Source organism: Hydrogenophilus islandicus (genome assembly GCF_054657095.1).
In genome coordinates, this window is record NZ_BAAHXE010000012.1 from 1 (window position 1) to 52,055 (window position 52,055).

36 protein-coding genes and 1 pseudogene are annotated in these 52,055 nt (G+C 63.3%); 20 read left to right on the forward strand and 17 right to left on the reverse strand.

Features of this window, described 5'->3' with window-relative positions; all coding sequences use genetic code 11:
* Window positions 1-361: pseudogene (locus ACYQ6T_RS05320) on the forward strand (ATP-binding protein); the annotation flags it as partial.
* Window positions 362-413: 52 nt separating this feature from the next.
* Window positions 414-6,077 carry a glycosyltransferase gene (locus ACYQ6T_RS05325; protein ID WP_459828561.1) on the forward strand — a complete coding sequence of 1,888 codons (5,664 nt, stop codon included), beginning with the start codon at window positions 414-416 and terminating at the stop codon, window positions 6,075-6,077.
* A gap of 166 nt (window positions 6,078-6,243) precedes the next feature.
* On the opposite strand, the gene ACYQ6T_RS05330 is transcribed toward ACYQ6T_RS05325, so the two are convergent.
* Window positions 6,244-10,149 carry a glycosyltransferase gene (locus ACYQ6T_RS05330; protein WP_459828563.1) on the reverse strand — a complete coding sequence of 1,302 codons (3,906 nt, stop codon included), beginning with the start codon at window positions 10,147-10,149 and terminating at the stop codon, window positions 6,244-6,246.
* 48 nt (window positions 10,150-10,197) lie between these two features.
* Window positions 10,198-11,160: a magnesium/cobalt transporter CorA gene (gene corA, locus ACYQ6T_RS05335; protein WP_459828565.1), complete on the reverse strand. Its 963-nt coding sequence runs from the start codon at window positions 11,158-11,160 to the stop codon at window positions 10,198-10,200.
* Between the two features lie 140 nt (window positions 11,161-11,300).
* Between corA and ACYQ6T_RS05340 the strand changes: the two genes are divergently transcribed.
* The 7 genes from ACYQ6T_RS05340 (at window position 11,301) to ACYQ6T_RS05370 (ending at window position 17,757) form a co-directional block, all read left to right on the forward strand.
* Window positions 11,301-11,774, forward strand: coding sequence for a 4Fe-4S dicluster domain-containing protein (locus ACYQ6T_RS05340; protein WP_459828567.1), 474 nt, complete (start codon window positions 11,301-11,303; stop codon window positions 11,772-11,774).
* 10 nt (window positions 11,775-11,784) lie between these two features.
* Window positions 11,785-13,635, forward strand: a complete 1,851-nt coding sequence (locus ACYQ6T_RS05345) for an aldehyde ferredoxin oxidoreductase family protein (RefSeq protein WP_459828569.1) — start codon at window positions 11,785-11,787, stop codon at window positions 13,633-13,635.
* Between the two features lie 13 nt (window positions 13,636-13,648).
* Window positions 13,649-14,923 (forward strand): NAD(P)/FAD-dependent oxidoreductase, encoded by a 1,275-nt coding sequence (locus ACYQ6T_RS05350; protein ID WP_459828571.1) that lies wholly within the window; start codon window positions 13,649-13,651, stop codon window positions 14,921-14,923.
* Between the two features lie 10 nt (window positions 14,924-14,933).
* Window positions 14,934-15,188 carry a MoaD/ThiS family protein gene (locus tag ACYQ6T_RS05355; RefSeq protein WP_459828573.1) on the forward strand — a complete coding sequence of 85 codons (255 nt, stop codon included), beginning with the start codon at window positions 14,934-14,936 and terminating at the stop codon, window positions 15,186-15,188.
* A gap of 328 nt (window positions 15,189-15,516) precedes the next feature.
* Window positions 15,517-16,221, forward strand: a complete 705-nt coding sequence (locus ACYQ6T_RS05360) for an ABC transporter permease (RefSeq protein WP_459828622.1) — start codon at window positions 15,517-15,519, stop codon at window positions 16,219-16,221.
* On the forward strand, window positions 16,181-16,951 hold the full coding sequence (locus ACYQ6T_RS05365; RefSeq protein ID WP_459828575.1) for an ABC transporter ATP-binding protein: 771 nt from the start codon (window positions 16,181-16,183) through the stop codon (window positions 16,949-16,951). Before ACYQ6T_RS05360 ends, ACYQ6T_RS05365 begins: the two co-directional genes overlap by 41 nt.
* Window positions 16,945-17,757 carry an ABC transporter substrate-binding protein gene (locus ACYQ6T_RS05370; RefSeq protein ID WP_459828576.1) on the forward strand — a complete coding sequence of 271 codons (813 nt, stop codon included), beginning with the start codon at window positions 16,945-16,947 and terminating at the stop codon, window positions 17,755-17,757. The genes ACYQ6T_RS05365 and ACYQ6T_RS05370 overlap by 7 nt, the downstream gene beginning before the upstream one ends.
* On the opposite strand, the gene moaC is transcribed toward ACYQ6T_RS05370, so the two are convergent.
* Entirely contained in the window at window positions 17,717-18,232 is a 516-nt protein-coding gene (gene moaC, locus ACYQ6T_RS05375) for a cyclic pyranopterin monophosphate synthase MoaC (protein WP_459828578.1), read from the reverse strand. The two genes, ACYQ6T_RS05370 and moaC, sit on opposite strands and share 41 nt — an antisense overlap.
* A gap of 70 nt (window positions 18,233-18,302) precedes the next feature.
* On the opposite strand from moaC, the gene ACYQ6T_RS05380 reads away from it, so the two are divergent.
* Genes ACYQ6T_RS05380 through alaS form a run of 8 tightly spaced genes read left to right on the forward strand, consistent with a single transcriptional unit; the run spans window position 18,303 to window position 29,893 of the window.
* On the forward strand, window positions 18,303-19,793 hold the full coding sequence (locus ACYQ6T_RS05380; protein ID WP_459828580.1) for a M48 family metalloprotease: 1,491 nt from the start codon (window positions 18,303-18,305) through the stop codon (window positions 19,791-19,793).
* Between the two features lie 30 nt (window positions 19,794-19,823).
* Complete coding sequence (locus ACYQ6T_RS05385) at window positions 19,824-19,979, forward strand: hypothetical protein (protein ID WP_459828582.1); 156 nt, start codon at window positions 19,824-19,826, stop codon at window positions 19,977-19,979.
* The gene (locus tag ACYQ6T_RS05390; protein WP_459828584.1) at window positions 19,972-22,701 is read left to right on the forward strand and encodes an ATP-binding protein; all 2,730 of its coding nucleotides are present in this window, start codon (window positions 19,972-19,974) and stop codon (window positions 22,699-22,701) included. The genes ACYQ6T_RS05385 and ACYQ6T_RS05390 overlap by 8 nt, the downstream gene beginning before the upstream one ends.
* Window positions 22,673-23,044 (forward strand): response regulator transcription factor, encoded by a 372-nt coding sequence (locus ACYQ6T_RS05395; RefSeq protein ID WP_459828586.1) that lies wholly within the window; start codon window positions 22,673-22,675, stop codon window positions 23,042-23,044. Before ACYQ6T_RS05390 ends, ACYQ6T_RS05395 begins: the two co-directional genes overlap by 29 nt.
* A 5-nt stretch (window positions 23,045-23,049) precedes the next feature.
* Window positions 23,050-23,838, forward strand: a complete 789-nt coding sequence (locus ACYQ6T_RS05400) for a hypothetical protein (protein ID WP_459828588.1) — start codon at window positions 23,050-23,052, stop codon at window positions 23,836-23,838.
* Complete coding sequence (locus ACYQ6T_RS05405; RefSeq protein ID WP_459828590.1) at window positions 23,774-25,246, forward strand: 3'-5' exonuclease; 1,473 nt, start codon at window positions 23,774-23,776, stop codon at window positions 25,244-25,246. The genes ACYQ6T_RS05400 and ACYQ6T_RS05405 overlap by 65 nt, the downstream gene beginning before the upstream one ends.
* Before the next feature lie 9 nt (window positions 25,247-25,255).
* Window positions 25,256-27,253 (forward strand): VC_2705 family sodium/solute symporter, encoded by a 1,998-nt coding sequence (locus ACYQ6T_RS05410; protein WP_459828592.1) that lies wholly within the window; start codon window positions 25,256-25,258, stop codon window positions 27,251-27,253.
* Window positions 27,254-27,289: 36 nt separating this feature from the next.
* Window positions 27,290-29,893, forward strand: a complete 2,604-nt coding sequence (gene alaS / locus ACYQ6T_RS05415; protein ID WP_459828594.1) for an alanine--tRNA ligase — start codon at window positions 27,290-27,292, stop codon at window positions 29,891-29,893.
* A gap of 15 nt (window positions 29,894-29,908) precedes the next feature.
* On the opposite strand, the gene ACYQ6T_RS05420 is transcribed toward alaS, so the two are convergent.
* The 12 genes from ACYQ6T_RS05420 to ACYQ6T_RS05475 form a co-directional block, all read right to left on the reverse strand.
* Window positions 29,909-31,765, reverse strand: coding sequence for a GGDEF domain-containing protein (locus ACYQ6T_RS05420; protein ID WP_459828596.1), 1,857 nt, complete (start codon window positions 31,763-31,765; stop codon window positions 29,909-29,911).
* Window positions 31,766-31,791: 26 nt separating this feature from the next.
* Window positions 31,792-33,198 (reverse strand): phosphomannomutase/phosphoglucomutase, encoded by a 1,407-nt coding sequence (locus tag ACYQ6T_RS05425; protein WP_459828598.1) that lies wholly within the window; start codon window positions 33,196-33,198, stop codon window positions 31,792-31,794.
* 49 nt (window positions 33,199-33,247) lie between these two features.
* Window positions 33,248-33,457, reverse strand: coding sequence for a zinc-finger domain-containing protein (locus ACYQ6T_RS05430; RefSeq protein ID WP_459828600.1), 210 nt, complete (start codon window positions 33,455-33,457; stop codon window positions 33,248-33,250).
* Between the two features lie 10 nt (window positions 33,458-33,467).
* The gene (locus ACYQ6T_RS05435) at window positions 33,468-34,388 is read right to left on the reverse strand and encodes a branched-chain amino acid transaminase (RefSeq protein WP_459828601.1); all 921 of its coding nucleotides are present in this window, start codon (window positions 34,386-34,388) and stop codon (window positions 33,468-33,470) included.
* Between the two features lie 79 nt (window positions 34,389-34,467).
* A complete protein-coding gene (locus tag ACYQ6T_RS05440; protein ID WP_459828602.1) occupies window positions 34,468-34,872 on the reverse strand; it encodes a CBS domain-containing protein in 405 nt (134 codons plus the stop codon).
* Window positions 34,873-34,881: 9 nt separating this feature from the next.
* Window positions 34,882-35,067: a (Na+)-NQR maturation NqrM gene (gene nqrM / locus ACYQ6T_RS05445; protein ID WP_459828604.1), complete on the reverse strand. Its 186-nt coding sequence runs from the start codon at window positions 35,065-35,067 to the stop codon at window positions 34,882-34,884.
* 25 nt (window positions 35,068-35,092) lie between these two features.
* Complete coding sequence (gene nqrF, locus ACYQ6T_RS05450) at window positions 35,093-36,307, reverse strand: NADH:ubiquinone reductase (Na(+)-transporting) subunit F (RefSeq protein ID WP_459828605.1); 1,215 nt, start codon at window positions 36,305-36,307, stop codon at window positions 35,093-35,095.
* A gap of 12 nt (window positions 36,308-36,319) precedes the next feature.
* Complete coding sequence (nqrE, locus tag ACYQ6T_RS05455) at window positions 36,320-36,925, reverse strand: NADH:ubiquinone reductase (Na(+)-transporting) subunit E (protein WP_459828606.1); 606 nt, start codon at window positions 36,923-36,925, stop codon at window positions 36,320-36,322.
* Window position 36,926: 1 nt separating this feature from the next.
* Window positions 36,927-37,583 carry an NADH:ubiquinone reductase (Na(+)-transporting) subunit D gene (locus ACYQ6T_RS05460; protein WP_459828608.1) on the reverse strand — a complete coding sequence of 219 codons (657 nt, stop codon included), beginning with the start codon at window positions 37,581-37,583 and terminating at the stop codon, window positions 36,927-36,929.
* Window positions 37,580-38,404, reverse strand: a complete 825-nt coding sequence (locus ACYQ6T_RS05465; RefSeq protein ID WP_459828610.1) for a Na(+)-translocating NADH-quinone reductase subunit C — start codon at window positions 38,402-38,404, stop codon at window positions 37,580-37,582. The genes ACYQ6T_RS05460 and ACYQ6T_RS05465 overlap by 4 nt, the downstream gene beginning before the upstream one ends.
* Window positions 38,391-39,602 carry an NADH:ubiquinone reductase (Na(+)-transporting) subunit B gene (locus ACYQ6T_RS05470; RefSeq protein ID WP_459828612.1) on the reverse strand — a complete coding sequence of 404 codons (1,212 nt, stop codon included), beginning with the start codon at window positions 39,600-39,602 and terminating at the stop codon, window positions 38,391-38,393. Before ACYQ6T_RS05470 ends, ACYQ6T_RS05465 begins: the two co-directional genes overlap by 14 nt.
* On the reverse strand, window positions 39,602-40,960 hold the full coding sequence (locus tag ACYQ6T_RS05475; RefSeq protein WP_459828614.1) for a Na(+)-translocating NADH-quinone reductase subunit A: 1,359 nt from the start codon (window positions 40,958-40,960) through the stop codon (window positions 39,602-39,604). Before ACYQ6T_RS05475 ends, ACYQ6T_RS05470 begins: the two co-directional genes overlap by 1 nt.
* Before the next feature lie 182 nt (window positions 40,961-41,142).
* Between ACYQ6T_RS05475 and ACYQ6T_RS05480 the strand changes: the two genes are divergently transcribed.
* The 3 genes from ACYQ6T_RS05480 to dnaE are packed head-to-tail and all read left to right on the forward strand — an operon-like array spanning window position 41,143 to window position 47,964.
* Entirely contained in the window at window positions 41,143-43,458 is a 2,316-nt protein-coding gene (locus ACYQ6T_RS05480) for an NADP-dependent malic enzyme (protein ID WP_459828616.1), read from the forward strand.
* 19 nt (window positions 43,459-43,477) lie between these two features.
* Window positions 43,478-44,452, forward strand: coding sequence for a quinone oxidoreductase family protein (locus ACYQ6T_RS05485; protein WP_459828624.1), 975 nt, complete (start codon window positions 43,478-43,480; stop codon window positions 44,450-44,452).
* Window positions 44,449-47,964, forward strand: a complete 3,516-nt coding sequence (gene dnaE, locus ACYQ6T_RS05490; RefSeq protein WP_459828617.1) for a DNA polymerase III subunit alpha — start codon at window positions 44,449-44,451, stop codon at window positions 47,962-47,964. The genes ACYQ6T_RS05485 and dnaE overlap by 4 nt, the downstream gene beginning before the upstream one ends.
* A gap of 25 nt (window positions 47,965-47,989) precedes the next feature.
* On the opposite strand, the gene ACYQ6T_RS05495 is transcribed toward dnaE, so the two are convergent.
* Entirely contained in the window at window positions 47,990-49,684 is a 1,695-nt protein-coding gene (locus ACYQ6T_RS05495) for a SulP family inorganic anion transporter (RefSeq protein WP_459828619.1), read from the reverse strand.
* 171 nt (window positions 49,685-49,855) lie between these two features.
* On the reverse strand, window positions 49,856-51,982 hold the full coding sequence (gene metG, locus ACYQ6T_RS05500; RefSeq protein WP_459828620.1) for a methionine--tRNA ligase: 2,127 nt from the start codon (window positions 51,980-51,982) through the stop codon (window positions 49,856-49,858).
* Window positions 51,983-52,055: the final 73 nt, after the last annotated feature.

Here is a 52,055-nt window from a genome sequence, read left to right on the forward strand (position 1 = left end):
GCAAGCTTTCCTGCAGCGGATCGTCAATGGCGGCGGCCGGATCACGCGCGAATATGGGCTGGGACGAAAACGCACCGATCTGCTGATTGAGTGGCCGCTCGACCCCACCCAAGGGCTCTTTGGCCCGAAGCAGCGGGTTGTGGTGGAATATAAGCTGATCCACAACGGTAAAAACCCCGAGAAGGTGCTTGACGAAGGAATCGCGCAGGTTGCCGACTACGCCGACCGCGCGGGAGCGGAGGAAGCCTACCTTATCCTCTTTGACCGGCGCGAGAACCAACCGTCGGAGGCGCGCCTCTGGCAGCGGCAACTGCCCTGGCCCGACCACCCCGAGCGGCTGATCGGGGTGTGGGGGATGTGAGCAGCGCAAGAGCGCGAGTGCGCGCTTGCCCGAAACTGCAAGGAGATCAACCATGTCCAGCGTAGAGAGTCAGGGTTATTTTCTCCACCGCCCCGGGGAGCTCTCCCGTGGTGCGGTGCTCGACGTCGGCCTCAAATGTGTCCATTCCTGCCGCTTTTGCTACTACAGCTATCTTGACGGCAGCGAGGACCAGTTTCGTGGCATGCGCCGTGCCGAATTCCGCACGCTCGAGGAATGTAAGGAGATCCTCTGGCTGCTGGCGCAACAGGGTTTCGTCAATTTCGATGTCACCGGCGGCGAACCTACGCTGCATCAACAGATTGTCGAGATTACGCGCTACGCGCACCAGGAGCTCGGTCTCAAGGGCCGGATCATTACGCTCGGCCAGTACCTCATGCGCCGCATGAAAAACTGCCAGCATGAGCGGCTCATCGATGACCTGCTCGAAGCGGGTCTCGTCAATCTCCTCTTCTCGATGCACGCCGTGGATGAGGCGCTGTTCCATAAATTGACAGGCGAATCCTGGGACAAGCAGCGCTGCGCCATGAATTACCTCGACGAAAAGGGTTTCCAGTTTACGACCAATACCACAGTGGTGGAATGGAATTACCGCCAACTGCCCGATATCGCGCGCGAGATTTTGCGGCATGGGATCTACCTGCACAACTTTATCGTCATGAACGCCTACTACGAATGGAACCGTGACGGTAGGGCCTTTGGTGTGCAAGCGCGCTACGCGGACATCTATCCCTACCTCCGCGAGGCGGTCGAGATCCTCGAAGAGAATGACGTCGCGGTCAATATCCGCTATGCACCGCTCTGCGCCGTGCGCGGTATGGAGAAGAACCTCGTCGGCATGGTCGGGGTGCGCTACGACCCCTACGAGTGGATGAACGCCGGCGGCCATTTCGGCGGCACACCCGCGCAGTGTGCCGCGCGCCTGCCGGTGCGCGAGGGCGAAATCGAGGACTATCTCGCTTATCGTCCCGTTGCGGCGCAGCACGAAAACGGCGTGCGCATTACTGGTGTGCGCGGCGCTAATCTCAAGCACTTCGCTGAGCCGTGCGCACGGTGTGCTGCGCGTGAAGTGTGCGACGGGATCGACCCGAACTACCTCAAAAATCACGGTCCAGATGAGTTCACCCCCTACGACACCCCTGAGCACGCTCCGCTGCACCGCGAACGTTACCGCTACCTCATGCCGTTCTTGGTCAAGACCGACCCTTACGTGGACATGAAGGCGGCGGTGAAGGAGGCCTTCGCCGCCTGGCGTCAGCGGGCTGTAACCCCACCGCCGGCTCACGACGTGTCCGCCTCGCTGCCCACCGCACAGCCTGAACCAACCGACGCAGCACCAGCGTCGAGCGTGCAGGTGGTGGCAGTGGAGGCTCCTGCGCCCAAAGTATCGGTCGTGATTACCTGTTACAACTACGGGCGTTATCTCACCGAGTCGGTGGGCAGCGTTCTTGCCCAAACCTTTCGCGACTACGAAATCATCGTTGTCGATGACGGCTCAACCGACGAGACTCCATCCGTTCTCGAAAGCATCATCGCTACCCATCCCGACGCGCCGATCCGCGTCATCCGCCAGCCTAACTCTGGGCAGCCAGCGTACGCACGTAACCGCGGGATCCGCGAAGCGCGCGGCGAATATATCCTGTGCCTTGACGCCGACGACATGATCGCACCCACGATGCTTGCACGCTGTGTCGAGGTGCTCGAGGCCGATCCGGCAGTCGCCATCGCTTACACCGACCGGCTCGATTTCGACGGGGTCACCCAGCTCGTCAGAGCTGCGCCCTATGACCCAGCGCGCTTACCCTATCAAAATCACATCTCTTACTGCGCGCTCTACCGCCGGCGGATCTGGGAGGAGATCGGCGGTTACCGTGACAACGTCAAGGGTTGCGAAGATTGGGACTTCTGGGTGGCGGCGTGCGCGCGCGGCTACTATGGGCGCTATATCCCTGAGCCGCTTTTTCTCTACCGCCGGCATGATACTGGTCTTTACCAGCACGCGCTCGCACACTTCGATAACAAGCGGGCGCAGATCATGCTCAACAATTCCAGCCTCTATCGCCCAGAGGATCTCGCCTGGGCGCGCGCGCAGCTCGCTGGTACCACGAAACGCTCAGCGGACGCGACGGCGGCGACTGTTTTCTACGCCAGCGCGGGCGACCCGCTCGTCAGCGTCGTGATCCCTTCGCACAATCGCCCTCGGCTGCTCGCTGATGCGCTCTCCTCGCTCGTCGCCCAAGACTACCCGAACTGGGAGGGGATTGTGGTCGCCGATAGTGGCGTGGACGTCGCGGCGATCGTCGAAGCCGCCGACCCCGAGCGTCGGCGCCTACGTTACTTCCGTCTGCCGCGTGCGCTCGGCCCTGGTGCGGCGCGCAACATGGCGCTCATGCTCGCGCGCGGCGAGATCATCTGTTACCTCGACGACGACGACCTCTGGCAGCCTGACCACCTCTCGACCGTGGTCGCGGCCCTAAGCGAACCGGGCTGTGACTTCGTTTATACCGACGCTCTGCTTGTCCCTGAGCGCGTCGAGCCTGACGGGCGGCGCATGGTGCTCGGCGCAGGTAGCAACCCCTTTGCGCATGATGACTTCTCGCGCGCGCGCCTGCTTGTCGCAAACTACATCCCGATCGACACCTGGGCGCACCGCTGGGCACTCGTGCGCAAGGCTGGTCTTTTTGACGAGCAGTTGCCGGAACTCGAGGACTGGGAATACCTCATCCGACTCGTTCGCCATACAACACCCCGGCACTTGGCACGCACTACGGTCGAAGTACGCATGCGCGAAGGGGCTGGAGATCAGCGCAACACGCGCCGCGACCACACCGAGACTTTTCGCGAGATCTACGCGCGCAGCCAAGATCTAGCTGCTGCCGAGCCTGATGTCGAGAGCGCGCGCGAAGCCTTCCTCGCAAGCCGTTTGGTCGCCGCCAAAGCTGCCCGATCGGCGGGTCCCGAGGAGGCCTATGCGCGTTGGTGTGAACGGCACACCCTCGAGGTCATCGACGGCGAACTCTTCGCTGAGCGCATGCTCACGCGCTGGACCTACCGCCCGCGCTTTCATCTACTTGTCATCGCGCGCCGCGGCAAGGAGGAGCTGCTTGCCGAGACATTCGATGCGCTTGCTACCCAGCTCTACTCCCACTGGGGCCTGACCATCGTCGCCGACTTCGATCCGCCTGCCGGCGCGCTCGAGGGCTCCGATGTGCCGATCGAGTGGCGTCGCGTCGATCCCGCGCGCCCGCTCGCTGAACAGATCAACGCCGCCGTTGCCGAGACCGAATCCGATTGGATCGCCTGGATTCCGGCGGGCCTACGCCCGGCACCGCATCTGCTGCTGCGCGCGGGTGACTATGCCAATCTCGATCCACGCTGGAAGCTCCTCTATACCGATTCAGATCATATCGACGTAGCAGGCCGACGGGTGCAACCCTGCTTTCGGCCTGACTTCAATCTCGATCTGCTGCGTTCGCAGCCCTATTTCGGCGAACTCCTGCTCGTGGCGCGACGAGCGTTTGACGCTGTGGGCGGCTTTCGCGGCGAATTCGCTGGGGCTGAGCAGTACGATTTGGCGCTCAGAGTGCTCGAACATTTCGGCGAGCAAGCCTTCGGGCATATCGACGACGTACTTTACTCCATGCCGGCCGATTGTGCCGGTCTCTTCGATGAATGCCAAGGGCGTGCGGCGCTTACCGAACATCTCGAGCGGCTCGGTATTTCGGCCGAGATCGGCGAGGGCCTTCTGCCTGGGAGCTTCCGTGTGGTTTACCGCCACGCAACTGAACCACTTGTCACGATCGCGATCTTTACCCGCGACAAGTTCAATTATCTCAAACCCTGTGTCGAGAGTCTCCTAGCTAAGACGCGCTATCCCCGCTACGAGCTCGTGATCGTGGACAACGCAAGCCGCGATCATAGTGTGCTCGCCTACCTCGAGTCGCTGCCAAAGCGCGACGCGCGAGTGCGTGTGCTGCGTTTTGAAGCCGATTTCAACTTCGCCGCGATGGCCAACTTTGCCGCCCGCGAAGCGCGCGGCGAATACCTTCTGTTCCTCAACAACGACACCCAGATCGTTCATGAGGAGTGGCTCGAACGTATGCTGCACCATGCGCAGCGCCCCGAAGTGGGTGCGGTCGGCGCGCGATTGGTCTTCCCCGAAACCAGCCAAATCCAGCACGCCGGAGTGGTGCTTGGCCTCAAAATCGTTGCCGGCCATCCGTTCGAGGGTCTCGATCTGCGCGACAGTGGCTATCTTGGGCGCGCGCAGCTCGACCAGAATTACTCCGCTGTGAGCGGCGCCTGCCTGCTTGTGCGTAAAACCCTCTACGAACAGGTCGGGGGGATGGATGAAGAGTGCTTCGCGTTTTGGTACAACGACGTCGATCTGTGTCTCAAGCTTGGCGCAGCCGGCTTCAAGATCGTCTGGACGCCCTATGCCACCGTGGTCCATCACGATGGGGCGACCCTGCGCCCGACTATTGCGCCGGGCAGCGCAGACCGTGTGCGGAATATCGAGCGCTACGAGCGCGAACTTGAGGCGATGATCGAGAGATGGCTGCCACGCTTGGCCCGCGACCCGGCGTACAATCGTCACCTGAGTCTCGTGCACAACGACTTCCGGGTCGAGCAAGACATCGTCATCAACTGGGACCCGCACTTCCACGACCGCCCGCACCTGCTTGGTCTTGCGCCGAGCGGCGGTAGTGGCGAGTACCGCGTCATCGCTCCGTTCCGGGTAGTCTCGCGCGCTGGTTTCGCCCAGACCGACGTGATCCAGGCACCGAACTTTCACCAGATGCGTATCCCGAGCGTGACTGAGGTGGCGCGCGCCGCGCCCGATGCGATGCTCTTTCATGCGGCGCTCTCCGACGGGGAGCTCTCGGCGATGGCACAGATCCGCCGCCATCTGCATGGAGTGCGACTTATCTACAGTCTTGACGATCTCGTCACCGATCTGCCACCCGGCTATCCGACCAGCCGTTACGCCTTTCCAGACATACGGCAACGGTTGCACCAAGCGCTTTCCTACTGCGAGCGCGCGATCGTCACAACCGAGCCACTTGCTGAACTCTTGCGCGACTACGGGGCGGAAGTCCATATCGTCCCGAATCTGATCGAACGGGCCCAATGGGAAGAGGCGCTCGCCATCGCCCGCACCCGTCGCCAAACCCAGCGTGGCACGCACCGGCGACCGCGTGTGGGTTGGGTCGGGACGCAACAAGACGAAGCGGATCTGATGGTGATCGCCGAGGTGGTAGCGGCCACGGCGGCAGAGGTCGACTGGGTCTTCTTCGGCATGTGCCCCTACACCCTTCGCGGCTATGTGCGCGAGGTGCACGACTTCAAACCCGGCTTTGCCGATTATTTGCGCACGCTTGCTGCGCTCGATCTGGATCTTGCCGTCGCACCGCTTGTCGTGCATCCCTTCAACGAGGCCAAGAGCAATTTAAGGCTTCTTGAGTACGGGATGCTCGGCTGGCCAGTTGTGGCGAGCGACATCTTGCCTTACCAATCGGCTCCTGTCTACCGAGTGCCCAACACGCCGCAGGCATGGCTCGAGGCGATTCGCGCGCGCCTAAACGATCCCGAGGCTGCACGCGCCGAAGGCGCTCGGCTGCAGGAGTGGGTCATGCAACACCATCTGCTTGAGGCGCATGTCGCGGATTGGGCAGCCGCGCTCGGCCTGGAGCGGTGAGCGGCGTCGAGACACCTGCAAATCAACGGCCTAGTGAGGCGGTCTACCGGCCGTATTCGTAGCGTTCCATTGGGTAAGTCGCTCCCCTCGAGGCACTGAAGCGCTGGCAGAGGGAGCGACCGGGGTTATTCAAGAAACGTGTATCCAAATTCGCGGGTCGCGGCATTTACTGTCCGCACATCAGCAGATTCCATTGCTCACTCCAGTTGTCGAGAAGATAGTTCTCAAACACCCACTGGTGCAGCTGCTGGCCCTCTTGCATCAGTTTCTTGGCGTCGAATAATTTGTTGTAGATAGCATCGATCCAGAGGTCGGGATCGTTGGGCAGAAGCGTCACGGGTGGGTTATTGGTGCGATAGGGGGTGATGTTGGTCGCGATCACCGGGTAACCAAGCGCACCGTATTCGATGAGGCGAAGGTTGCTCTTTGCCTCGTTGAATTCGTTGAGCTCAAGCGGCGCCAGCGCGAGGTCGAGGTCAAGCTCAGCCATCTTTTTAGGGTAGTCGTTGAAATCGACCCAGCCGTGTTTCTCGGCAACCAGATGTTCGAATTCGGGCAGCCACATCCCCATGAAGACCCAATGGACATCATTTTTCGTCGCTTCGATCACAGGGATGAGGAGTTCCAAGTCGCCACGGTGTTGCATCGCTCCAACCCAACCGACACGTGGTTTGCGAAGGAGTCTTGCCGGCATCCGCCGCTTGACTTCGAGCTCGCGGTAAAGCGGCTCCCACGTCTCCCGTTCGATCGCGTTGGGGATGATGTGGACTTCAGTCTCGGGACGGATGTCGCGAACGAGTTCGGCAAGCGGAGCAGTACTGACGACGACAGCATCCGAGAGGGCAAAGAGGTTACGGAGCCGCGCCCGCGCGTCGCGCGTCGTGCGGCGGGCGTGGTGGTAGACGCTGCTCTTGCGCGGGACGGCGTCGAGCCGGTCGTCCATGCCGTAGAGGATGCGCAGCTTCGGGTGGCTTTTGCGCCACGCGCGGATTGTCTCTTCGACTGCTGGGCCAAGGCGTTGGTGGAGGAGCACGACGTCTGGGGCGACTTTCGCCAGTTCTGTGACGCTCGGGAGCCTCGCCTCTTCGGGGACTGCCTCAGCCTGGAGCCACCCGGCACGGACGAGCGCGCGCAGGGGCATGCGAACGCGGTACTGACCGCTCCCCCCTTTCACCGGGAAACCGAGCGCTTTGATCCGGTTGCGGTGGTGGCGTTGCCATGAGCGGGGGAAGGCGAGGTCAACCCTGGGAACAGTGACACCATAGTCGAAGTGGGGCGACGCGAAGGGGTCGAGCGCGAGCCGCTCGCCCCAGCGTGCGTGGAGCGCGCGGTAAGAGGCGGCCACCGCTTCCTGGTGGGTGAGTTGTTGAACAGGTTTGACGTTGAGGCGTGTCAAAGCTGCGCCGCCGTGGTGGATGACGCGGCTCAGGGGTTGGAGAAGGACCATAAACCCCGCGTCGTGCGACCGGAGGCAATAGTCGATCTCAAAGCCCGCAAGGGCAAAGGTTTCGTCAAAGCCGCCGAGTTGGTTGAAGGTCTCACGACGGGTGGTGAAGCCGACCGAGGGGAGGGCGCTCACGCGGTGGGGGAGGGTGAGCTGGTTGAGGATACCGGGTTCTTCAATGTGGCTACCGCGGTAGGCCGGGCGAGCCGGCTGCCACAGCTCGCCGCTTCCGAGCCAGAGTCCGGCGCTTTCGATGAGAGTCAATTCGGGGAGAAGCACGAGCGGGCCGACCGCGCCGACGTCGACGAGGGTAGCGGTGCGTGCAAGCCGCTCGAGCCAGCGGGGATCGCGAATCTCGACGTCGCAGTGGAGGAAGGTGAGAACATTGCCCGAGGCGACCCGCGCACCGACGTTGTAGAGACGGCCGAGCGCATAGGGGCCGTCGTCGCGCACGATTTTGACCCGCGGGTGGTCGGCGGCGAGCTCTTGGAGGAGCGCCGCGATGTCGGGGTCGCTGGTCGCGTGGTCGACGACGATCACTTCCCAGTCGGGGTAGTCGGTGTAGGTAAGGAGCGAGTGGAGCGCCGCTGCAACCAGGTGATAGACGTCGGCAATAGGGACGATCACGCTCACCGACGGGAGCGGATGAACTGCTTCGACGAGCCACGTTCCCGGTTGCAGTCCTTCGCGGATCTGCAGGTATTGCCCGGTGCGGCGCAGGTGGTCTTCCAGCGCGAGCCGGCGGGCAAGGTGTGCGGCTTCCTCCGGTGTGGCGTCTCTATCGGCAAACCCAGGAGGCGCGTAACTGCCGCTTTCTGGTAGTGTGACGAGCGGCTCAGTGAGGTGGGCTATGTGCGCAGTAGGCGATTCGCTAAGGCGCAGTAACGCGTCGTAGCCTTCTGCTTGCGGATAGGGATTGAATCCACCGAGGGCCAAAAGCGTTTCAGTGCGAAACCAAACTGCAGCGCCAACGTAGTCGAAACCGTAGAGGAGGATCGGGTCAAAGTCGGGTTTGAACCACGGGGTGGAGCGAAATCCCTCATCGAGATAATCGTGATCACTGTAGACCGCAACAACCTGCGGATCGGTGACGAACGCTTCGCTGACGAGCAGTAGCGCTTCAGGGGCGAGACGGAATCCGGGGGGAAGAAGAGCAAAACAGTCGCCGCCATATTCGGGAAGCAAGGCGTTTACCGCCTGCGCGACGATCTCCGGCGTGTCGAGCGATTCGACCTGCAGCCACCCCAAAAAGTCGGCCTGCTCAAAGACCGGGTCGGGGACCGGTTGGTCAGAGACAACGATCCAGCGCCAATGGGGGTAGAGCTGCGACTGAAGCGATGTGCTGGTGTCGGCAAGGCGCGCGAGATCCTCTTTGCGAGCGAAGGTGATGAGCGACACGAGCGGCGGGTTCTGCCAGCTCATCATCCGTTCGGCCAACACTTCGGCGTCGGCCTCTTGCAAGGTGCGGCGCTTCAGCCAGGCGTCGTAGCGGTCTTCGGGGTTGGCGATTGCTTCGGCTGAAGGTGGGGTGACCGGTTGCACCACTCCTTGAACGAAGAGGGCGATCTGGCGCTCCTCAGGGAGCACGGCGTTCAAAATCGCGCCATATTTTTCGGCATGTTTTTCAACATAGCGCAGCTGGGCAACGTGCTCAAAGGCCGCCTCCCCGAGCGCGCGCCGTTCGTCGCGCTTCTCAACGAGGTCGATCAGCGCCTCAAGCCACGCTTCGGGGTCGTTCGGGACGACTTTGGCAAGCCCTGTGGCCTTCGCTTCGGCAAACGGAGTGACGTCCGAGCAGACGGTGGGGATGCCCAGTGCACTGTATTCCAGCCACTTGAGGTCTGATTTGCAGCGGTTGAAGGGGGTGTCGTCGAGCGGCGCGATCGCGATGTCAAGCCCCAAGCGCGCAAGTGCCGGAAGGTAGTTCCAGTAGCCGGTAGCGGTTCTGATCACCCGAACCTGGTCACACGCTTCGAGGTCTTGCGTAGCGGCGCCCCAGAGGATGATTTCGATCCGGTCGCGGTAGAGCGCCGCGAGCCGTAGGAGCGCACTTTCGATCTTTTTGAGGTCGAGGGAGTGGCTGGTTGTGCCGGCAAAGCCGATACGCACGACGCCGTCGCTTGTGTCGCGGCTCTTCTGCGCGATGGCGTGGGCTTTGTGGATGAGGGCGTGGGGCAGGTGATTGCGGAAAACAAATGCGTGGGCCACTTGCGGCGCCAGTGCTTCGGCGAGCGTTTCGGTGGAGGTGATGATTTTGGTTTGCGGAGTGTCGGCGAGGAATTTTTCAATTGAGCCGATGATCCCCGACGCGTAATGTTTGAATTCGGGGTGGCTTGCTGGCATTGCCGAGAGGAGATCGTCGATCTCGAAAAGGTAGGTATGGTGCGGGACGATCTCGTCGGTAATCAGCGCGTAGTTTTGCGGATTGACAAAGTCGCGGTGCAGGATATAGAGGTCACAATCAGGGGTGAAGGTCTGGGCGTCGTGAATCAGCCGAAAGTTAACTTGACGGCGCAGTGCGCGCAACGGGTTGATAATTCGGAGTAAGGGAATTGGGTGGGTGAGCGGATGAGTCGTACAGACGCCGACGGTGAGTGGCCGATGGGTACGTGGTGAATGGACGGACATTCTTGCCTCCTCCTCGTTCTTGTCAGATGATGATACACGAACTTACGGCTACAACCACCCCTTCCGTTTGAAGTAGAGGTAGGGGGCAATCCCAGAGACAATCATGAGGAACAGGGCAAAGGGGTAGCCGTATTCCCAGTGGAGCTCCGGGAGGTGTTCGAAGTTCATCCCGTAGATGCTCGCCACCAGCGTTGGCGGGAGGAAGACGACCGCGGCGATCGAGAAGATTTTGATGATCTGGTTCTGCTCGATGTTGATGAACCCTTGCGCTGAGTCCATCAGGAAGTTCACTTTCTCGAAGACAAAGGTGGTGTGGCTCATGAGGGTTTCGATGTCGCGCATCGTTTCGCGGCAGTTTTCCTGGAGCGCCGGGTCGCAACTTTTGAGTTGGCGCAGGAGGTAGCCGAGCGCCCGTTGCGTGTCCATGAGACAGAGCCGGATGCGGCCGTTGCTGTTTTCGATCTTCGCGAGCCGGTCGATCGCCTCTTCAAGGTCGGCGTTCTCCTCCTCGAGCACCATGACGCTGACATCCTCCAACCGCCGGTGGAGGTCTTCGATCGTGTCGGCGAGGTTTTCCACCTTCTGCTCGAGAATCGTGACCAGCAGCGCCTTGGGGTCGCTCGCGGGAATCTGACTGTGGCGGGCGCGCATGCGCAGCAGCCGGAAGTCGGCGAGCTCCTCTTCGCGGAAGGTGACGAGCCGTTGAGGTTGCAGGATGAATGCGACCGTCGAGGTGATGTGGCGCCCCTCCTCTTGGGCGAGAAAGAGGGAGTGGATGTGCAGCCCATGCGCGTCTTCGAAAAAGCGGGCGGAGGCTTCGATCTCCTCGACGTCGTCGACGTCGGGAAGCTCCGCGTTCATCAGCTGCTCGATTCTCGCCCGCTCCTCCGGGGTGGGGTCGATCGCGTCGATCCAGAGGAGCGACGAGAGGAGTTCTGCAGGGAGGGGGTGTTCTTCAGGAAGGCGCACTTCACGGAGGTGGCCATTTTCAGAGGTAAAGGCGCGCAGCATCGTCGGATCCGGATCGATTTTTGCCAATTATAGAGCATGGGGAAGTCAATTCCGTGGCTACGGGCGCTCTTGAAATTTTTCTTTTCCCGAAATAAACTGAAACGCACTGCGTTGTTCGCACCAGACCAAAGGAGGAGCGTATGTGGAAAGTTCTGGCGATTGACCCGGTGAAATGTACCGGGTGTCTTCAGTGCGAGATGGCCTGTTCGATCGAAAATTACGGGGTGATCGCAACGAGCCGCTCGCGCATCAAGGTGTTCAATTTCGAGCACGAGGGGCGCAAGGTCCCCTATACCTGCACCCAGTGTAGCGAAGCGTGGTGTCTGCACGCCTGCCCCGTCGACGCGATCCGGCTTGACCGCGCTACTGGTGCGAAGGTGGTCGACGAAGGGACCTGCGTCGGCTGTAAAGTCTGCACGATCGCCTGCCCCTTCGGGACGATCAACTACGTGCAGGAGAGCGGCAAGGTGCAGAAGTGCGACCTCTGCGGCGGCGATCCGGTGTGTGCCGCTGCGTGTCCCACCGGGGCGATTACCTACGTCGACGCCAATTGGGCGGGGCTCGAGAAGATGCATCAGTGGGCGGCGAAGACCGCCGCGGCTGTTCTCGCGTAAGGAGGAGACCATGGGATACGCCAATCGGATTTTGCGGGTGAACCTCACCCAAGGGACGTGTCAAGCGGAGCCACTCAACGAAGCGTGGGCGCAGCGCTACCTCGGTTCGCGCGGGCTTGCGAGCCGCTATCTCGTTGCCGAGGTTGACCCGAAGGTCGACCCCCTGTCGCCGGCCAACAAGTTGATCTTCGCCACGGGCCCGCTCACTGGGACGGTGGCTTCCACGGGAGGCCGTTATACCGTGGTGACCAAAGGGCCGCTCACTGGCGCGATCGCCTGTTCCAATTCGGGGGGGTTCTTCGGCGCGGAGCTGAAGTTCGCCGGCTGGGACATGATCATCTTTGAGGGTAGGGCGGAAAAACCGGTCTACCTCTTCATCGAAGATGACCACGCCGAGCTGCGCGACGCGTCCCATCTCTGGGGTAAAAGCGTCTGGGAGACGGAAGAGGCGATCAAAGCGGCCCACCACGATCCGTTGATTCGTGTCTCCTCAATCGGCCGCGCCGGCGAAAACCAGGTTCTCTTCGCGTGCGTCGTCAATGACCTGCACCGCGCGGCGGGTCGCTCCGGCGTGGGGGCGGTGATGGGGTCGAAGAACCTCAAGGCGGTAGCGGTACGCGGCACCAAGGGGGTGAAGGTGAAGGATCTGCCCCGCTTCCTGGCTGCGACGAATGCCGCGAAGCAGGTGCTCGCCTCCAACCCTGTGACGAGCCAAGGGCTCCCCAAATACGGCACTCAGGTGCTGATGAACGTGATCAATGAGATCGGAGCGCTGCCGACGCGCAACATGCGGGAGGTGCAGTTCGAAGGGGCCGACGCGATCTCCGGCGAGGCGATGCACCGGCCGCGCGCAAGCGACGGCAAGCCGCAGCTCGTCACCAACGCCGCCTGTTTCGGCTGCACGATCGCGTGTGGCCGAATCTCACGGATCGACAAGAACCATTTCACCGTGAAAAACAGCCCGAAATATTGGGGGGCGAGCGGTGGCTTGGAGTACGAGGCGGCCTGGGCGCTCGGGGCCGATACTGGTGTGGATGACCTCGAGGCGCTCCAGTACGCGAACCTGATCTGCAATGAGCAGGGAATGGATCCGATCTCGTTCGGTTCCACCGTTGCGGCGGTGATGGAGCTCTACGAGCGCGGGGTGCTGACCGCCGAGCAGATCGGCTTTCCTGCCCCCTTTGGCTCGGCCGAGGCGCTTGCGAAACTCGCCGAGATCACCGCGAACGGCGAAGGGTTTGGCCGCGATGTCGGGTTGGGGTCGAAGCGGCTGTGTGAAAAGTATGGCCACCCGGAACTTTCGATGACGGTGAAAGGGCAGGAGTTTCCTGCCTACGACCCGCGCGGGATTCAGGGGATGGGTCTTGCCTACGCGACGAGCAACCGCGGCGCGTGCCATCTGCGCGGCTACACCGTCGCTTCCGAAGTGCTCGGCATCCCCGTGAAGACCGATCCGCTGACCACCGAAGGGAAACCGGAGCTCGTCAAGGCGTTTCAGGATGCAACGGGGGCGTTCGACGCGGCGGGAATCTGTGTCTTCACGAGTTTCGCTTGGACCGTTGCGGACATTGCGCCGCAGCTCGATGCCGCGATTCCTGGCGAGTGGACCCCCGAGCGGCTCCTCGAGGTAGGCGAGCGGATCTGGAACCTGGAGCGGTGGTTCAATACCCAGGCCGGTTTTTCGGCAAAAGATGACACCTTGCCCAAACGGCTCCTGGAGGAGCCGGCAGCGACGGGGCCTGCGAAGGGGTTGGTCAATCGCTTGGGTGAGATGCTACCGAAGTACTACGAGATTCGCGGCTGGAGTGCCGACGGCGTGCCGAAACCGGAGACGCTTGCCCGATTGGGGGTCGATCTCTGAGAGAGGAGGGGCAATGCGCCATCTGATTCTAGGTAATGGTCCGGCGGGAGTGGTTGCGGCGGAGACGCTGCGCCGCTATGCGCCGGACGATGAGATTCTCCTCTACGGGTGCGAAGGGCTGCTGCCCTACTCCCGCATGGCGATCCCCTACCTGCTGGAAGGGAACATCGACGAGCAGGGGACCTACCTCCGGAAGAGCGCCGACTATTTTGCTGCGCAGGGGATTCGCCTGGCCGAGGGGCGAGCGGTGGCGGTCGATGTGGCGAACCAAACCGTCCTCTTTGCCGACGGCCACCGCGAGCGGTACGATCGGCTACTTGTCGCGACCGGCTCTTCACCGATTCTGCCGCCGATCCCGGGAATCGATCTTCCGGGGGTCACCCCCTGCTGGACCCTTGCCCACGCGAAGGCGATTGCCGAGCGGCTGCGCCCGGGGGCGCGGGTCATCCAGATGGGGGCGGGGTTCATCGGCTCGATCCTGCTCGAGTCTTTTGTCCGCGCTGGCGCCCACCTGACGGTGGTCGAATTGGGCGACCGGATGGTGCCGCGGATGATGACGCCGATCGCGGGCAATATGATCCGTCGCTGGGTCGAGCGGCAGGGGGTGGTCGTGCGCACCGGAACCCGGATCGAGGCGATCGAGCGCAGTTCGGGAAGTAGTGCGCCCCTCGAGGTGGTGCTGTCGACCGGCGAACGGGTACCGGCTGACCTCGTGATCGTCGCTGCTGGGGTGAGACCGAACGTCGCGTTTCTCGAGGGGACGCCGGTCCATGTGGCGAGCGGCGTACTCGTCAATGACCGGATGGAGAGTTCGGTTGCGGGGATCTTCGCCGCGGGCGACTGCGCCGAGGCGCCCGATCTCTTTACCGGGCGCCATCTGGTGGCGGCGATCCAACCGAACGCCGTCGACCAGGCGCGGGTCGCAGCGGTCAACATGGCGGGGGGCCATGCGGTGCTCAAAGGGGTGCTCGCAATCAACGTGCTGGAGACACTGGGGTTGATCTCGACCTCTTTCGGCCAGTGGCAAGGGGTGCCGGCCTCTGAGGGGGGAAGCGGCGTCGAATGGGTGGATGAAGGGGCTTTTCGCTACCTCAGTCTGCAATTTCACGAGGATCGCCTGATCGGCGCGACCGCAATCGGTTTGAGTGAACATGTTGGCGTGCTGCGCGGGCTGATTCAGGGGCGAATCCGCTTGGGGGTGTGGCACAAGCGGCTCCTTGCTAACCCGCTTGCCTTTGTCGAGGCGTATCTGGCGCGCGCCCAATACCCAGCGCTCCTCGCCGCCTAAGGGATAGAAAATGGTCGTGACGTTGAAGCTCTTCGCTTCGCTTGCCGACCTTTTGCCGCCGGGGGTCCGGCAGGGTAATCGCATCACCGTCGAGGTCGAGGAGAACCAGACAGTCGCTCAGCTCCTTGCCCGTTTCGCGGTTCCCCCCGAGATGGCGAAGTTGGTGCTCCGCAACGGCCTCTTTGTCCCCCCCGAGGAGCGGGAGGTGACGCGCCTTGCCGACGGCGACGAGATCGCCGTCTGGCCCCCAGTGGCTGGAGGGTGAAGGGCGCCGATGGCGTTCTCCCCCTCTCCAGAAGGTTGGCGTCTCCTCGTCGAACGTGAGGAGAGCATCAGCGAAGAGGAGTGGCTGCGAGCGCTTTGCCTTGCGGCGCCAGAGGTCGCGATCCAGCGATCGGCAAGGGAGGCGAGTGTCGGGCCCCTCTTGTTACGGTGGCAGGTTACGTCTCCTTTGCGTTTAGGGTCGTTGACACTGCCGCGTCTTACTGTGACCATTTGGGGATGGGCCACTTCGGGCGATCAAGCAGTAGCGCTCCTTGGACGGCTCGACGCCCGAATGCGGCGCGGAGGAGGGTGATCACGGAGGGTTTCGGCTGTTGATCGGTGAGGCTTTTCTCCAAGCGGTTGCCCTCATCCGTGCGTGGGACGCGGCGCTTGCTGAAATCGTCCAGCTCTCTCTCGTGGTGAGTGGCAGTGCTCTCTTTTTCGGGGCGATCATCGGGATTCCCTGCGGCGCGATTTTGGGGGCGCTCCGTTTTCCCGGGCGCGGCCTTTTGATTGCGCTGTTGCAGAGCTTACTGGGTGTTCCGTCGGTGGTCGTCGGCGTGGTCGTTTTTCTCCTCTTTTCCCGCGCTGGCCCCCTCGGTTTTCTCGGGTGGCTCTACGACCCGGCGGGGATGGTCGTTGCCCAGACGCTGTTGGTTGCGCCGCTCACGGCGGCGATTACCCGGCAGGTGGTGGAGCACGCGGCGGAGCGCTTGCGCGATGAGCTGACGATGATGCGGCTCGCTTGGTTGCCCCGTTTGGGGTGGTTGGTGTACGATTGCCGCTTTTCGCTGCTCCTTGCCCTCTTCTCGGGCTTTGCCCGCGCAGCGAGCGAGGTGGGGGCGGTGATGATCGTCGGGGGAAACATCGAAGGGGCGACACGGGTGATGACGACCGCGATTGCGCTCGAGACGGCGAAGGGGGATTTGACGCTTGCGCTGGCGCTCGGGATCGTGCTGGTCGGGCTCGTTGCGCTGATCCATCTCGCAGCGAGTGGCCTGGAGGCCTTGGCGCGGCGTCGGGTCGCAGGGTGACCGGGTGGCGGTTCTGCCGGTGGTTCTCTCCGGGGTCGTCTGGCCCGAGCGTGACCCCGATCGCGCCGTGTTGCGGGGGATCGACTGGACGCTCGCCGGTGAAGGAATCACGGCGGTGCTCGGGGAGAATGGAGCGGGGAAGAGTTCGCTCTTGCGACTGCTTGCTGGCTTGGTGACCCCAGCGGGCGGGACCATCACCTGGGGTGGGTCGCGTAGTGCCCCAGCGGCGATCCGGTGGGTGGCGCAGCAGCCACAGTTCTTGCGGGCGTCGGTTGTCGCTAACCTCTGGGTCGCTGCGTCGGCGCTGCCGGGACGGCGCGCCGAGAAACGTCGGCGGATCGAGATGCTTTTGGAGCGGGTGGGGTTGGCGGCTCGGGCTGATGAGCCGGCTGCGCGCCTCTCGGGGGGCGAGCGGCAGCGGTTGGCCCTTGCCCGCGCGTGGCTGGCGATGCCGGAGCTGCTGCTCTTGGATGAACCGACGGCGAATCTCGATCCGGGGGCGACGCAGGCCGTCGAGCGGTTGATTCAGGAGATGCGCAGTAGCGGGATCCGTATCGTGATGACCACTCACCACTTGGCGCAGGCGTCGCGCTTGAGCGACGAGGTTCTTTTTCTTTCTGCGGGGCGAATCGCTGAGGTGACGCCGACGCGACAATTCTTTGCCGGGCCGAAGAGCGAGGCGGCTCGTCGCTTTGTCCAGAGTGAACTGCCGTGGTGGTTCCGATGGTAAGACGGACGTGGATCCTGCAGACTCTGGCGCTCTCCTCGTGGGTGCTTTTTGCGCGCGCGCAGAGCGCTCCTCGTGAGACCGTTCGGGTGGCGACGACGACATCGGTCGACCATTCGGGGCTCTTGCCGTGGCTTACCCCGCAGCTTGCGCGGGAGACCGGCGTGGCACTTCAGGTTTTGGCGATGGGTACGGGTAAAGCGCTTGCGGTGCTCGGCCGCGGCGACGCCGATTTTGGGATCACCCACGATCCGGAAGCGGAAGAGGCCTTTTTGGTTCGTCAAACCGATTGGGTGCGGATCCCGTGGCTGGTCGGGCGTTTTCTTTTGGTAGGTCCTAGCGACGATCCGGCAGGGGTGCGCGGCAAAGGGATTGTTGAGGCGCTCCCGCGTATTGCGGACCACAGTGGGGCGCGCTTCGTCTCCCGCGGCGATCAGAGCGGGACCCATGCGCGCGAAGAGAAGTTGTGGCGCGCAGCGGGGGTCGAGGTGCGGGCGAAGCTCGGCGGGCGCTACCGGGCGGTGGGGCAGGGAATGGGGCCGACGCTGCTGATCGCCAACGAGATGGCCGCCTACACCTTGACCGACGAGGGGAGTTGGCTCGCGCTGGGGGAGCGGCTGAAGAACCTGGCGGTTTTGGTTTCCGACGATCCTCTGCTCGACAACCCCTACGCGATGCTCCTTCCCCAGGCGGCATGGGTGGAGGAATCACCTGCCGGCCGTGCGGCGCGGTGGCTCTGGAGGTCGCGGCAGGCGATTGCAGAGGGGTTTATGATCCGCGGGATTCGGCCGTTTCGTGCGATCCCGTAGAAGCAGAGCGTTGCCACGAGCCCGATTTGCCGCCATGTTTCTCTTTGAGCTGCACCGCTTCGATTGTCATTCCCCGGTCGACCGCTTTGACCATGTCGTAGATGGTCAGCAGCGCCACCGCGACGGCGGTGAGCGCCTCCATCTCGACGCCGGTGCGGCCAACGGTCTCCGCTCGCGCCTGACAGTGGATCGCGTCGGGGGGTTCGGGGGTGAAGTCGATCCCGACGTGGGTGAGCGGTAGTGGGTGGCAGAGGGGGATCAACTCTCCCGTCCGTTTTGCCGCCATGATTCCGGCGATGCGCGCAACCCCGAGGACGTCCCCTTTTTTCGCTTCGCCGGCGACGATGCGCTCGAAGGTCTCCGGCGCCATGCGGATTCGCCCCTCAGCGACCGCGACGCGGTGGGTCTCGTTTTTCGCGGCCACATTGACCATGTGCGCTTCGCCGTGGGCGTTGAAGTGGGTGAGTTCGCTCATCAAGGCACCTCTCTCTATTCTCTCCGTGAGCGTATCATAGACGAATCGATGTCGAGCAGAGAGTGTGGCGATGAGGGATGGGAGCGCAAAGGGGTTTCGGGTACGGCGGCGGCTCCTTTTCGGGTTGGGGGTGCTCGCTGCCCGCCCGGCTTGGCCTTTTCAACTTCCTGATTTGAGCGGGTCGAGTGCGACGCTCCTCTCCGCGCGTGACGAGGAGAAATTGGGGCGGTCGGTGGTGCGCGAGATCCGCGACCGCGATCCGGCCTATTGGGACGATCCGGCACTCGCTGAATATCTGACTGGGCTCACAGTGCGCATCCGTGGCGGGCTCACGGCGCGGCTCGACGTGCCGGCATTTAACGCGTTTCTCCTCAAAGATTGGACGATCAACGCCTTTGCGTTGCCGGGTGGATACATCGGTTTTCACGCCGGGTTGATCGCCGCGACCGAGACGGAGTCGGAACTTGCGGCCGTGGCTGCGCATGAGGTTGCACACGTCGCCCAGCACCACATCGCGCAGATGCTGGAACAGCAGCAAGGGTCGTCGCTTCTCGTCTTGGGGTCGATTCTCCTTGCGGCACTCGCGGCGCGGTCGGGTTCCGGGCAACTTCCTGAAGCAGCGGTGGCGGCCGGATCTGCGGCTGCGGCGCAACAGCAGCTCACCTATTCGCGCGCCTTTGAGCGCGACGCCGACCGCGTCGGGTTGGAACTGCTCGCGCAAGCCGGTTTTGAGCCCGCAGGGGCGGTCCGGTTCTTCGGTCGGTTGCTCCGCGCGACGCGGCTCGGGGAGACGAGCTTTCCTCCTTATCTCCGCACCCACCCTTTGACTGTCGAGCGCATTGCGGACCTTGAGAATCGGATCCAGAGCGGCGAATTTCGCACCCGCTTCCCCTCCCCAGGGAAACCGGCGCTTGACCCGTGGGGGTTTGCGTTCACTCGGGGAACGGTGCTGGCCGAGCGCGGTACAGCCGCTGAGGCGCTTGCGCAGGCGAGCAGCGCAGAACGAGACCCAGCGGGGCAGGTGTGGCGTATTCGTGCGGCGCTTCGTGCCGGCAAGAGCGAGGAGGTGCGAGCGGAGCTCGAGCGCGTGGTGAAGGAGTGGCCAAGTGGGCGGTGGCGCGCCCTCCTCATCGCCGAGACGTGGCGCGCCCTTGGGGACGAGGCGGCGGCATTCGCGGAGCTCCAAACGGCGCTCGAGAAGAATCCCGAGTCGCTGGCGTTGCGCGCGGCGGCTGTTCGCGCTGCGATTCCAGTCGGAAAGACGGCGTGGGCGTGGCAAGCGGCTGAGGAGGGGGCAAGCCGTTACCCCAAAAGCGATCTCGCGTGGCGGTTGGTGGGGGAGGCGGCTGCGGCACGCGGCGACACAGCGTGGCGCCACCGGGCCCAAGGGGAGCGGTTGGCGCTCGACGAGCGGTGGCAGGCGGCGCTCGACCAATTCGAGAAGGCGAGAATCGCCCGGCGCGACGACGACATCTGGGTCGCGGAGGTGCAGGCGCGGATCAACCGGATGCGGGAGGCGATTCGGTGGGAGGAGCGGGATCGTAAAGGGGTTTTGCGGTAGCGGGTAAATGTTACGAGAGGAGGTGGGGCGATGGCGCGAACGTTGCTCCTCACGGTGGGGTTTCTGCTGCTGATCAGTTATCCCCTGGTCGCGGTTCCTCAGAGTGGCAGCGCGCAGGGGCTGTGGCTCTTTGCGGTTTGGCTTTTGGCGGCCGTGGGACGCAGCGCGGGAGGGGGCGATGGGTGAGGGGGCGACGCTCGGGTTGGTGTCGCCAACCGTTGCGGCGGCGTCCGCCTTTGGTTATCAGCTGCTTCTCTTTGGCGTCGCGTTTTGGGCCGACCGGCGGGCGGCACAACGTCGCTCGGTAATTGACCGGCCGCTCGTTTATGCGCTCTCGATCGGCGTCTATTGCACCGCATGGACCTTTTTCGGGAGCGTCGGTCTTGCCGCCGAACGAGGGTTGTGGTTTCTCCCGATCTATCTCGGCCCGGTTGCGGTGATGCTCGCGGCTCCGCTGGTGCTCAAGCCACTCCTTCACGTCGCGAAAACGTTGCGCCTCACGTCACTCTCGGACCTGTTGAGTACCCGTTTTGGCCATAGCGTCCTTTTGGGGCGCTGGGTGACGTTGGTGCTCGTCGTGGTGACGATCCCTTACGTCGCGTTGCAATTGAAAGCGATCGCGCTCGCGTTCGAGACCATTTCGGGCGGGGCGGGGGGAGAGGCGGCGCGCACCTTCTGGCTCGTGGTCGTGTTGGCCCTCTTTGCCGCACTCTTTGGCACCCGCCGGTTGGACGTGACGGAACGCCATGAGGGGTTGGTGGCGGCAGTGGCGTTTGAGTCGGCGGTCAAACTCTTTGCGTTCCTCCTTCTGGGGGTGGTGGTCGTCGCCGTCCTTTTGGGCGACAGCGATGGGGCACTGCGCGATCGCTGGTGGGCGGCGTGGGCGGGGCTGCCGCGAATCGATGCGGCACCGCCTGCTGCCGGCTACGGTGACTGGCTGGTGCTCATTGTGCTGGCGGCGATGGCGTTTGTGCTGTTGCCGCGGCAGTTTCAGGTGTTGGTGGTCGAGAATGTCCGCGTCGACCATCTCCGGGGGGCGGCGTGGCAATTTCCGCTCTATCTTTGGCTCCTCAACCTCTTTGTCGTCCCCGTTGCGCTCCTGGGGAAGGTCCTGTTCGCGGGAACGGTCGTCCCCGACAGCTTCGTCCTGACGGTGCCGCTTGCGCTGCAGGAGAATTGGCTGGCGGTGATCGTCTTTCTCGGCGGAATTTCGGCGGCAACGAGCATGGTGATCGTCGAGAGTGTCGCGCTCGCGACGATGGTCTCGAACGATTGGGTTGCCCCGTGGTGGGTGCAGCGCGGGCGAAACCTCGAGGCGAAGCATCTCCTTTGGGTGCGACGCGCGGTGATCGTCGCCGTGGTCGCTGCGGGGTATCTCTTCTTTCTCCTCGCGGGGGAGTCGCACGCCCTCATTGCGATTGGCCTGGTGAGTTTCCTTGGCGTGGCGCAACTGACGCCTGCTGTTGTTGCTGCGTTCTTCTGGCCGGGTGCTTCGGTGCGCGGCGTCGCGGCGGGGTTGGCAGCCGGGGTGGCGGTGTGGGGGTATACGGCGCTTCTGCCGCTTTTGATCCGCAGCGGCTGGTTTCCCGCCAAGTGGCTGGCGGAGGGGCCGGCTGGCATCTCCTGGCTGCGTCCGGAAGCGCTGTGGGGGGTGGAGGGGATGGCTCCGGTGACGGGGAGCCTCGTCTGGAGTCTCTTGGCGAACAGCCTCGTGCTCGTGGTGGTCTCGTGGCTCACCCCCCCCGATGGGGTGACCCGCTCGACCGCGCGGCGTTTTCTTGCCGTTGTCCGTTCTGCGGCGCAACCTTCTTCTTTCGACGAAGAGGCGGTGAGAGACACTAGGGAACCCCGCAGTCGCTGGCAGGCGAAGCGGCAAAGTAGTGAGATCCTAGCGGCGATCGCGCGCTTTGTCTCGCCAGAACAGATAGAGGCGGCACTCGAATCGTACCGGGCACAGCAGGGGCTCGCGCCTACTGCGCCGTTGATCGTCGACGAGGCCTTTGTCGCCTTTGCCGAGCGGCTCTTGTCGGGGGCGATTGGCGGGGTGGCGGCGCGGTTGGTGCTGGAAGGGGTGCTCGGTGAGCGCTCGCCCGCGTGGGATGAGGTGTTGGCGCTCGTCGACGAGGCGCGCGCGGTGCGCGAGGCGAACGAGCGGCTGCGCGAGCTCGACCGCTTGAAGGACGAGTTCATCGCCTCGGTGAGTCACGAATTGCGGACGCCGCTCACCGCAGTGCGCGCCTTTGCCGAGATGCTTGCGGCCGACCCCGATATCGACCGGGAGACCCGTCGCCGCTTTTATCAGACGATGGTGCGCGAAAGCGAACGGCTGACTCGGCTCGTCAACCAGGTGCTGGACTTGGCGAAGCTCGATTCGGGCAACGCCGAGTGGCGCCACGAAGCGGTTGACTTGGCCGCTGTGGTCAAAGAGGTGGCCGACACCGTCCGGCCGGTGGTTGCGCAACGTGGCGGGACGCTCGAGGTGCGGTTGCCGGAGGGGGCCGCAGTGATCGACGGGGATCACGACCGTTTGGTTCAGCTGGTGCTGAATCTGGTCGGAAACGCCGTACAATTCATGCCAGAAGAGGCCGGGCGAGTCGTGGTGACCCTGCAGCCCGAGGGAGCGAGGTGGCTGCTCCTCGTCGACGACAACGGGCCAGGGATAGCGCCTGAAGAGCGTGAGGCGATTTTCGAACGGTTTCGGCAATCGTCACGCACGCAGGGGCGAAATAAAGGGACCGGGCTCGGCTTGGCCATTGCCAAGCGGATCGTCGAACATTTCGGGGGGTCGATCGCGGCAGACGAGAGCCCCCTGGGGGGAGCGCGCTTTGTGGTCGCACTTCCTCGGAGGGAATCAGACATAAAAGAGCGGGAGAGAGGCGATGAGTCGCAAAATCTTGGTGGTCGATGACGAGGAGGCGATTTCGCTTGCGTTAGAGTTCCTGCTTCAGCGCGCCGGCTACGAGGTCGCTGTCGCATCAGAAGGAAACGAGGCGCTGGAAAAAGTGGTTACGTGGCACCCCGATCTGGTGCTGCTTGACATCATGATGCCCGGGAAAGATGGGTTCGAGGTCTGCCAAGCGGTGCGCGAACGAAGCGACCTGCCGCGGCAGCCGAAGATCTTCATGCTTACCGCGAAGGGCCGTGAGATCGACCGGACCAAGGGACTGGCGGTGGGGGCGGACGACTACCTCGTGAAACCCTTTTCGACGGAGGAGCTCCTCGAGCGGGTTGCGCGCCATCTCGCGGAGTAAGCGCGATGAAAGGAGACGCACGCGTCCGTTTCTGGCTCACCTTCGCGGTGGTGGCCGCACTGGTCACCGTCCCCTTTGGGCTGACGCTCTTTTTCGTCTGGCTCGATATGGACGAGATCCAGAGAAATCTCCTGCGGATGTTGGCCCCCCACTGGCTACCGATCGGCACGGTCGCAACAGTCTTCAGCTTACTCCTTGCGGCGCTGCTTCTCCAGCGCCTGGTTCGCCGCTATGTCCAGGGGTTGTCCGCGATGGCCGAGCAGCTCGACGTGATGCGCACGGCGGCGAGCGGTTTTCGCATTCCCGAAGAGGGCCCGCCTGAGGTGCAACAGGTGGCGCGGGCGGCGAATCGCTTGGCGGAGGCGATGGAGGGGGCGCGCGACGCGGTGGAGCGGCGCGTGATCGAGGCGACGCGGTCGGCGGAGAGAGAGCGGAACCGTTTGGCGGCGTTGATGGCGCAGCTCGACGAGGCGGTCGTCGTCTGTAATCCCGAGGGTCGGGTGTTGCTCTACAACGAAGCGGCGCGACGGCTCGTTGCGGCGTTTGTCAGCGAACGGGCTCAGGTGGCGGCAACCAGTGCGTTGGGGCTCGGGCGGACGCTCTTCACCTGGATCGATCCGGCGGTGCTTGGCCACGCGCTCGATCGGGTGCGTGGTGAACTCCAGGCAGGGGGGGGAGGCGCCGCGCGCGCGGTTTGTGATCGTCGCGCCGACGGGGCGGGTTGCTCGGGTGCGGGTTGCACCCGTCACCGAGAGTGCGGAGAAGCGTCTCTCTGGCTTTGTTCTGGTGATTGATGACGTCACCGAGATGCTCGAGCGGGAGGAGGGGCGCAGCCAGGTGCTTTTCGAGATGACCGAAGGGAACCGGGCGTCGCTCGCCAACATTCAGATGGCGGCCGAGATGCTCGCGCAAGCTGACCTCAGCGCCGCCCTTGCCGAGCGCTTCCGCGGGGTGATTGCGCGCGAGTTAGCGGTGATGCGTTCGCGCTTGGACCGCGCCGTGGTCGCGATGCGCGAAACGCTCTCTGAGCGCTGGCCGAGGGAACCGATCGCAGTGAGCGAATTGGTGGCGCTCGCGGCGCAATTTGTCGGCGAACGCCTGGGGGTTCGCGTCGATGAGGAGCGCACCGATGGGGAGCTTTGGGTTGCGGCCGACGCCTTTTCCTGGATCCGGATGGTGGCGGCGATCACCGAACGGCTGCGCGACGATTATGGGGCCGAGCGAATCCTCTTTCGCGTCACGAGCGACTCCGGCGATTGGGTTCTCTGGGACCTGGTCTGGCAGGGGGGGGCACTGAGCACCGAAATCGTCTCGGGCTGGGAGCTCGAACCGGTGGTGGTGCAGGGCGAACGCTACCCCTTTACCGTGCGCGAGGTGCTCGAGCGTCATGGTGCAGCGATGTGGTTCGACCGGGTGAAGGCGCGGCATGAAGCTTTTCTCCGCTGGATGCTCCCCCAAGAGGAGCGTTCGCAAACGGTGGCGGAACGGCAAGGTGCCGAGTCGGCGTGCGCACCACCGAGCGCCTCGCCCAGCGAATCGGCTCGGCCGCTCTTTTTCGATTTCGACCTCTTTGCCTGGGGAGAGACGGCGGGCGATTGGGACGAGCGCCGGCTCACGGAGCTGCAGTACACCGTCTTTGATACCGAAACCACCGGGTTGCGCCCGTCAGAAGGGGACGAGATCATCCAGATCGGTGCAGTGCGGATCGTCAATGGGCGGCTGCTCCGCGAAGAGGCGTTTGAGCAGCTGATCGACCCCAAACGGCCCCTTTCGCCCGAGTCGGTGGCGATCCACGGCATCCAACCCGAGATGCTGGAGGGGCAGCCGACGGCCGAGGTGGTGCTGCCCCTCTTTCACCGTTACGCCGAAGGGACGGTGCTGGTCGCGCATAACGCCGCGTTCGACATGCGCTTTCTCGAGCTCAAAGAGCGCCAATTGGGGATCCGCTTCGACCAACCGGTGCTCGATACGCTGCTTCTTGCCTACGTCCTCTTCCCGAATCAAGATTCGAACCGTTTGGAAGCGCTCGCGGAACGGTTCGGCATCCGGATCGTCGGGCGCCACACGGCGCTTGGGGACGCGATCGTGACCGCCGAAGCCTTTTTGAAGATGATCCCGCTTCTTGAGGAGCGGGGAATCACCACGCTCAAAGCGGCGCGCGAGGCGGCGCAGAGAACCTATCTCGCGAAGTTGCGCTACTGAGGTGTTTCGTTGCGCTCTCCAGCACGCTTTTTCCTGACCCTGGGCCTGGGTATCGCCCTTTTCCTTGCCGCGGCAGCTTTTGCCGAGCGGCGCGGCGTCTCCCCGGAGCTCCTGGGGCTTCTTTTTCTCGTCGCGACTGTTGCGCTCTACGCGGGAATCGGTGTGGCGATGCGCACGCAAGACGTCGTCGAGTACTACGTTGCGGGTCGGCGCGTCCCTGGCATTGCCAACGGCATGGCGACCGCTGCCGACTGGATGAGCGCCGCGTCGTTCATTGGGCTTGCCGGCGTCATCTACCACGAAGGGTTCGAGGGGTTGGCCTACCTCACGGGGTGGACGGGGGGGTTTGTCCTCGTTGCCCTCTTTTTTGGCCCCTATCTCCGGAAATTCGGCCAATTCACGGTTCCCGAGCTGGTCGGCGAACGCTACGGCCCGACGGCGGAGTGGCTCGCGGTCTTTGCGGTGGTGCTCGCCTCGTTTGTCTATCTGGTCGCGCAAATCTACGCGGTGGGATTGGTCGCAAGCCGCTTTGCCAATGTCCCCTTCGAGATCGGCCTCTTCGTGGGGCTTGCCGGTATCCTCGTTTGCTCCTTTTTGGGGGGGATGCGGGGGGTGACCTGGACGCAGGTCTCCCAATACCTCATCTTGATCGTTGCCTATGTGGCTCCGCTCGTGCTGCTCGCGCAGGAGCGCTTTGCGACACCGTTCCCGCACCTCGCGCTGCCTCATCTCGTTGCAGCGGAAGAGGCGATCGAGCGACGGGTCACCTTCGATCCGGCAGAGCAGGCGGTGCGCTCTCTTTTTGCCGACGAGGCGCACCACTACCGTGCGCTCCTTGCCGGTTGGCCGCAAAGTGTCGACCCAGAGCGGCTGCGATTGTGGCAGCTGTGGCAAACGGCGCGCGAAGAGGAGGGGCAAGATCCGCAGATGGTGCGCCGGATCGAGGCGGAGTTGCGTGCCTTTGCGCAAGGTCCCGACGCAGTGCGCGCCTATTGGCAAGAGCGTGTGATCGCAGCGGAGCGCGCCGCTGAACCCCAGCGCCCCTTTTTTGCTGCGTGGCACGGGGCGAGCGCTGAGGAGAAAGAGGCGAAGCGGCGCAATTTTCTAGCCCTGATGTTCGTGTTGATGTTGGGAACTGCGGCACTGCCGCACATTTTGATGCGCTATTACACGACGAGCACCGTCGAGGAGGCGCGGACCTCCACCGCCTGGACCCTCTTTTTCGTCGCGATCCTCTACCTCTGCGCGCCGCTCTACGCCCTCTTTGCCCGGGTTGAACTCGGCCAGTGGCTGGGGGAACCGGTCGATCGCGCGAGCCACTGGCTGGCGCACTGGACCCGCATCGGGCTTGCGACCTTTTTGGACCGCAATGGCGACGGCCTCATCCAGAGTGCCGAGTTGCAGTTGAGCCCCGACGCCGTGGTCCTCGCGCTTCCGGAGCTGAGTGCGCTCCCCTACTTCATCACGGGGCTCGTCGCCGCAGGGGCTCTGGCCTCGGCACTCTCCACTGCCGACGGGCTGCTCCTCACCATCTCCAACGCCTTGGGGCACGACATCTACTACAAGAGAATCGCGAAAGGGCGGACAAGCACCCACCGGCGGCTGCTGGTGAATAAAACGGTGCTGTTGCTCACGGCGGTTCTAGCGGCGTGGGTGGCGTCTCTGCGGCTCGACACGATCCTCCTTTTGGTCGGGCTCTCGTTCTCGCTTGCTGCGGCAACCCTCTTTCCGACGGTGCTCCTGGGGATTTTTTGGTCGCGCGCGACCCGGATCGGCGCGGTGGTCGCGATGGTGGGGGGACTCGTGGTGAGTCTCCTCTACTACGTGCTCAACCACCCCGTCTTCGGTTTTACCTCCGATTACCGCATCTGGGGGATCGATCCGGTGGCGTGCGGTGTCTTTGGCGTCGCATTCGGTTTCCTGGCCCACGGCGTCGTTGGGCTCTTCGGGTGGGGACAGGCGCCGCGTGACCGTGCTTTTGTCGCCAGGATGCAGCGGCCGGAGTGATAGAATCGCATCTTCCCGCATGATCCTGGAACCGCGATGAAAACCGCAGAGATCCGTCAAGCTTTCCTGGACTTCTTCCGCAGCAAAGGGCATGAGGTGGTGCCGTCGAGCTCGCTCGTTCCCCACGGCGACCCGACTCTGCTCTTTACCAATGCGGGCATGAACCAATTCAAGGATGTCTTCCTCGGCTTCGATGAACGGCCCTACAAGCGGGCGACGACAGCGCAAAAATGCGTGCGTGCCGGCGGCAAGCACAACGACCTCGAGAATGTCGGCTATACCGCGCGCCACCACACCTTCTTCGAGATGCTTGGCAACTTCAGCTTTGGCGACTACTTCAAGCGCGAAGCGATCCACTATGCGTGGGAACTGGTCACACGCCTCTTCGCCATTCCTGAGGAGCGGTTGTGGGTGACCGTCTATGCCGAGGATGAAGAGGCTTACCGCATCTGGACCGACGAGATTGGGGTACCCCGCGAGCGGGTGGTACGCATCGGTGACAACAAAGGGGGGCGGTACGCCTCCGACAACTTCTGGATGATGGGCGACACCGGCCCGTGCGGCCCCTGCACCGAGATCTTCTATGACCACGGGCCCGAGATTCCGGGAGGCCCGCCGGGATCGCCCGACGAGGATGGCGACCGCTACATCGAGATCTGGAACCTGGTCTTCATGCAGTTCAACCGCGACGAAAAGGGGGAGATGCACCCACTCCCCAAACCGAGCGTCGATACCGGCATGGGGCTCGAACGGATCGCCGCGGTGCTGCAAGGGGTCCATTCCAACTACGAGATCGACCTCTTCAAGACGCTCATCGCCGCCGCACGCGACGTCACCGGTGCCGCCGACCCGCAGAGCCCCAGCCTCAAAGTGTTGGCCGACCACAGCCGCGCGGCAAGTTTTCTCATCGCCGACGGGGTGATTCCCGCGAACGAAGGGCGGGGCTATGTGCTGCGGCGCATCATCCGGCGCGCGATCCGCCACGGCTGGAAACTGGGGGTGCGTGCTCCCTTCTTCTGGCGGCTGGTCGCGCCGGTGGTCGCCGAGATGGGGGAGGCCTATCCTGAACTTTCCGCGCGCCAGCGGGTGATCGAAGAGACGCTCAAGAGCGAAGAAGAGCGGTTCTTCGCGACGATCGCCAACGGCATGGCGATGCTGGAGAGTGCGATCGCGGAGCTCGAGGCGCACGGCGGCCGGATGCTCGACGGGGAGGTGGCGTTCAAACTCCACGATACCTTCGGCTTTCCGCTCGACCTCACTGCCGACGTCTTGCGCGAGCGGGGGCTCACTGTCGACGCCGAAGGATTTGACCGGGCGATGGCGCGGCAGCGGGAGATGGCCCGCGCGGCCGGCAAATTCAAGGTGAACCTCGCAGCGATCGACTACGCCGGCCCTGCGACCCCTTTTGAAGGCTACTCGCGGCTCGAGGTCGAGAGCGAAGTGGTGGCGATCTACCGCGAAGGGTCGCCGGTTGCGGAGCTTCTTGAAGGGGAGAGTGGCGTGGTGGTGCTCGCCGCGACCCCCTTCTACGCCGAATCGGGGGGGCAAGTCGGGGATCGGGGGGAATTGCGCGCGCCTGACGGGCTCTTTGCCGTGCTCGATACCCAGAAGATCCGTGCCGATGTCCACGGCCACCACGGCGTCGTGACGACCGGCGTCGTGCGGGTGGGCGATCGGGTCCGGGCGCGCGTCGATGAGGCGGCGCGGCGGGCTACGGCGCGGCACCACTCGGCAACGCACTTACTGCACAAGGCGCTCCGTGACCTCTTGGGGTCTCACGTCGAGCAGAAGGGCTCTGAAGTCTCCCCCGAACGGCTACGGTTCGACTTCTCCCACAGCAAACCCTTGAGTGCGGAAGAGATCGCGGCAATCGAGCGGCGAATCCTCACTGAGGTGCTCGCAAACGTTCCAGTGGTTGCCGAAGTGATGCCGCTCGAGGAGGCGAAACGGTCGGGCGCGGTGATGCTCTTTGGCGAAAAGTATGGCGAAACGGTCCGGGTGTTGACGATCGGGAGCTCCAAAGAGCTCTGCGGCGGGACCCACGTCGCGCGCACCGGGGATATTGGCCTGGTGAAGATCACGCTCGAGACCGCGATCGCTGCTGGTATTCGCCGGATCGAAGCGGTGGCGGGCGACGCGGCGCTCGCCTTCATCCAGGAGATGGAGGCGACGCTCGCCCGCGCTGCGCAGACCCTTAAGGTGGCGCCGAGCGACGTGCCGCAGCGGGTAGCGGCGCTCACTGAGGCGCTGCGGGCCGCGGAAAAGGGGCGCGAGAAGGCGGTCGAGCGGGCGGCGAACCTGCAGTCGGAGCTCCTTGCCGCCCGCGCGCAAACTGTTGCCGGGTGCGCGAAGGTCGTTGCCGCGGTCGAGGTCGATTCGCTCGAGATGTTGAAGCGCTTGGCGGAACACACCCGCGACCGGCTGGGGGCGCAGGGGGCGGTGCTGCTCGGTGCCGTCATCGACGGCAAAGCGGTGGTCGTTGCCGCAGTAGGGAAAGAGGCGAGCACCACACTCAAGGCGGGTGATTGGGTGAAACGGGTCGCGGCGGCGATGGGCGGGCGCGGGGGCGGGAAACCCGAATTTGCCCAAGCCGGAGGGGGCGACCCCGCGCAACTTGCTGCGGCGCTCGCAAGCGCCTAAGCGCGTCTCGGTAACTCAGTGGCTCTTCTCTTGCCAGAGATCGGGCGTGAACCGCACCACGCGGTTTCGCCCGCTCTCCTTCGCATGGTAGAGCGCGACGTCGGCGAATTTGACCACCTGCCAGAACCCATCGGCGTCGGCGGGGAAGTCGGCGACCCCGATCGAGAGGGTTTTGCGAATCGTCTCGCCTGTTGGAAGGGCAATTTCAGCGGTTTCGAGTCGACTGCGGATCTTTTCGGCAACCGGTAACGCAGCTTCCGCCGGGGTGTCGACGAGCACGACAAGAAACTCTTCCCCGCCAAAGCGCACCACCCAGTCGCTGGCCCGCACCGTCTCCTGGAGGAGCTTGGCGACGAAGCGGATCACCGTGTCGCCCGCGTCGTGGCCATAGGTGTCGTTCACGATCTTGAAGTAGTCGATATCGACCATCAGGACCGCGAGGTGACTGCGGTTACGCAGCGTCTGGGCAATGAGAAGCTCGACCGACTCCTCCAAAAAGCGGCGGTTTCTGAGCCCCGTGAGGGGGTCCCTCAGCGCACTCTCGCGCAGTTGCGCCATCAACCGTTTCGATTCGAGCACCGGTGCCGCTTCATTGACGAAGAGGCGAAACTCCTCGGCAGCGTTGATGATCTGTTGGGGGTCACTTCTGGGCGTTCGCCACTGGATGACCGCCCCCACTTGGCCCGAGAAGAGAATCGGGAAGCAGCAGTAGCCCCAGTCGGGGTGGTGGGGGGTGACCCGTTGCGCGGTGCAGAGCAGCGGATCGCTCACCCCTTCGACGAGGTGACCGGTGCGGACTGCGCGGCAGAGTTCAGGGGTGGTGTGGATCGCGGGATCGCAGCCGCTGCAGCACGGCTCAAGGGTGACGCCGTCACTGCCCAAAGCGACGATCTCCTGCCCCCGCACCTCAAGCAGCGCCACTTCAGGAATGGCAAAGCGCGACTGCGCGAGGTGCGCGATGCGCTGGTAGATCTCCGCGGGGGTGCGATCCTCTTCGATCGCCTGCTTGAAGTGGGTGATCGCCGCCATTGTCGTCACCGCGTCGACCACCGCGTGGAGTTGATTCTTAGCGAGCTGCCGCCGGCCAGTGACGAGCGCGATCTGCTCAGTGATCGCGGTGAGCGCCTGCGCGATCGCCTCGACCAGACGGTTCACCTCGGAGGCAATCGTGCCGGTTTCATCGTTGCTCCTCGCTTCAATCCGACGGTCGAATCGCCCTTCGACCCCTTCATGGACCACCTCGGTGATCACCTGCGCAGTGGTGGTCACGGGTTGCAAGAGCCGATTGAGGAGCCACAGGAGCGAGACGGCGAAGATCCCTACCGCAAGGACGATTCCGCCCACGGTGAGGAGCGCGTGGGTGCGTAGGGCATCGAGCGAGAGGGTCACGGTGATCGCGCCGAGGACCGACCCCTCTGGGACTTGGTGGCACTGCAGGCAGTTGACTGTGCCGTCAGGGCGCGCGACGTAGGGGATCGTCGCGCGAAAGAAGACTTCGGTCGCGGTCTCCTCGGTGGCGAAGTGGGGTTGCCCGCTTGTGAGCACCTGCCGTTCGATCGGGTCGGGCTCGCGCTCCCCTCTGCGGGCGGTGCCAAACTGCTCGTCGACGAGCGGGGAGCGCACCACCGCGACGTGTCGGAGATGGGGCACATCGCGCAGCCGCTCGAGGTAGCGCTGCCGCTCGCCGATCGTGCCCAAGAGCATCATCTCGGTGAGCGACACCCGCACCGAATCGGCCAAGGTCTGGGCGTGGGCGGTTGCGGCGGTCAGCGAAAAGGCGCGGAAGGCGATGAGCGCGATTGCGGCGAGGACCACGACGAGCGCACCGCTTGCAGCAAGGTAGAAGGCGCTGATTTTCGTTGCGAGGCGCATCTCCTTCTCCTTGCAATGAGCGGTGTTTACCCCCGTAACGGCCGCAGATCGATCTCCGGCCAGACGGTGGCGAGCGCGTGGGCGAAATCGTCCCGGATCCGTTGCAGCGCCGCGTCGTTATCGGCCTCGAAGCGCAGCACCAACACGGGGGTGGTGTTCGACGCGCGCGCGAGGCCAAAGCCGTCGGGGTATTCGACACGCACGCCATCGAGCGTCACCACTTCGCGGGCGCCGGTAAAGTCGCGGTAGCGCTGGAGGCGCTCGATCAGTTGATGCGGTTCCCCTTCGCGCATTGGGATGTTGAGCTCAGGGGTGCTGAGCGAATTGGGGAGCGCCTCGAGCCGTGCGGAGGGATCGGTGTCGCGTGAGAGGATTTCGAGGAGCCGCGCAGCGGCATAGAGGCCGTCGTCGAACCCGTACCACCGCTCTTTGAAGAAGATGTGCCCGCTCATCTCGCCGGCAAGGAGCGCCCCACTCTCTTTGAGTTTCTGTTTGATGAAGGCGTGCCCCGTCTTCCACATGAGCGGCTTGCCGCCGTGGTCACGAATCCACGGGGCAAGGAGGCGGGTACATTTGACATCAAAAAGGATCGTCGCGCCCGGGTTGCGGGTAAGCAGATCGGCAGCAAAGAGCATCAGCTGGCGGTCGGGGAAGATCACCGCGCCGCTGCGGGTGACAACCCCGAGGCGGTCCCCGTCGCCGTCAAAGGCGAGCCCGAGCTCCGCGTCGGTCTCAGTCACCCGCGCGATCAGTTCGCGGAGGTTTGCGAGCTTCGACGGGTCGGGGTGGTGGTTCGGGAAGGTGCCATCCACCTCGCAATAGAGGCACTCGACTTGCGCGCCAAGCGCCGTGAGGAGCGCTGGGGCGACACTTCCGGCAACGCCGTTCCCGCAGTCGATGACGATGCGCATGGGCCGCGCGAGGCGAACGTCGCTCGCGATGCGCGCAAGGTACGCAGGAACGACATCGACGGCGCGGTTCGCTGCAGGTTGCGGTGCGGTGACGAGGTCGCGTTCGGCGAGCCGGCGGCGGAGATCGGCGATCAGTGGCCCGTAGAGGGTTTCGCCCGCGAGGACCATCTTGAAGCCGTTGTATTCGGGCGGGTTGTGGCTGCCGGTGACCGAGACGCAGGAGCGGGTCCCGAGGTGTTCCGCGGCGAAGTAGGTGACGGGGGTGGGGACGCAGCCGATGTCGATCACCCCGACGCCGGCGTGGCGAATGCCGCGGCCGAGCGCTTCAGCCAAGGTGGGCCCCGAGAGGCGGCCGTCGCGACCGATGACGATTTCGCTCACCCCCCTTCGTACCGCTTCGCTCCCCAATGCCCAACCGATCGCAAAGGCCGCCTCGGCGGTGAGGGTCTCGTCGACGATCCCGCGGATGTCGTAGGCTTTGAAGATCGACGCGGCGGGGAGAAACGGCGCTGCTGGGCTCATCGAGGCGCTCCTTTCATACAAAATCGACGGGAATGCGCGTGCATTCCGCCTAGTGGTGGCCTTTGGGGGGTTCGCCGACGAAGACGAACTCACGGCTGCAGTAGGGGCAGATTGCTTTGCCGTTCTTCACCGGGTCAAGGTAGACGCGGGGGTGGAGGAGCGCGACCGGCTCATTGGGAAGCGGACAGCAGAGGGGGAGGTCGTTGGCGGTGACGGTGATGACGCGCTCTTTGCGGACCGAATCAAGCGGGTTACTCATCGCTTTTTCCTTAGACGTAAGCAAGCCAGTGGTCGTACTCCGGGGCGCGGCCGTTCACGATCTCAAAGTAGCGCGCCTGGATCCGTTCGGTGATCGGCCCACGGCTTCCCGAGCCGATCACCCGGTCGTCGAGTTCGCGAATCGGGGTAACTTCGGCGGCGGTGCCGGTGAAGAAGGCTTCGTCGGCGATGTAGATGTCGTCGCGGGTGAGGCGGCGGCTGGTGAGCGGAATACCCAGTTCGCGCGCGATGTGGTGCACCGTGTCGCGGGTAATCCCGGTGAGCGCGCAGGCGATTTCGGGTTCGATGAGTTGCCCGTTTTTGACGATGAAGAGGTTCTCTCCCGCCCCTTCGGCAACAAACCCCATCGTGTCGAGGAGCAGCGCTTCGTCGTAGCCGTGACGCGTCACTTCGAGGTTGGCGAGGATCGAGTTGGCGTAGGTACTCGCGACCTTGGCGCGCGGCATGGTGACGTTCACGTGCTGGCGCTGGTACGAGGAGGTCTTGACGCGGATCCCCTTTTGCAGCCCCTCTTCACCGAGGTAAGCCCCCCAGGGCCACGCCGCGATCGCGACGTGGACCGATGCGCCGCGCGGTGAGACCCCCATCTTCTCCGAGCCATAGAAGACGATCGGGCGGATGTAGCACGATTCAAGCTGGTTGGCTCGCACCACCTCTTTTTGTGCCTCCATCAGCTCCTCGAGCGAATAGGGGATCGGCATCTGGTAGATTTTTGCCGAGTTGAGCAGCCGTTCGGTGTGTTCGCGCAGGCGGAAGATCGCCGTGCCCCGGGTGGTTGCGTAGGCGCGCAGCCCTTCAAAGACCGAGAGGCCGTAGTGGAGCGAGTGGGTCAGCACATGGGTGGTTGCTTCGCGCCACGGGACGAGTTTGCCATCGTACCAAATGAAACCGTCGCGATCCGACATCGACATCGCTGAGCTCCTTTGAGCGAAAGGAAATGAAACCGATTGTAGCGCAACGCGCCGGCCCCCAAAAGGGGGCGGAATGACATTACACAGTATGGAGGATTTTTGCTAGGGTTGCGATGAGGCGTGCGCGATCCAGAACGCCGATGAGCACGCCATTTTCGAGGACCGGGAAGGTGTGGTAGTGGTGTTCGGTAAAGGCGCGGGCGGCGTCGAGCAGTGTGTCGTTAGCGTCGAGGGTGACCACCTTGTGGCTCATCGAGTCACCTACGCTGCCGGCCAGTTCGTTGAGATAGGCGTCAGCGATGAGCGGCTTCAACAGGTCCTTTTCCGAGAAGAAGCCGATCAATTGGCCAAAGCGGTCGACAACCGGAGCCCCATTGACGCGGTGGGTGACGAACGCTTCAAGAGCTTCCGCAAGCGGGGTTTCCGGGGTAAAGACGAGGGGGTCGCGGCGGACAAAATCGCGGACAAAGAAGTCGGTGAGCATTTCGCCTCCTTACTGGTTCGCTTCACGACCCGTTTTTCGGGGGCAGGGGCGGCTACACCCCCCATCGCAGGAGATGCCAAACCGCCCCAGCCCCCCGCACGACCCTTGAAGCGCGTTGCGGCCGAAAAGTACCCCCACTGCCGCAAGGAGGATAAAGAGGAGAAAAGCGGCAAGGGTGACCCAAAAGGTGCTCATCACGCGCTCCTATCGCCAGCTGGAATCAGCCGCCGAAATCGTCGAAGAGGATATTCTCACGCTCGACCCCCAAATCGAGCAACATCCGGGTGACCGCCGCGGTCATCACCGGTGGTCCGCAAAGATAGTATTCACAATCTTCAGGTGCCGGGTGGTCCTTCAGATAGTGTTCGTAGAGGACATTATGGATGAAACCGGTGTAGCCTGTCCAGTGGTCTTCCGGTTGGGGGTCAGAGAGGGCGATGAACCAGCGGAAGTTGGGATACTTCTCTTGGAGCCGGTTGAAGTCGTCGACGTAGAAGAGCTCTTTCTTCGACCGAGCGCCGTACCAAAAGGTGATTTTGCGTTTGCTGTGGAGACGCTCGAGCTGGTCGAAGATGTGCGAACGCATCGGCGCCATCCCCGCGCCCCCCCCGATGAAGACCATTTCGTTGTCGGTCTCGCGGGCAAAAAATTCCCCGAAGGGGCCGGAGATTGTCACCTGATCCCCCGGTTTGAGGCCGAAGATGTAGGAGGACATCTTCCCCGGAGGAACACCCGGACGGGGCGGCGTGGCGATGCGCACGTTGAGCATGATGATCCCCCGTTCCAAGGGGTAGTTGGCCATCGAGTAGGCGCGCACGATCGGCTCATCGACCTGGGAGACCAAGTCGAAGAGTCCCATTTTCTCCCAGTCGCTGCGAAAGGGTTCAGGAATGTCGAAATCTTTGAACGCGCGGACGTGCGGGGGGGCTTCGATCTGGATGTAGCCACCAGCACGGAAGTCGACGTTTTCCCCAGGGGGGAGTTCGAGGACCAGCTCTTTGATGAAGGTGGCGACATTGCGGTTGCTCTTGACGGTGCAGGTCCATTTTTTGATTCCGAAGACCTCTTCGGGGACTTCGATTTTCATCGGTTGCTTGACAGCCACCTGACAGGAGAGGCGATATCCTTCGCGCGCCATTTTTTTGTTGATGTGGGCCGCTTCGGTGGGGAGCAGCGCGCCGCCTCCGTCCAGCACCTTGACTTTGCACTGCCCGCAGGAGCCGCCGCCGCCACAGGCGGAGCTGACGAAGAGCTTGGCGTCGGCCAATGCGCCGAGGAGTTTGGCGCCAACCGGTGCGTCGATCGTTCGCTCACCGTTGATTTCGATCGGAACCGTGCCGCTTGCGACCAGCCGCTTCCGCGCGGCGAGGATGAACGCCACCAGGAGGCCGACGATTGCGACAAAGAAAAAGACGCCCAGAATGACTTCGACCATAAGTGCGTTCCGTTACAGTTTCAGACCGGAAAATGCCATGAAGCCGAGCGCCATCAACCCTGCAGTCATGAAGGCGCTCCCCAACCCCTGAAGACCGGCGGGGATGTCAGCGTATTTGAGTTTCTCGCGCACTGCGGCCATCAGGGTGATCGCAACGGCCCAGCCGAGACCGGAGCCGACGCCATAGACGACGCTCTCGGCGAAATGGTAGTCGCGCTCCACCATGAAGAGGGTGCCTCCGAGAATTGCGCAATTGACCGTGATGAGCGGCAGAAAGATGCCCAGCGCGTTGTAGAGGGCGGGGACATAGCGATCGAGAAACATCTCGAGCACTTGAACGACCGCTGCGATCAACCCGATAAAACTCAAAAAGCCGAGAAAGGAGAGGTCGACCTCGGGAAGGCCCGCCCACGCCAGCGCCCCTTCGGCAAGAAGGTAACGGTTGAGGAGGTTGTTGATCGGCATCGTGATCCCCTGGACGACCACGACCGCGACTCCCAAACCGATCGCGGTTTCGATCCGCTTGGAGATCGCAAGGAAGGTGCACATCCCCAGAAAGAACGAGAGCGCCAGGTTTTCGATGAAGACGGCAGAGATGAAGAGGTTGATGAGCTCCATCTCACACCCCCTCCTGCGGTGCAGGCTGAACCCGGAATTCGGCCACTTCGCGCTGTTTGGGCTGCCACGTGCGCACCGCCCAGATGATGAGCCCGATGAGGAAGAAAGCGCTCGGGGGAAGGAGCAAGAGGCCGTTCGGAACGTACCACCCCCCCTCGGTCACGGTGTGCAGAACGGGGTGACCGAAGAGGGTTCCCGAGCCCAGGAGTTCGCGAATGAAACCGACCGTGAGAAGGATCGCACTGTAACCGAGCCCATTGCCGATTCCGTCCCAGAAGCTTGCAAGGGGCGGGTGACTCATCGCGTAGGCTTCGGCACGCCCCATCACGATGCAGTTGGTGATGATGAGCCCGACAAAGACGGAGAGCTCCCGGCTGATCTCAAAAGCAAAAGCCTTGAGGAACTGGTCGACGACGATCACCAGGGTGCTGATGATCGTCATCTGGATGATGATGCGGATCGATCCCGGGATATGTTCGCGGATGAGGCTGATGAAGAGGTTCGAGAAGGCGGTGACCAGTGTGAGCGCGATCGCCATGGTGAGCGCGGTGGCGAGCTTGGAGGTCACCGCAAGTGCCGAACAGATGCCGAGCACTTGCAGAATGATGGGGTTGTTGTCGAGAATCGGTTGCGTCAAGGTTTTGCGGATGTCGCTCATCGCTTGCCTCCCTGCTGAAGCTCCTGGAGGAACGGACCGTAAGCCCGTTCGCTCAACCAGAAACGGACGGTCTGGTCGACCCCCTTCGACGTGAGCGTCGCGCCCGCCAGGCCGTCGACCGTGAAGCGTGCGTCAGGGTGGCTGGGGTCGACGTGTCCCTTGATGACACGGATCGCCACTCGGCCGTTTTCGTCATAGGTCACTTTGCCGGGCCACAACGCTCGCCATTTGGGGTTTTCAACTTCGCCACCAAGGCCAGGCGTTTCAGCCTGCTGGTAAAACTTGAGGCCGCGGATCGTCTTGCCGTCTCCTTCCAGCGCAAGAAAGCCCCACATCGTCGACCAAAGCCCCGAGCCGTGGATCGGCAAAACCACCGTCTCTACCCGACCGTTCGCGTCCCGTTTGAGATAGACCGGCATCACTTTGGGGAGCCGCTTGATTCCTGCCGGGTCTTCGGCGCGCGCGAGGGGGCGAGACCAGTTGGGATCGCGCACGATCTTCTGCGGATCGGCCGGAAGCGGCGGTTCTTCGTCAAGGACCCGACCGCTTCCCAATTCGACCCAGACCCGTTCGAGCGTCTCCAGAGCCTGAGCGGGGGAGACAGGGCTGGCAGGTTGCCAAAGACCGGCGACTTCGACGATATTTTTGGCGCGAAAGGTTGCCTGGTTCTGCTGCTGCAGCGGCCGCAGGGTCACTACGGTGGCAGAGACAAGAGCCGCGCAGAAGAAACAGACGACGAGCGCGACCGCAACGATTTTGCGCAGGTCGTCGTTGGGCAGTGACCAGATCGCTTTCCAATTGACTGTTTCAGAGTGAGACATAACGACGCTCCCGTCGAGCAATGTGCCACCGCATCACCAGGTAGTCGATGAACGGCGCCCAGACGTTGGCAAAGAGCACCGCGAGCATCGCCCCTTCGGGGAAGGCGGGGTTGGCGACGCGAATCAACACCACCATAAAGCCGATGAGGAGGCCAAAAATCCAGCGCCCCGCTTGTGTCATCGATGCGGAAACAGGGTCGGTGGCCATGAAGAACATCGCGAGCATCAACCCGCCGACGACAAAGTGCCAGTACCAGGGCATCGCGGCCATCGGGTTACTATCGGGGCCGAACCAGTTGAAGAGATAAGAGGTGACGACCACGCCGATCGCGACGCCAGCGACGATCCGCCACGAGGCGATCTTGGTGTAGAGAAGAAAGAGCCCGCCGATAAGGAGCGCGAGCGCCGAGGTCTCTCCGAGCGAGCCGGGAATCAAACCGAGGAAGGCGTCCCACCAGGTGTAACCCGCTTGGGCAATTCCGGCCATCCCGTCGCTGGCGCCGACCGAGAGCGGCGTTGCCCGCGCGTAGCCGTCAACGGCAACCCAGACGGTGTCACCCGAAAGGGCGCTGGGGTAGGCAAAGAAGAGGAAGACGCGGCCCGTGAGCGCGGGGTTGAGAAAGTTCTTGCCGGTTCCGCCGAAGATCTCTTTGCCGAAGACGACGCCAAAGCTGATGCCCAGCGCGACCAGCCAAAGCGGGGCGTTGGGCGGCATCGTCAACGTGTAGAGCATCGAGGTGACGAGAAAACCCTCATTGATCTCGTGTTTGCGGACGATGGCAAAAAGGACCTCCCACAGCCCCCCGACGACCAGCGTGGTGAGGTAGATCGGCAGAAAGTGGAGGAGACCGAGGAAGAAGTTGCCGATCCAGCTTCCCGGATCGAACGAAAAACCGAGCGCGAGGTAGAGCGCCCCCCGCCAGTCGCTCTTTTCCGCGCCAAAGGTGCTCACTGCCAGGTTTGCCTGGTAGCCGGTGTTCACGCAGGCCATCAGGACCGCAGGAATGAGCGCGACGACGACGTAACTCATCATCCGTTTGAGGTCGATCGCGTCGCGCACGTGGGGGGCGCTTTTCGTCGTCTGGTTGGTCCAGAAGAGGAAGGTTTCGACCATCTCATAGAGGGGGTACCACCGTTCCCACTTGCCTCCGGGCAAGAAGTGGGGTTCCCAGTGATGGAAACGATCACGCAGTGACATTAACCCTCCCGTTCAATTTTGTTGAGTGCGGCGCGCAGGTAGGCGCCATAATCGGTTTTGCCGACGCAGGCAAAAGAGAAGAGGGCGACATCCTCCTCTTCGAGCTCCAGGCACCCGAGCTTTTGGGCCATGTCGGTATCACCAACCACCAAATAGCGGAGGAGTTGGGTTGGGAGAAGCTCGAGCGGGCAGATCTCTTCGAAGATCCCCGTCGGGATCATCGCGCGCGGGCTTCCCTGTTGCGCGGTAGTGAAACGCGGGGGTTCGCCGCGCGAGAAGAGGACGCGAAAAAGGGAAAAACGGGGCAATAGGGGGTTGAGCCACCCAAGGAGCGGCCGCTCCTCCCGCTTCGGTTCGGGGAGGACGCTCACCTGCAGGTGGTAGCGCCCAAGAAATGCGAGCGCCCCGACTGCTCGCCGTCCGTCGAGCGGTGAACCGGAGATCGGGCGACAGGGGCCATCGCGGAGCTCTCCATCGAGAAGCGACTCGATGCTTGCACCCAACGGCACCCGGAGGAGGCGCGGTTGCCGTACCATTTCGCCCCCCAGCGCGATCACCCGTTCAGTGTCGAGGCGCCCTTCGAGAAAGAGGGTACCGATGGCGATCACATCCTGGTAGTTGAGGTACCAAACCGTTCGGTCGAGCGAGACCGGTTCAAGGAAGTGGATGTGGGTGCCGGGAAGACCCGCTGGGTGAGGGCCAGCAAAAGCGACCGCGCAAAAGCGCGCCCCTTCCGGCATCGGCAGCCGCTCTCCTGGAGGTTGACAGAGGTAGATCCGTCCGTCGGTCAGGGGCTGGAGGACGGCGAGTCCCGCACGGAACGCGTCACCGCGTTCGCCAATCACCGCGATGGGGTCGGCGGCAAGGGGACGGGTATCGATCGCAGTGACGAAGATCGCGGCGGGGCGGGATGATGGATCGGGAATTCGGCCAAAGGGGCGGGTGCGAAATGCAGTCCAGAGGCCACTGGCGCAGAGGCGCGAGATGACCGTTTCGGCTTCCATTTCTCCCAGCTGCTGGGGAGAAACAGCCGGGTAGGTGGGTGCTCCGGCGTCAGGGTCGTCGGACACTTCGATCACGACATTGAGGAGCGCACGCCGGGCTCCCCTTTCGATGGCGACCACCGTGCCACTGACGGGCGACGTGAAGAGAACGTTGGGGTATTTTTTGTGAGCAAAGAGGGGCGCCCCTTTGGTGACCCGATCCCCTTCGCTCACCGCCATTTTGGGCCGCAAGCCGGGATAATCGGGGCCGAGCAGGGCTACGCGGCGAATCGGGTTGGCGCAACGCCCTATTTCCTGCTGGGGTGCTCCAGGAAGCGGCAGGGTAAGCCCTCGCGTGAGCGTCACCGTGTGCATGGTTGCACTCTTCTCTGTCCCGTTTGGATAAAATCGCGGGATTGTACCTTCGCTGAACCGAGATTGAATCATTCTAAAGAGAGATTCAACGCAATCCTTTTTTATCGCAGAATTACCCCGTACTAGGCTGCGAGCGGTAAACTCTCTCTGACAGCAACGCACCACCCGATTGGAGGCATCGCATGACATCCCACGATCCCGCTTTCCGCGAAGCGGCGCTCGACTACCATCGCCATCCCACCCCTGGGAAGATTTCGGTCGTTCCGACGAAGAGCCTGTCGAATCAACGCGATCTGGCGCTCGCCTATTCGCCCGGGGTGGCGTATGCCTGCGAGGAGATCGCGAAAGATCCGCTGAAAACGTACGAATTCACCTCGCGCGGCAATCTCGTCGCGGTGATTACCAACGGCACCGCGGTGCTCGGGCTCGGGAACATCGGCCCGTATGCGGCCAAGCCGGTGATGGAAGGGAAAGGGTGCCTGTTTAAAAAGTTCGCCGGGATCGACGTCTTCGATATCGAGCTCGACGCGAACGACCCCGATAAGGTGGTGGAGATTGTCGCCGCGCTCGAGCCGACGTTGGGTGGGGTGAACCTTGAGGACATCAAGGCGCCCGAGTGTTTCTATATTGAGCGCAAACTCCGCGAGCGGATGAAGATCCCGGTCTTTCACGACGACCAGCACGGCACGGCGATCATCGCCTCGGCAGCGCTCATCAACGGATTGATCGTCGTCGGCAAACGGATCGACGAGGTGAAGCTCGTCTGCTCGGGCGCTGGCGCGGCGGCGATCGCCTGTCTCGACCTGATGTGTCGCTTGGGATTGCGGCGCGAGAACGTCTTTGTCTGCGACTCCAAAGGGGTGATCACTGAGGGGCGCGAGCCCAACATGGAACCCAACAAGGCGCGTTACGCGCAGCGGACATCGGCACGAACGCTTGCCGAGGTGATCGAGGGGGCCGACGTCTTCCTGGGGCTTTCGCAGGGCGGGGTGCTGAAGCCTGAGATGGTCGCGCGCATGGCCAAAGACCCGCTGATCTTTGCGCTCGCGAACCCAACCCCGGAGATCCTTCCGGAGGAGGCGAAGCAGGTGCGGCCCGACGCGGTGATCGCCACCGGCCGGTCGGACTACCCGAACCAGGTGAACAACGTCCTCTGCTTCCCGTTTATCTTTCGCGGCGCGCTCGACGTTGGGGCGACAACGATTACTGAGGAGATGAAGATCGCCTGTGTTCACGCAATCGCGGAGCTCGCGCGGGCCGAAACGAACGACGTGGTCGCGAATGCCTATGGCGGAATTGAGCTCACCTTTGGGCGCGACTACCTGATTCCCAAACCCTTCGATCCTCGGCTGATCGTGCGCATTGCCCCGGCGGTGGCGAAAGCGGCGATCGATTCGGGGGTGGCGACACGGCCGATCGACGATTTCGACGCCTACCGGGCGCAGTTGCAGAATTTCGTCTACCACTCCGGCGTGGTGATGAAGCCGATCTTCACCGTGGCCCGGGCTTTGCCGACTGAGCAGAAGCGGGTGATCTACTGCGAAGGGGAGGACGAACGGGTTCTGCATGCGGCGCGCGCGGTGATCGATGAGGGGTTGGCACGGCCGATCCTCATCGGACGGCCGGCGGTCATCGAGATGCGGCTGAAGAAAATCGGCTTGCAACTGGAGCCGGGGCGCGACTTCGATCTGGTGAACCCCGAATCGGACCCCCGCTACAAGGAGCTGTGGCAGCAGTACCACAGGATGATGGCGCGGCGGGGCATCACCCCCGAGATTGCCAAGGCGCGGATGCGGCGCGACACGACGTTGATCGGCGCGATGCTCCTCAAAAACGGCGAGGCCGACGCGGTGATCTGTGGTACTTTCGGGACCTACGACTACCACCTGCAACATGTCCGCGATGTCATTGGGCTCGCCCCCGACGCGAAGCTCCTGGCGGCGATGAACATCGTGATGACGGGGAAATATACCCTTGCCGTTGCCGATACCTACGTGAACTACGACCCCACGGCAGACGAGGTCGCGCAAATTGCCGCGATGGCCGCGGACGAGTTCGCCCGTTTCGGGATTGAACCGCGGGTAGCGCTTCTTTCCCACTCCAACTTCGGTTCGGCCAATACTCCGTCGGCACGCAAGATGCGGGAAGCGCGCGAGCTCCTGCGCGCGTTGCGCCCCGAACTCAACATGGACGGCGAGATGCACGCCGACTCGGCCCTGTCACACGAGGTGCGGAGCCGCCTCATCGACGACGAGTTGTGCACACTCACCGGAGAAGCCAATGTCTTGATCATGCCGTCGCTCGATGCGGCGAACATCGCCTTTAATCTCGTGAAGCAAGTGTCGGGGCAGGGGGTTTCCGTCGGACCGATGCTCTTGGGTCCGGCACTCCCGATCCAGATTTTGACCCCGTCGGCGACGGTGCGGCGGTTGGTGAACATGACCGCGGTAGCGGTCGTCGACGCCCACGAGCTTCGTGAGCGACTCTTTGCACGCTGAAAGGGGGTGATTGATGGCTCTGATCCATGCGATCCGTTTCGACCACTTTGGTGGTCCTGAGGTGTTGCGCTGGGAGGCGGTGGAACTACCCGATCCAGCGCCTGGCGAAATTCAGGTGCAGAACCGCGCCGTGGGGGTGAACTTCATCGACATCTACCACCGCACCGGCCTCTACCCGGTGCCCCTGCCCTCCGGGTTGGGTCAGGAGGCGGCAGGGGAGGTGGTCGCGGTGGGGGAAGGGGTGAGCGAGTTTGCGGTGGGGGATCGGGTGGTCTATTTGAGCCCGAAGCCAGCAACCTACGCCGAGGCGGTCAATGTTCCCGCTGATCGCGCGGTGAAATTGCCGCAAGCGATCTCCTTTGAGACTGCGGCGGCGATGTGGTTGAAGGGGCTCACCGCACAGTATCTCCTGCGGCAAACGCATCGTGTTTCTCCAGGCGAGTGGCTCCTGGTCCATGCTGCCGCGGGCGGTGTCGGGTCGATCCTCGTGCCGTGGGCGAAACGGCTCGGGGCGCGGGTGATCGGGACCGTCGGTGACGAGGAGAAGGCCAAGCGCGCAAAGCTCCTCGGCTGCGACGAGGTGATCGTCTACACCCGCGAATCGTTCCCGGAGCGGGTGCGGGAGATCACCGGCGGGCGTGGCGTCGACGTCGTCTACGACTCGGTGGGCGCCGCGACCTTTGACGGGTCGCTCGATTCGTTGCGGCCGCTGGGTTTGATGGTCTCCTACGGCAATGCCTCAGGAAAGGTCCCGCCGTTTGATATCGGTTTGCTTGCGGCGAAAGGGTCGCTCTTCCTCACGCGCCCCTCGCTCTTTACATACGTTGCGGAGCGTAGCCGCTACCTCAAGATGGCCGAAGAGCTCTTTGCGGCGTGGCAGGCGGGGTGGTTTACTGTGGAGATCGGGCAGCGCTTTCTTCTACCCGACGCCGCAAAGGCTCACGAAGCGTTGGCCTCCCGGCAGACGGTGGCGAGCACGATCCTGACGCCATGACCTCGCCGTTTGTCCATCTGCGGCTCCACAGCGAGTTCTCGATTCGCGAAGGGATCGTCACGATCCCCGAGGCGGTCGAGCGCGCGGTGGCGTGCGGCATGCCGGCGTTGGCGCTTACCGACGTGATGAACGTCTTTGGGCTGGTGAAGTTTTACAAGGCGTGTCGCGCGGCGGGCGTCAAACCGATCATCGGCGTCGACGCGCGCGTCGCTCATCCCGATGATCCGGAAAATCCCGACGCGGCGCTCGAGCTGTTGCTCATCGTCCGCCACCGCGAAGGGTACCGGCAGCTCTGCGAACTTCTCTCCCGCGCATGGTTGGAGAACCAACATCGCGGACGGGCGCTGTTGCGGCCCGAGTGGCTGACCCGCGACACCTGTGCTGGGCTGATCGCGCTCTCGGGTGGGGCGCGCGGCGTGCTCGCGCCAGCGATCCTTGCTGGCGACGATCGCGGCGCGCGGCAAAGCGCCCACGCGTGGCTGGGCCGCTTCCCGGAGGGTCATTTTTTCGTCGAAGTGCAGCGTGCGGGTCTGCCCAACGAGGAGGCCTACCTCGCCGGGGTGGTACCGCTTGCGGCGGAGCTGGGGCTACCGGTCGTCGCGACCCACCCGATCCAGTTTCTCCGGCGCGAAGACTTCACCGCGCATGAGGTCCGCTTCTGTATCGCCGAAGGGTACGTATTGAACGACCCGAAGCGACCGCGCCCCTTTACCGAGGAGCAGTACTTCCTCGCGCCGGAAGAGGTTGCCGAGCGCTTTGCCGATCTGCCCGAGGCACTCGCCAATAGTGCGCTCATCGCCCAAAAGGCGAACTTCACGATCCAGCTTGGGAAGAGCTTCTTGCCGGCGTTCCCGACCCCGGAAGGGATGACACTGGAGGAGTTTTTCGTTGCGGAAGCGGAGAAGCGGTTGGCGGCGCGGCTTGTTGAGCGCTTCCCCGATCCCGTCGAACGCGAGCGGGAGCGGCCGCGTTATGAGGCGCGCCTCCAGTTTGAATGCGAGACGATCATCCAGATGGGGTTCCCCGGCTACTTTTTGATCGTCGCCGACTTCATCAACTGGGCGAAAACCCATGGCGTGCCGGTGGGGCCGGGGCGGGGCTCGGGCGCAGGGTCGCTCGTGGCGTATGCGCTACGCATCACCGACCTCGACCCCCTCTCCTACGCGCTTCTCTTCGAGCGCTTTCTCAACCCCGAACGGGTGTCGATGCCCGACTTCGACGTCGACTTTTGCCAGGAGAAGCGCTACCAGGTGATCGACTATGTCCGGCAGCGCTACGGCGCAGAGGCGGTGAGCCAGATCGCGACCTTCGGCACAATGGCCTCGAAAGCAGTGGTGCGCGATGTCGGCCGAGTCTTGGGGCTCCCCTACGGCTTGTGCGACCGGATCTCGAAACTGATCCCCACCGAAGGGGTCAAGCCGGTGTCGCTTGCCAAGGCGCTGGAGCTCGAGCCGCAACTCCAGGAGCTGATGGCCGACCCGCAGGATGGGGAAGCGATCCGCCAGCTCTTTGAATTGGCGATGCCGCTCGAGGGGCTCACCCGCAACGTCGGGATGCACGCCGGCGGCGTGCTGATTGCTCCAGGGAAAATCACCGATTTCTGCCCCCTCTTTGTCCAGGAAGGGGACGATCCGAGCCCGGTGTCGCAATTCGACAAAGACGACGTCGAGGCGGTGGGGTTGGTGAAGTTCGATTTCCTGGGGCTCAGAAACCTCACGATCATCCACGAGGCGCTCGATCAGATCGAACGCCTCACCGGCTCCCGCCCCGATCTCACCCGCATCGGGCTTGACGACCCGGCGACCTACCAGCTCCTCAAAGAGGCCAACACCACCGCAGTCTTCCAGCTTGAATCGGAAGGGATGAAGAAGCTCCTCAAGAAGCTCCAGCCCGACCGGTTCGAAGACATCATCGCGGTGCTCGCCCTCTACCGTCCCGGGCCGCTCGGCTCCGGCATGGTTGACGACTTTATCCTGCGCAAACAAGGCAAACAGGCGATCGACTATTTCCACCCCGACCTTCAAGCCTGCTTGGAGCCGACCTACGGGGTGATCGTCTACCAAGAGCAGGTGATGCAGATCGCCCAGATCATTGGCGGCTATACCCTGGGGGCAGCCGACCTCTTGCGCCGCGCGATGGGCAAGAAAAAGCCCGAGGAGATGGCGAAACACCGCGAGATCTTCCGTAAAGGGGCGGTCGAACGCGGCTACGACGAGGCGCTCGCGATGCGCCTCTTCGACTTGATGGAGAAGTTCGCCGAGTACGGTTTCAACAAATCGCACACCGCCGCCTATGCGGTGGTCACCTACCAGACAGCTTGGCTCAAACGCCACCACCCTGCCGCCTTCTTCGCCGCAACGCTCTCGTCCGATATGGACGACACCGACGCGGTGAAGGTCTTCTACGACGATGCGCGCGAAAATGGCCTGACGATCCTCCCCCCCGACGTCAACGCCTCCGACTACCGCTTCCAGGCGATCGACCCCCAGACGATTCGCTACGGGTTGGGGGCGATCAAAGGGGTCGGCGAGCCGGCGGCGCGGGCGGTAATCGAGGCGCGCCACCGCGGGGGGGGCTTTCGCGACCTTTTCGACCTCGTTGCCCGTGTCGACCGCCGCGTCGTGAACCGGCGGGTGCTCGAGCAGCTGGTGCGCGCGGGCGCCCTCGATACCCTTCCGGGTCACGAGGCGGTGCGCACACCGGATGGCCACTGCAACCGCGCGCGCCTGCTTGCGTCGATCGAACTTGCGCTCGACACTGCCGAGCAGCAGGAGCGGGCGGCAATGCAACGGGGCCTTTTTGACGATGGCCCGAGCGAGCGCTGCGCGTTCACCCCGCAATTCGCGACGGTCCGCGCATGGAGCGAGCGGGAGCGGTTGAAAGAGGAGAAACTTGCGCTCGGCTTCTTCCTCTCCGGCCACCCCTTCACCGCGTTTGCCGCCGAATTGCGCGAGACGATCCCGACCCACCTTGCCGCGCTCACCCCGAGCCGCGATTCGGTATGGGTCTGCGGGGTGATCACCGAGGTGCGGACCAAAATGGGGGCGCGGGGGCGGATGGCGTTCGTGACGCTCGACGACGGGTCGGAACCGCGCGAGATCCTCTTCTACCGCGAACTCTACGACGCAGTGCGTGGGATTCTCGTTGAGGATGAACCGCTGATCGTCCGTGTGCGGGTCTCACCCGACGACTACAGCGGGGGATTTCGCGTCGTCGCTGACGAGGCGCTCACGCTTGCCGAGTGGCGGGCGCGGCAACTCAAAGCGATCGAGCTCACCGTGGGGGAGCATCTGCTCGCGACGCCAGTGGCCACTGAGCGGCTCTGTGAGACGCTCGGCGCCTTTCGGGTGGCGAACGCGAGCGACGGGGTCCCCGTAGTGCTGCGCATCGTTCTTCCCGAAGGTCGCGTCGCCCTGCGGCCGAAAAGCGCTCCGCTCTTGGTCAAGCCCGACGACGCTTTTTTGGTCGAACTCCGCGGGCTCTTCGGGGTCGAGGCGCGGCTGCGCTACTGACGGCCCGCCGCGCTTCGGGCTCCCCCTAGACGTAAGAGATCGCCGCTTCCCCGCGGTGCCACTGGACGCTCGCTTGCAGCGCCTCGTCGAGCGTCTCAAAAACCTTATCGCGTCCCAGCTCGTCGAGAAAACCGCTGTCGTTGAGGATTCGGTGCGGTTGCCGGTTGAGACCAACCAGAAGCACGACAATGCCCCGTTTGGTCAGGTCGTTGCGGATCATCTCGAGCGTCTCCAACCCCGACGCGTCGATGTTGATGAGGCGGTGGAGGTCGAGGATGATCACGTCGGGCCAGTCACGGGTTTCGAGAAAGAGGTCGAGCTTGTGGACGGCGCCGAAGAAGAGCGATCCCGAAATCCGATAGGCGGCGACCCGCATCGTGCCATCCTCCCGCCGCCATGCGTCGGCGTTGGGGTGGCGCTCAAGCGCAATCGGCTCGACTTCGGTGAGTTGACTCATGCGGTAGATGAAACCGAACGAGGCCAACACCATCCCGATCTCCACCGCAATGGTGAGGTCGAAAAGCACCGTGAGGAGAAAGGTGGTCAAGAGGGTCACGCGGTAGCTCAACGCAAATCGCTTGAGCGACCGCCAACTCATCTCATGCCACTCGCCCATGTTGACGGCAACCACGAGGACAATCGCCGCGAGGGTGGTGAGCGGCACAAAAGCGGCGGCGGGGGCCAACAAGAGGACGACGAGGAGCAGCGTCACGGCGTGGATCATCCCTGCAACCGGTGTACGACCGCCAGAACGGACATTGGTGGCTGTCCGGGCAATCGCACCGGTAGCGGCAAACCCGCCAAAGAGGGGGGCGACGACGTTCGCAATGCCCTGCGCCATCAGCTCCTGGTTGGGGTCGTGGCGGTCGTCGATCATGCCGTCGGCGACGCGCGCAGAAAGCAGGCTTTCGATCGCGCCCAGAAGGGCAATCGCGATCGCGGCCGGCAAAAGGTCGCGCAACGTCGAGAGGTTCAACGCGGGCAGTTGCAGCGCGGGGATTTCGGCCGGAATTCCGCCAAAGCGACTGCCGATGGTCTCGATCGGCAGCGACCAGAGGGCGTTCACGGCTGTAGCGACGATCAGCGTCGCGAGCGGCCCAGGGAGGCGCTGCATCCAGGCAATGCGTTTCGCCAAACGGTTCCAGGCCAGAAGAAAGAGGAGCGACGCGACGCCGAAGAGGGTTGTTACCCGATCCCACGTCGGCAAAGCGGTGAGCAACGCCTCCATCTTGGCAAAAAATTCCCCCGGGAGGTTGGCGATCGATAAGCCGAGAAAATCCTTGATTTGCGAAATAAAGATGACGACGGCGATCCCATTGGTAAAACCGATCACAACCGAAATGGGAATGAAGCGGATCAACCCGCCGAGACGCAATGCCCCCATCGCAAAAAGCAAAACGCCCGCAATCATCGTGGCAACGAGGAGCTGGTCCACGCCGTAGCGCGCGACAATGCCATAGATGATCGGGATGAACGCTCCTGTGGGGCCGCCGATTTGGACCCGCGAACCGCCCAAGGCGCTGATGAGAAAGCCGGCGGTGATCGCCGTCCAGATTCCGGCAGTGGGGGACATGCCACTGGCGATTGCAAAAGCCATCGCGAGCGGCAACGCCAGCACCCCAACGGTGATGCCGGCAGCGCAGTCACTCAAAAACTGCGCCCGCGAATAACCGGAATGAAAAAGATCGACCAAACGGGGATGAAAAGGAAACCACTTCATGATGATCCTCACGTTGCAAGAGACGATGACACAACCGAATCGATTACGGGTGCCGAGCTCGTTTGCGTCCGTGAGGAACGTGAAGATACCAAAGTCGCCGTGGGGTCAGACCGGTAGCGGTCATTTCCCCAGCGACGAGTATAAAGGGGTGCGGCGAAAAAGAGGCTGCGCTCATTTCACCCGCATACCGGGAAGCGCACCGCTATCGGGGGCAAGGAGAAAGAGGCCCGGGAGCGTTCCCGATTCGTCGCTCGCCGCGAGCACCATCCCTTCCGAGAGGCCAAAACGCATTTTGCGCGGTGCGAGGTTCGCGACCATCACCGTGAGCCGCCCGGTGAGCGCCTCCGGCGCGTAAGCCCCTTTGATGCCCGCGAAGACAGTGCGATAACGGGGCGACCCGTCGGGGTGGCATTCGCCGATGTCGAGCGTGAGTTTGACGAGCTTCTGCGCTTCTGGCACCGCTTCCGCTGCAACGATGCGGGCGACGCGAAGATCGACCGCGGCGAACTGGTCGATGGTGATCTCGGGGGCAATTTCGGGCGGGGGGAGCGTTTGCTGCTCCTCTTTTGTGGCCTGTGCCGCATCGGTAGCCGACGCCGACGGGGCGATGGTTTCCCGGTTTGCTGCGATCAGGCGGTCGAGTTGCTCCCGTTCGATGCGCCTCATCAGCGGTTCAAAGGGGGCAATCGCATGCCCCTCGGAGAGGGGTGCCCACGTCCCCTGCCAATCGAGCGGCGGGAGGTTGAGGAACGCTTCGATGCGCGCCACCGTCCGCGGCAGAATCGGCTTGAGGATGCGGGCGATGTCGCGAAACATCGTGAGGCCCGTTGTGCACACCGTGTGGAGTTGCTCCACGGCTCCCGCCTTGGCGAGCTCCCACGGTTTTGTCTCGTTGATGTAGCTGTTCGCGCAATCGGCAAGTTCCAACGCTCGGCGGGTCACAGTGGCGAAGTCGCTCGCTTCGAACGCGGCGTGAAGGGTCGCGTCCTGGTAGCGCTCGGCAAAGGGGGCGAGCGCTGCGTGATCGACCGGCCCCAACCGTCCGCCAAACCGTTTGTGGATGAAGCCGCTCAAGCGCGAGCCGATGTTGACGAATTTACCGACAAGGTCGCTATTGACCTTGGCGATGAGGTCGTCGAGTGCGAGGTCGACATCCTCCATCGTGCCGTTGGTTTTGGTGGCGAAGTAGTAGCGCAGCCACTCGGGGTTGAGGCCGAGATCGAGCCAGGAGCGGGCGGTGATGAAGGTGCCGCGGCTTTTGCTCATTTTCGCGCCGTCGACGGTGAGAAAGCCGTTGACGAACTCCCGCGTCGGCGTCCGAAAGCCGGAGAAGTGGAGCATCGCCGGCCAGAAGAGGGCGTGAAAGTAGAGGATATCTTTACCGATGAAATGGACCATCTCGGTGCCGGCTGCTTCCGCCGCCGCGGCGTCGAGGTAGGGGGTGGGGTCGATTCCCGCGCGCGCGGCGAAAGCCGAGAAACTTGCAAAGTAGCCGATCGGGGCGTCGAGCCAGACGTAGAAATATTTTCCCGGGGCGTCGGGAATCTCAAAACCGAAGTAGGGGGCGTCGCGGGTGATGTCCCAGTCGGCCAAGTGGCTCTCCGCCTCACTCCCAAGCCACTCCTTGAGTTTGTTCGCCGCTTGCGGGGGGAGCCGCGGTTCGCCCCGTGCGTTCGTGCCTGCGGTCCACTCCCGCAAGAAGGCGACACAACGGGGATCGGAGAGTTTGAAGAAGTAGTGGGTCGAATTTTTCAGGATCGGTTTCGCGCCCGAGACGGCGGAGTAGGGGTCGATCAGTTCGGTGGGGGAGTAGGCGGCACCGCACACTTCGCAGTTGTCGCCGTACTGGTCGGGCGCTTTGCAGCGCGGGCAGGTTCCTTTGACATAGCGGTCGGGGAGGAACATCCCTTTGACATGGTCAAAGAGCTGGGCGATCTCGCGCGCGACGATGAGCCCTGCTTCCTTCAGCCGCAGGTAGATCGTCTCAGCAAAGGTGCGGTTCTCGGCGCTGTGGGTCGAGTGGTAGTGGTCAAAAGCAACCAGGAAGTCGGTGAAGTCGGCAAGGTGCGCGGTGCGCATCCGGTCAATGAGTGCCTCGGGGGTGATCCCCTCCTTTTCAGCGCGGAGCATCACCGGGGTGCCGTGGGTGTCGTCGGCGCAGACGTAGTGGACGGTGTGGCCGCACATCCGCTGGTAGCGGACCCAGATGTCGGCGCCGATGTAGCCGACGAGGTGGCCGAGGTGGATGTCGCCGTTGGCGTAAGGGAGCGCGTTGGTGACGAGGATCTTTCGGGTCATGGTCGAGTGCAAAAGGGGCGCGTAAAGCGGAATTATAGCGCGGGGCGATTGGGCGGCAGCAGCCGAGGTCACC

Excerpts from the sequence above, each read along its gene's own strand:
- ACYQ6T_RS05325 (WP_459828561.1), top strand. The coding sequence starts at position 414 with ATGTCCAGCGTAGAGAGTCAGGGTTATTTTCTCCACCGCCCCGGGGAG.
- ACYQ6T_RS05330 (WP_459828563.1), bottom strand. The coding sequence starts at position 10,149 with ATGTCCGTCCATTCACCACGTACCCATCGGCCACTCACCGTCGGCGTC.
- corA (WP_459828565.1), bottom strand. The coding sequence starts at position 11,160 with ATGCTGCGCGCCTTTACCTCTGAAAATGGCCACCTCCGTGAAGTGCGC.
- ACYQ6T_RS05340 (WP_459828567.1), top strand. The coding sequence starts at position 11,301 with ATGTGGAAAGTTCTGGCGATTGACCCGGTGAAATGTACCGGGTGTCTT.
- ACYQ6T_RS05345 (WP_459828569.1), top strand. The coding sequence starts at position 11,785 with ATGGGATACGCCAATCGGATTTTGCGGGTGAACCTCACCCAAGGGACG.
- ACYQ6T_RS05350 (WP_459828571.1), top strand. The coding sequence starts at position 13,649 with ATGCGCCATCTGATTCTAGGTAATGGTCCGGCGGGAGTGGTTGCGGCG.
- ACYQ6T_RS05355 (WP_459828573.1), top strand. The coding sequence starts at position 14,934 with ATGGTCGTGACGTTGAAGCTCTTCGCTTCGCTTGCCGACCTTTTGCCG.
- ACYQ6T_RS05370 (WP_459828576.1), top strand. The coding sequence starts at position 16,945 with ATGGTAAGACGGACGTGGATCCTGCAGACTCTGGCGCTCTCCTCGTGG.
- moaC (WP_459828578.1), bottom strand. The coding sequence starts at position 18,232 with ATGAGCGAACTCACCCACTTCAACGCCCACGGCGAAGCGCACATGGTC.
- ACYQ6T_RS05380 (WP_459828580.1), top strand. The coding sequence starts at position 18,303 with ATGAGGGATGGGAGCGCAAAGGGGTTTCGGGTACGGCGGCGGCTCCTT.
- ACYQ6T_RS05385 (WP_459828582.1), top strand. The coding sequence starts at position 19,824 with ATGGCGCGAACGTTGCTCCTCACGGTGGGGTTTCTGCTGCTGATCAGT.
- ACYQ6T_RS05390 (WP_459828584.1), top strand. The coding sequence starts at position 19,972 with ATGGGTGAGGGGGCGACGCTCGGGTTGGTGTCGCCAACCGTTGCGGCG.
- ACYQ6T_RS05395 (WP_459828586.1), top strand. The coding sequence starts at position 22,673 with ATGAGTCGCAAAATCTTGGTGGTCGATGACGAGGAGGCGATTTCGCTT.
- ACYQ6T_RS05400 (WP_459828588.1), top strand. The coding sequence starts at position 23,050 with ATGAAAGGAGACGCACGCGTCCGTTTCTGGCTCACCTTCGCGGTGGTG.
- alaS (WP_459828594.1), top strand. The coding sequence starts at position 27,290 with ATGAAAACCGCAGAGATCCGTCAAGCTTTCCTGGACTTCTTCCGCAGC.
- ACYQ6T_RS05420 (WP_459828596.1), bottom strand. The coding sequence starts at position 31,765 with ATGCGCCTCGCAACGAAAATCAGCGCCTTCTACCTTGCTGCAAGCGGT.
- ACYQ6T_RS05425 (WP_459828598.1), bottom strand. The coding sequence starts at position 33,198 with ATGAGCCCAGCAGCGCCGTTTCTCCCCGCCGCGTCGATCTTCAAAGCC.
- ACYQ6T_RS05430 (WP_459828600.1), bottom strand. The coding sequence starts at position 33,457 with ATGAGTAACCCGCTTGATTCGGTCCGCAAAGAGCGCGTCATCACCGTC.
- ACYQ6T_RS05435 (WP_459828601.1), bottom strand. The coding sequence starts at position 34,388 with ATGTCGATGTCGGATCGCGACGGTTTCATTTGGTACGATGGCAAACTC.
- ACYQ6T_RS05440 (WP_459828602.1), bottom strand. The coding sequence starts at position 34,872 with ATGCTCACCGACTTCTTTGTCCGCGATTTTGTCCGCCGCGACCCCCTC.
- nqrM (WP_459828604.1), bottom strand. The coding sequence starts at position 35,067 with ATGAGCACCTTTTGGGTCACCCTTGCCGCTTTTCTCCTCTTTATCCTC.
- nqrF (WP_459828605.1), bottom strand. The coding sequence starts at position 36,307 with ATGGTCGAAGTCATTCTGGGCGTCTTTTTCTTTGTCGCAATCGTCGGC.
- nqrE (WP_459828606.1), bottom strand. The coding sequence starts at position 36,925 with ATGGAGCTCATCAACCTCTTCATCTCTGCCGTCTTCATCGAAAACCTG.
- ACYQ6T_RS05460 (WP_459828608.1), bottom strand. The coding sequence starts at position 37,583 with ATGAGCGACATCCGCAAAACCTTGACGCAACCGATTCTCGACAACAAC.
- ACYQ6T_RS05465 (WP_459828610.1), bottom strand. The coding sequence starts at position 38,404 with ATGTCTCACTCTGAAACAGTCAATTGGAAAGCGATCTGGTCACTGCCC.
- ACYQ6T_RS05470 (WP_459828612.1), bottom strand. The coding sequence starts at position 39,602 with ATGTCACTGCGTGATCGTTTCCATCACTGGGAACCCCACTTCTTGCCC.
- ACYQ6T_RS05475 (WP_459828614.1), bottom strand. The coding sequence starts at position 40,960 with ATGCACACGGTGACGCTCACGCGAGGGCTTACCCTGCCGCTTCCTGGA.
- ACYQ6T_RS05480 (WP_459828616.1), top strand. The coding sequence starts at position 41,143 with ATGACATCCCACGATCCCGCTTTCCGCGAAGCGGCGCTCGACTACCAT.
- dnaE (WP_459828617.1), top strand. The coding sequence starts at position 44,449 with ATGACCTCGCCGTTTGTCCATCTGCGGCTCCACAGCGAGTTCTCGATT.
- ACYQ6T_RS05495 (WP_459828619.1), bottom strand. The coding sequence starts at position 49,684 with ATGAAGTGGTTTCCTTTTCATCCCCGTTTGGTCGATCTTTTTCATTCC.
- metG (WP_459828620.1), bottom strand. The coding sequence starts at position 51,982 with ATGACCCGAAAGATCCTCGTCACCAACGCGCTCCCTTACGCCAACGGC.